The following is a 56424-nucleotide window of genomic DNA, read 5'->3' on the forward strand; positions in this document are numbered from 1 at the left end:
ACCCGGGGGTCAGCCCTCCGCAAGTACGGCGAGGATGCCCTCGCCGTACTTGGCCAGCTTGTTCTCGCCGACGCCGTTGATCTGGGAGAGCCCGGCCAGCGAGGTGGGAGCCTCGGTGGCGATCTGTCGCAGCGTGGCGTCGTGGAAGATCACGTACGCCGGCACGCCCTGCTCCTTGGCGGTGGCGGCCCGCCAGGCGCGCAGCCGCTCGAAGACCGACGCCGCCTCCGGGGCGAGGTCGGCGACGACGGTGGCCGCGCCCCGGGGCTTCGCGGACCGGCCGGACACCGGCCGTTCCGGCTCCCGCCGCATGGTCACCGTGCGGCGGCGGCCCAGTACCTCCGCGCTGGCCTCGGTGAGGGCCAGGGTGCCGTAGTCGCCCTCGACGGCGAGCAGCCCCTCGGCGAGCAGTTGCCGGACCACCCCGCGCCACTCGGCCTCCCGCAGTTCGGTGCCGATGCCGAAGGTGCTCAGCGAGTCGTGGCCGTACTGGGTGATCTTGTCGGTCTGCTTGCCGAGCAGGATGTCGACGCAGTGCCCGGCGCCGAAGCGCTGGTTGCGCTCCCGGTCCAGCCGGAAGACGGTGGAGAGCAGCTTCTGCGCCGGCACCGTGCCGTCCCAGGTCTCCGGCGGGGTGAGGCAGGTGTCGCAGTTGCCGCAGCCGGCCGCCCCGCTCTGGCCGAAGTATTCGAGCAGCTGCACCCGGCGGCAGCGGACCGTCTCGCAGAGGGCCAGCATCGCGTCGAGGTGGGTGGCGAGGTTGCGCCGGTGCGCGAGATCGCCCTCCGACGTCTCGATCATCTTGCGCTGCTGCACCACGTCCTGGAGGCCGTACGCCAGCCAGGCCGTGGACGGCAGGCCGTCCCGCCCGGCGCGGCCGGTCTCCTGGTAGTAACCCTCCACCGACTTCGGCAGGTCGAGGTGGGCGACGAACCGGACGTCGGGCTTGTCGATGCCCATCCCGAACGCGATCGTCGCCACCATCACCAGGCCGTCCTCGCGCAGGAAACGCTGCTGGTTGGCGGCGCGGGTGGCCGCGTCCAGGCCTGCGTGGTACGGCAGCGCGGCGACCCCGTTGGCGACCAGGAACTCGGCGGTCTTCTCCACCGACGCCCGGGACAGGCAGTAGACGATGCCGGCGTCGCCGGGGTGCTCGTCGCGCAGCAGGGCGAGCAGCTGCTTGCGCGGCTCCTTCTTCGGCACGATCCGGTACTGGATGTTGGGCCGGTCGAAGCTGGCCACGAAGTGCCGGGCGTCGGTCAGCTTGAGCCGGCTGGCGATCTCGGCGCGGGTGGCGCTGGTCGCGGTGGCGGTGAGCGCGATCCGGGGCACCGTCGGCCACCGCTCGTGCAGCATCGACAGGGCCAGGTAGTCGGGGCGGAAGTCGTGCCCCCACTGCGAGACGCAGTGCGCCTCGTCGATGGCGAACAGGGCGATCCGGCCCCGGTCGAGCAGGCCGAGGGTGGCCCGGGAGCCGAGCGCCTCCGGGGCGAGGTAGAGCAGGTCCAGCTCGCCGGCGAGGAAGGCCTTCTCCACCTGGCGGCGGGCCTCCAGATCCTGGGTCGAGTTGAGGAACCCGGCCCGGACGCCGACGGCGGTCAGCGCGTCGACCTGGTCCTGCATCAGCGCGATCAGCGGGGAGACGACCACCGCGACGCCCTCGCGGACCAGGGCGGGGATCTGGTAGCACAGCGACTTGCCGCCGCCGGTGGGCATCAGCACCAGCGCGTCGCCGCCGGCCACCACGTGGTCGATGACCTCCCGCTGGAAGCCGCGGAAGGCGTCGTAGCCGAAGACCCGGCGGAGCACCCGCAGCGCGTCCTCGGTGCGCAGGTCGGTGGGGGAGGTCATCCGCGGAGTCTACGAGCCGACGCCGACAACCCGCCGCCGCCGACCCGCGCGGGAATACCCGATCCGCCGTCGCCGCTTCCTGAAAAGGCCGCCGTGCCGACACCGGCACCGGTCGGACGGGCGGGAACCGATCGACGCCGCCCGGCGGGATAGAGTCGCTGATCGACCATGCGTGTCCGGGACGAACCGGACGCGGCACGGCTGGGGGGTAGTGGGTGAGCGAGGTGCGGACGACCGACGGGTACGCCCCGGACGGCGGCGCGGCGACGGCGGAGGCGGACACCACCCTGGTGGTGGTCACCGGGCTGTCCGGTGGCGGCCGGAGCACGGTCGCCCGGGCGCTGGAGAACGTCGGCTACTACGTGGTGGACAACCTGCCCCAGGCGCTGATGCTGGACATGGCCGAGCTGGCGGTCAAGGCCGGCGGCGCGGCCCGGCGTACCGCGATGGTGCTCGACGTGCGCTCGCGCGCCTTCTCCACCGATCTCGCCGGGGCGATCCGCGAGCTGCGGGAGCGGGGCTTCTCACCCCGGGTGGTCTTCGTCGACGCCGACGACGAGGTGCTGATCCGCCGGTTCGAGAGCGTCCGGCGCTCGCACCCGTTGCAGGGCGAGGGGCGGCTGGCCGACGGCATCGCCGTGGAGCGCGGCCTGCTGGAGGAGGCCCGCGACCAGGCCGACGTGATCATCGACACCAGCCACCTCAACGTCAACCAGCTGCGGCGGCGCATCGAGGAGCTCTTCGGCGGTGAGGACGCCCGCCGGCTGCGGGTCACCGTGATCTCCTTCGGCTTCAAGTACGGCCTGCCGCCCGACGCCGACTTCGTGCTCGACGCCCGGTTCCTGCCCAACCCGTACTGGGTGCCGGAGCTGCGCGAGCACACCGGGCGGGAGGAGGCGGTCAGCGCGTACGTGCTGGGCCAGGAGGGTGCGGACGCGTTCGTCGCCGCGTACGCCGACCTGGTCAACGCCACCACCGCGGGCTTCGAGCGGGAGGGCAAGCGCTACCTGACCGTGGCGGTCGGCTGCACCGGTGGCAAGCACCGCAGCGTGGCCATCGCGGAGGAACTGGCCGGCCGGCTGCGCCAGTCGGATCTGGCCGCCAACGCTCAGCACCGGGACCTGGGGCGGGAATGACGGCGGCGAAGGTGGTCGCCTTCGGCGGGGGGCACGGGCTCTCCGCCTCGCTGCGCGCGCTGCGCCACTGCGCCGGCGACCTTGACCTGGACATCACCGCCGTGGTCACCGTCGGCGACGACGGCGGCTCCAGCGGCCGGCTGCGCGCCGAGCGCGGCGGGCTGCCCCCGGGCGACCTGCGGCAGGCTCTCGTCGCGCTGGCCGGCGACCACCCCGCCACCCGGCGCAGCGCCGGGCTCTTCCAGCACCGCTTCGCCGGCGACTCCGGCGACGGCCTGGCCGGGCACGCCGTGGGCAACCTGGTGCTCTGCGGTTTGATGGAGCAGCTCGGCGACCCGGTGGCCGCGCTGGAACACGCCGGGGCGATGCTCGGCGCGGTGGGCCGGGTGCTGCCGATGTCCCGCCAGCCGGTGGGCATCGAGGCGCGGGTCCGCGGCGCCGACCCGGCGCGCCCCGACGAGGTACGCACGGTGCGCGGCCAGCACCAGGTGGCGGTGACCACCGGCCGGGTGGAGTCGCTGCGGCTCACGCCGACGGCGCCGGACGCGTGCGCCGAGGCGGTCGCCGCGGTGGGCGAGGCCGACTGGCTGATCTTCGGGCCGGGCAGCTGGTACACCAGCGTGCTGCCGCACCTGCTGGTGCCGGGGCTGGCCGCCGCGATCGTCGCGAGCCGGGCCCGACGGCTGGTCACCCTCAACCTGGCGGCCGAAAAGGAGACCCTCGGCCTCTCCGTCGCCGACCACCTGGCCGCCCTGCACTCGTACCTTCCGCAGCTCACCGTGGACTTCGTGCTGGCCGATTCGAAGGCGGTGGGTGATCCCGAACCGGCCGGACGTGCGGCAGAATCGCTGGGTGCCCGTCTGGTCCTCGCCCCTGTCGCCGTCACCGACGGCTCTCCCCGTCATGATCCGGCCGCCCTGGGCGCCGCGTTGGTGCCTGTCCTGGGCGCCGATCGTTAAGCACGTACGTAATCACCGGCGACACGCCGGTACCGGTCCGTGGAGGGGCGCAGAATGGCGATGACGGCTGCGGTCAAGGACGAGCTGAGTCGGGTCGACGTGCCCAAGCCCTGCTGCCGGCGGGCGGAGATGGCCGCGCTGCTGCGCTTCGCCGGCGGGCTGCACATCGTCTCCGGCCGCGTGGTGGTGGAGGCCGAACTGGACACCGGGGCGGTGGCCCGGCGGCTGCGCCGGGAGATCGCCGAGGTGTACGGCTACCCGAGCGAGATCCACGTGCTCGCCTCCGGCGGGTTGCGCAAGGGCAGCCACTTCATCGTCCGGGTGGTCAAGGACGGCGAGGCGCTGGCCCGGCAGACCGGCCTGCTCGACGTGCGCGGTCGCCCGGTGCGTGGCCTGCCGCCGCACGTGGTGGCGGCCAACGTCTGCTGCGCCGTGTCCGCCTGGCGGGGCGCGTTCATGGCACACGGCTCGCTGACCGAGCCGGGCCGCTCCAGCGCGCTGGAGATCACCTGCCCGGGGCCGGAGTCCGCGCTGGCCCTGGTCGGCGCGGCCCGCCGGATCGGCATCACCGCCAAGAACCGCGAGGTGCGCGGGGTGGACCGGGTGGTGGTCAAGGACGGTGACGCGATCGCCGCGCTGCTCACCCGGATCGGGGCGCACTCCAGCGTGCTGGCCTGGGAGGAGCGCCGGGTGCGCCGCGAGGTCCGGGCCACCGCCAACCGGCTGGCCAACTTCGACGACGCCAACCTGCGCCGCTCGGCCCGCGCCGCGGTGGCCGCCGCCGCCCGGGTGACCCGGGCGCTGGAGATCCTGGCCGAGGACGCGCCGAACCATTTGACCTCCGCCGGGCAGCTGCGCCTGGAGCACCGCCAGGCCTCGCTGGAGGAGCTGGGTGCGCTGGCCGACCCGCCGCTGACCAAGGACGCCATCGCCGGCCGGATCCGCCGGCTGCTGGCCCTGGCCGACAAGCGGGCCCGCGACCTGGGCATCCCGGATACGGAAGCGGCCGTCACGCCCGACATGCTCGTGGTCTGATAGGACGGTGGGGCTCCACGATGCGAGCGGGATCACCACCCGCCGCAGCGTGACGCCGCACGCTCGGATAAGGTCGCTGCGTACGGCAAGGGGGCCGGCGCAGGCACTCTCGCCGTGCTCACCGCCTCGGGCGGTCAGGTCTTCACGGACCGCGGCGGGGTGGCCGAGATGAACCGTCAACGGCCGGCTCCAACGGTCGGCGCACACACCTCCGCCGGCCCGGGTCTGACGCCGGCGGACCAGAACGCGAGGAGATGGGACCTGTGACCATCCGGGTTGGCATCAACGGCTTCGGCCGGATCGGCCGTAACTTCTTCCGGGCAGTGCTGGCGTCCGGCGCTGACATCGAGGTTGTGGCGGTCAACGACCTGACCGACAACGCGACGCTCGCCCACCTTGTCAAGTACGACAGCATCCTGGGCCGCCTCCCGCACGAGGTGAAGGCGACCGCCGACGAGATCACCGTGGGCGGCAAGACCATCAAGGCGTACGCCGAGAAGGACCCGGCGAAGCTGCCGTGGGGCGAGGTCGGCGCGGACGTGGTCATCGAGTCCACCGGCTTCTTCACCGACGCCACCAAGGCCAAGGCGCACATCGACGGCGGGGCCAAGAAGGTCATCATCTCCGCGCCGGCGAAGAACGAGGACGTCACGGTGGTGATGGGCGTCAACCAGGACCAGTACGACCCGGCCAAGCACACCATCATCTCCAACGCGTCCTGCACCACCAACTGCCTCGCCCCGATGGCGAAGGTCCTGCACGACACGTTCGGCGTCCAGCACGGTCTGATGACCACCATCCACGCGTACACGCAGGACCAGAACCTGCAGGACGCGCCGCACAAGGACCTGCGTCGGGCCCGGGCCGCCGCGCTGAACATCGTCCCGACCTCGACCGGCGCCGCCAAGGCGATCGGCCTGGTGCTGCCGGAGCTGAAGGGCAAGCTGGACGGCTACGCGCTGCGGGTGCCGATCCCGACCGGCTCCGCCACCGACCTGACCGTCAACGTCGGCCGGGAGACCACGGTGGACGAGGTCAACGCCGCGATGAAGGCCGCCGCCGACGGCCCGCTCAAGGGCATCCTGGTCTACAACGAGGACCCGATCGTCTCCTCGGACATCGTCACCGACCCGGCGTCCTGCATCTTCGACGCGCCGCTGACCAAGGTCGTCGGCAACCAGGTCAAGGTCGTCGGTTGGTACGACAACGAGTGGGGCTACTCCAACCGCCTCCTGGACCTGGTCAAGCTGGTGGGTTCCTCGCTGTGAGCATCCGCAACCTCGACGACCTGCTCGCCGAGGGGGTGTCGGGTCGGCGCGTGCTGGTGCGCGCCGACCTGAACGTCCCGCTCGACAAGCAGACCGGTGAGATCACCGACGACGGCCGCATCCGCGCGGTCCTGCCGACCCTGAGCGCGCTGGTCTCCGCCGGCGCGAAGGTGGTCGTCTGCTCGCACCTGGGCCGCCCGAAGGGCGCGCCGGACCCGCAGTTCAGCCTCCGCCCGGTCGCCGGTCGCCTCGGCGAGCTGCTCGACGCGCCGGTCCACTTCGCCGAGGACACCGTCGGCGACTCGGCCCGCTCCACCGTGGACGCGCTGGCCGACGGCCAGGTCGCCCTGCTGGAGAACCTCCGGTTCAACAAGGGCGAGACCAGCAAGGACGACGCCGAGCGGGGCGCGTTCGCCGACCAGCTCGCCGCGTTCGGCGACGCGTACGTCGACGACGCGTTCGGCGCGGTGCACCGCAAGCACGCCAGCGTGTACGACGTACCCGCCCGGCTGCCGCACGTCGCGGGCCGGCTGGTGCTGCGCGAGGTGGAGGTGCTCTCCAAGCTGACCGGTCAGCCGGAGCGCCCGTACGTCGTGGTGCTCGGCGGCTCCAAGGTCTCCGACAAGCTGGCGGTCATCGAGGCGCTGCTGCCGACGGTGGACCGGCTGCTCATCGGCGGCGGGATGTGCTTCACCTTCCTCAAGGCGCAGGGCCACGAGGTGGGCAGCTCGCTGCTCGAGGAGCAGATGGTCGAGACCTGCCGCAACCTGATGGAGCGCTCCGGCGGGAAGATCCTGCTCCCGGTCGACGTGGTGGCCGCGGACGCGTTCGCCCCGGACGCCGCGCACGACACCGTGCCGGCCGACGGCATCCCGAGCAAGCGGGTCGGGCTGGACATCGGCCCCGAGACGGTGGCCGGGTTCGCCGCCGCGCTCAAGGGCGCGAAGACGATCTTCTGGAACGGCCCGATGGGTGTGTTCGAGATGGCGGCGTTCGCCACCGGCACCCGCGGGGTCGCCGAGGCGATCGCCAAGTCCGGCGCGTTCACGGTGGTCGGTGGCGGCGACTCCGCAGCGGCGGTCCGTGCCCTGGGCCTGGACGAGTCCGCCTTCGATCACATCTCCACCGGCGGTGGCGCCTCCCTGGAGTACCTGGAGGGCAAGACCCTCCCCGGCATCGCGGCCCTGGAGAAGTGATGGCGAGCGTCACCCGGCGGCCGTTGATGGCCGGCAACTGGAAGATGAACCTGAACCACCTCGAGGCCAACCTGCTGGTGCAGAAGCTGGCCGCGAGCCTCACCGAGAAGCAGCTCACCGAGGTCGAGACGGTGGTCCTGCCGCCCTTCACCGACCTGCGCACCGTGCAGACCGCGGTGGACGGCGACAAGCTGCTGATCGGCTACGGCGCGCAGGACCTGTCGCCGTACCAGTCGGGCGCCTACACCGGGGACGTCGCCGGGCCGATGCTGGCCAAGCTGGGCTGCACGTACGTGGTGGTGGGGCACTCCGAGCGGCGCGCCTACCACTACGAGGACGACGCGATCGTCAACGCCAAGGTGGCGGCGGCGCTGGCCAACGGGCTCACCCCGATCCTCTGCATCGGTGAGGGCCTGGAGATCCGGGAGCAGCTGCGGCACGTGCCGCACTGCTGCGACCAGCTCGACGGCGCCCTGCGTGGGCTCACCGCCGAGCAGGTGGCCAAGGTCGTCGTGGCGTACGAGCCGGTCTGGGCGATCGGCACCGGCAAGACGGCGACGCCGGAGGACGCCCAGGAGGTCTGCGGCGAGGTGCGCAAGCGGCTGGTCGAGACCCACGACCAGGGCACGGCGGACCAGGTCCGGATCCTCTACGGCGGGTCGGTCAAGTCCTCGAACGTGTCCGCGATCATGGCCCAGCCGGACGTGGACGGGGCCCTGATCGGCGGTGCCAGCCTGGACGCCGAGGAGTTCGCGAAGATCTGCCGGTTCCCGGAGCACACCGCCCGCTGATCGCTCGCTATCCTTGAGGCCGCCCGTCCACCGGTCGGTGCCACCGTGCCCGATCTGTCCGGGCGAGGATCGTAACGAGAGGACTGACCCCAGCCATGCCGATCTGGTTCGCATACACGTTGATCGTGTTGCTGGTCATCACGAGCGTTCTGCTCACCATGCTGATCCTGCTGCACCGGGGTAAGGGCGGCGGGCTGTCGAGCATGTTCGGCGGCGGCGTCAGCTCCAGCCTGGCCGGCTCGTCGGTGGCCGAGAAGAACCTCGACCGCTACACCGTCCTGGTGAGCATCGTCTGGTTCGCCTGCATCGTCGGGCTCGGCCTCTGGCTCCGGCTCCAGCTCAACACCGGGGCCTGAGCCCGTCGGAGTCTCAGCGTACAATCTGCGCGCGGTCCGTTACGGACCGCGCGCAGTTCGTTGTGCAGCGCGTCGCCGCCGCCCACCCCCCTGCCGAGCGGCGGTCCCTCCGACGACAGGAGCGAGCAGCCGTGCCCAGTGGCAACGTCATCCGTGGCTCACGGATCGGGTCCGCCCCCGAACGCCCCGCCGAGCGCTACGAGCCCGCACCCCGCCGGGCGGTGACCTACTGGTGCCGCAACGGGCACGCCACCGAGATCAGAATGGCGGTGGACGCCGAGGCGCCCCCGCTGTGGGACTGCCCCCGCTGCGGGCTGCCCGCCGGCCGGGACGCGGAGAACCCGCCCGGGCGGAGTCGTCCCGAGCCCTACAAGACCCACCTGGCGTACGTGAAGGAGCGGCGCAGCGAGGAGGAGGGGGCGGCCATCCTGGCCGAGGCACTCGCCGCGCTGCGCCGCCGTCGCGGCCGGGAGTGACACGCCGGAGCCCCGACCCCCACCGGGGGCCGGGGCTCATCGTCGTGATGGCTCAGCGCAGGCTGCGCGACCGGGGTGGCACGTCGGCCGCCGCCGACCGGTCCAGCAGCCAGAGGGTACGCGACACGCCCCGCGCGCCGGCCGCCGGCAGCTGCACCGGGCCCGCCCCGGCCAGCGCCATGCCGACCGCCCGGGCCTTGTCGGCGCCGCTGGCCACCAGCCAGACCTCCTCGGCGGTGTTGATCGCCGGCAGGGTGAGCGTGGTCCGCAGCGGCGGCGGCTTGGGGCTGCCCCGCACCGCGCTGACCGGCCGGTTGTCGTAGTGCACCGGGTGCTCGGGGAAGACCGACGCCACGTGCCCGTCCTCGCCGACGCCGAGCATCAGCACGTCGAAGTGGGGAAGCGCGGCGTGGCCGGGCCGCGCGGCCCGGGCCAGCTCCTCGGCGTACGCGGCGGCCCCGGCCTCCGGGTCGGCGCCCAGCGGGCCGTCGGAGGCCGGCATGGGGTGCACCCGGGCCGGGTCCAGCGGCACGGAGTCGAGCAGCGCCGCCCGGGCCTGCGTCTCGTTGCGCTCCGGGTCGCCGGCGGGCAGGAACCGCTCGTCGCCCCACCAGACGTCCACCCGCGCCCAGTCGACCGCGTCCCGGGCCGGCAGCGCGGCCACCGCCCGGTACACCGCGGCGGCGATCCGCCCCCCGGTCAGCACCACCGACGCCTGACCTCGGTCCGCCTGCGCGTCGAGCAGCTTCACCACCAGCCGGGCCGCCACCGCCTGCGCCAGCAGGTCGGCATCGGCGTGTACGGCGACACTCGCCTCACTCATGTTGTGCCTTCGTCTCCCGACCGCGCTCGCGCGGTCCGTGTTCGTCGTGCCCGGAGGCCGGTCGGCCCGTCCGTCGCCCCCTCCCGCGCCCCGGGGAAACGTTCGGCCCCCCCGGGGGCAGCGGTCAGGGGGTCGCGCTGGTGCCGGCGTGGGCGGTGACCCCGGCCTCGGCCCGCTGCGCGGTCGCCGGGTCCTTCCAGACATGCACCCGCCCGGCGGGCTGCTGGTCCAGGCCGGAGATGCCGGCCGCCGCGCCCAGCGCCTCGGCGTACACCTGGTCGGCGTCGAGCCGGCGCAGCTCCTCGGCCAGCTCGTCGCCGAGCGGGCGGCGCACCAGCGGCAGGGCCCGGTCCTCCTGACCGGTACGGCGGAACACCGCCATGTTGTCGTCGCGGGTCAGCGTCAGCTCGTCGCCGTTGGCGCAGCGCAGCTGCACCTCGCGCATGCGCGGGTACTCGTCGGTGTGCTCCCACACCGGGTCGATGCCGAGCCGGGCCGCCAGCCAGCCGCGCATCAGCGCCGCGGTCGGGTCGGTGCGCGGCGCGACCACCGTCGCCCCGGTGACCCGGGCCTCGGTGGTGTCGAACGCCCCGGCGACCAGGGTGCGCCACGGGGTGATCCGGGTCCACGCCAGGTCGGTGTCGCCGGGGGCGTAGTCGTGGGCCCGCTGGCGCAGCGCCTCGATCGGGTCGACCGCCTGGGCGGCGTCGGTGATCCGCCGGTCGGCGACCACGCCGAGGAAGTCGGTGGCGATCTCCGCCGGCGGGTCGGCGTGCCACCAGGTCACCACCGGGACGTCCGGCACCAGCAGCGGCATCACCACGGACTCCGCGTGCAGGGCCAGCCGGCCGTACATCCGGGTCACCACCGCCTCGCACGGGCCGAGCCGCCCGCCGACGACGATCTCCGCGTCCAGCCGGTTGCGCTCCCGTTCCACGTCGGTGCGTACGACGACCAGCAGCCGGCACGGGTGGGCGGCCGCGGCGATGGTCGCCGCCGCCTCCGCCTCGCGGACCCGCTTCTCGTCCACCACCACGATGAGGGTCAGCGCCATGCCGCTGGCCACCCCGCCCGCGCTGCGCCGCTCGGCGGCGAGCGCCTTGACCACCTCGTTCCCGGTGGTGTCCCACAGGCCGATCACTGGAGCCTCCCGGTCCGCTGGCTGTGCCCGCGCACGCCGCTGTGTCCGATCATCCGCGCGCTCATGCCCGCCGCCAGGCGCGGCCCTCGCGCGCCAGCATCTCGTCGGCCGCCCGGGGCCCCCACTCGCCGGCCCGGTACGGCTCCGGCTTCGTGCCCGCCCAGGCGTGCTCCAGCGGGTCCACCACCTGCCAGCTCTGCTCCACCTCGGCGGCGTCCGGGAAGAGCGTCCGGTCGCCGATCAGCACGTCCAGCACCAGCCGCTCGTACGCCTCGGGGCTGGACTCGGTGAACGCCTCGCCGTACTGGAAGTCCATCGCGATGTCCCGGACCTCCATGGTCGTGCCCGGCACCTTGGAGCCGAACTTCAGCACCACGCCCTCGTCCGGCTGCACCCGGATGACGAGCTGGTTGGGGCCGAGCGACTCCATGTCGGCCGCGTTGAACGGCAGGTGCGGCGCCTTCTTGAACACGACCGCCACCTCGGTGACCCGGCGCGGCAGCCGCTTGCCGGCCCGGATGTAGAACGGCACCCCCGCCCAGCGGCGGTTCTGGATGCCCAGCTCCACGGCGACGTACGTCTCGGTGGTCGAGTCCTCCGGGACGCCCTCCTCCTCCAGGTAGCCGAGCGCCCGCTCGCCGCCGACCCAGCCGGGCAGGTACTGCCCGCGCACGGTGCCCTGGGCGATGTCCTCGGGCAGGGTGATCGCCTTGAGCACCTTCAGCTTCTCGGTCCGGATCTCGTCGGCGTCGAAGCTGGTCGGCTCCTCCATCGCCACCAGGGCGAGCAGTTGGAGGAGGTGGTTCTGGAGCACGTCCCGGGCGGTGCCGACGGAGTCGTAGAAGCCGGCCCGGGTGCCGATGCCGACGTCCTCGGCCATGGTGATCTGCACCGAGTCGACGTACTTGGAGTTCCACAGCGGCTCGAACAGGTTGTTGGCGAACCGCAGGGCGAGGATGTTCTGGACCGTCTCCTTGCCCAGGTAGTGGTCGATCCGGAAGACGTCCTGGCGGGTGAAGACGTCGTCGACCAGGTCGTTGAGCTCCTTGGCCGACGGCAGGTCGTTGCCGAACGGCTTCTCCACCACCACCCGGCGCCAGCCGCCGGACTTGGCGTTGTCGGCCATCCCGGTGCGGGCCAGTTGCTTGAGCACCACCGGGAAGGCCGCCGGGGGGATGGAGAAGTAGAACGCGGCGTTGCCGTGGATGCCGTGGCTGTCCCGCAGCTCGTCGAGGGTGGCGGCGAGGTGGTCGAAGGCGGAGTCGTCGTCGAACGAGCCACCGACGAACTTGATGTTGCCGGCGAGCCGCGACCAGACCTCCTCCCGCCAGGGGGTACGGGCGTGCTTCTTGGCCGCGTCGTGGGCCAGCGACTCGAAGTCGCCGTCGCCCCAGTCCCGCCGGGCGAAGCCCAGCACCACGAACCCGGGCGGCAGCAGCCCCCGGTTGGCCAGGTCGTAGACCGCTGGCAGCAACTTCTTGCGCGCCAGGTCACCGGTGACTCCGAAGATCACCAGAGCGCAGGGCTCCGGGATCCGGGGCAGTCGCCGGTCCTGCGCGTCGCGCAGCGGGTTCACGCCGCCTCCTCGCTCCGTCTGGTCCATGTCGCTCATCTCACGCCCGCCATCGTTCGATCGCATCCAGCAGCTGGGCCAGGCCCGCCGACCTGTCGGTCAGGTGCAGGCGTAGCACGGGTCGGCCCCGGTCGGCCAGCGCCTGCCGGTCGCCGGCGGCCTGCGCCGCCTGCAGCTCTCCGAAGGAGTACGGCCGACCCGGTACCGGGAGATCAACGTGCACCGCGCCGGTGAGCTGAAGGTAGCTGCCGACCGGCGGGCCGCCCTTGTGGTATTGCCCGGTGGAGTGCAGGTACCGGGGGCCCCAGCCGAAGGTGACCGGCCGCCCGGCGGCCTGCGCCAGCAGCGGCCGCAGCCGCGCCGCCGCCGCGTCGTCCACCCGGTCCAGGTACGCCGTCACGGCGAGGTAGCCGGCGTCGCCCACGCCGTCCAGCAGGTGGCGCAGCGCGCCGGTGAGGTCGGCGGGCGTGCCCGGCGGGGCGTACACCTCGATCGCGCCCTCGGTGGACGAGGGCGCCTGCGCCGGCGGTCCGGATTCCAGGATCCGCCGGGTGTTCTCCTTGCTCGCGGCGACGTCCGGCTGGTCGAACGGGTCGACACCGAGCACCACCGCCGCGACCGCGGTCGCGTACTCCCAGGTCAGGAACTGGGCCCCGAGGGGGCCGTTCACCGCCAGGTCGGGTTCGCAGCCGCCGCCGGGGACGTTCCCCGCGGTCAGCGCGCCGCCGTGGCTGACGGTCAGCACGTCCGGTCCGGTGGCCCCCGGCGCCTGCGGGGACTCCACCACCACGGGCAGGACGCCGAGCCCGGCCTTGCCGGTCGACTCGGCGAGCAGCTGCTCGATCCAGTCACCCAGGCCGTCCAGGCCGGTGCCGTCGGGGACCAGGGCGAGCTTGTCCCGGCCGGTGGTGGCCGCCGCGGCGAGCGCCGCCCCGAGCGCCAGGCCCGGATTGTCCCGGTCCCCGCCCAGCGCGGCCGACACCGCCTCGGCGTCGTCCAGCAGCTCGGTCACCTCCACCCCGGCCAGCGCGGCGGGGACCAGGCCGAACGCGGTCAGCGCCGAGTACCGCCCGCCCACCTGCGGGTCGGCCGGCAGGACCACCACGCCCATCTCGTCGGCGGTGGCCTCCAGCGGCGAGCCCGGGTCGGTGACCACCACGAAGTGCCGGGCCGCCTCGGCCTCGGTCATCCCGGCGTCCAGGAACGCCTGCCAGTACGCCCGGCGGTGGCTGTCGGTCTCCACCGTCGTGCCGGACTTGCTGGCCACCACGACGACCGTGCGCTCCAGCCGGTCGGCCAACGCCGCTCGGACCCGGCCCGGGTCGGTGGTGTCGAGCACGGTCAGCGGCCGGCCCAGGGTGCGCGTGATGGTCTCGGCGGCGAGCGAGGAACCGCCCATCCCGGCGAGCACCACGTGGTCCAGGTCCTCCAGCTCCGCCGCCAGCTCGGCGAGCTGGGGGAGCAGCTCCCGGCTGCGGCGGTGGGTGTCCAGCCAGCCGAGGCGGGTCCTCGCCTCCTCCTCGACGGCCGGCCCCCAGAGTCCGGGGTCCCCGGCGGCCAGCCGGGCCGGGACGTCCCGGCCGGCCAGCGCGTCCCGCACGGACGCGGGCGCGGACCTGTCGACCGCGTCCGCGCCGTGCACGGCCAGCCCGGCGGCGACGTCCGCCGGGCCGGCCAGCAGGTCACCCATGTCGCCACCCTGGGTGGATGGCGGCGTGGAGCGTCGCGGGGCGGGGCCCCGCGACGCGTCCGACGCATTCCGTCACGCGTTGCCCCCGGCCTGCTCGGCGGCCTGCGCGCTGCCCTTGGCGGCCTTGTTCGGGGCGCCGGTGCCCTTGGCGGCGGCGGTGAGGGACTTACGCACCCCGTCGAGCAGCTCCAGCCAGCTGGCCTCGAACTTCTCCACGCCCTCCCGCTCCAGGGTGGCGATCACGTCGGACATGTCGACGCCCACCGACTCCAGGTCGGTGAAGACCTTGCGGGCCTCGTCGTACGCCCCGGTGATGGTGTCGCCCCGTGTCTCGCCGTGGTCGGCGTAGGCGTGGATGACCGATTCCGGCATGGTGTTGACCGTGCCGGGGGCGATCAGCTCCTCGACGTAGATGACGTCCCGGTAGTCCGGGTTCTTCGTCGAGGTGGACGCCCACAGCGGCCGCTGCGGGTGGGCGCCCGCGTCGGCCAGGGCCTGCCAGCGGTCGGAGGAGAAGACCTTGCCGTAGCGCTCGTACGCCAGCCGGGCGTTGGCGACGGCCGCCTTGCCGCGCAGCGCCTTGGCCTCGTCGGAGCCGATCTTCTCCAATCGCTTGTCGACCTCGGAGTCGACGCGGGAGACGAAGAACGACGCCACCGATCCGATCTTGGACAGGTCGTGGCCGTTCGCCTTCGCCTGCTCCAGGCCGGCGAGGAACGCCTCCATCACCGCGGAGTACCGGTCCAGGCCGAAGATCAGCGTGACGTTCACGCTGATCCCCTCGGCCAGGGTGGCGGTGATCGCCGGCAGTCCCGCCTCGGTGGCCGGGATCTTGATGAAGAGGTTGGGCCGGTCGATCAGCCACCACAGCGCCCCGGCCTCGGCGACCGTCTTCTCCGTCTCGTGGGCCAGCCGCGGGTCCACCTCGATGGAAACCCGGCCGTCGACACCCGCGCTCGCGTCGTACGCCGGCCGCATCACGTCACAGGCCCACCGCACGTCGTACGTGGTGAGCATGCGGACGGACTCCTCGACGTCCACCCCACGGATGGCGAGGTCCTTCAGTTGCCAGTTGTACTCGTCCGCGTCGCTCAGCGCCTTGGCGAAGATGGTCGGGTTGGACGTCACCCCGACCAGGTGCTTCTCCCGGCGCAGCTGGTCCAGCCCGCCGGAGCTCAGTCGGGTCCGGGAAAGGTCGTCGAGCCAGATCGCCACACCCGCGGCGCTGAGCTCACCCAGCCTGTCAGTCATGCCGTCCACGCTCCCCTCAGTTGCCGGTCGTGAAACCGGTGATGTCGCCCACCCGGGTCAGCGCCGCGTGCGCGGCGGCCACGATCCGGTCGGGGGTGAACCCGAACTGCTCGAAGAGCACGGTGTGCGGGGCGCTCGCGCCGTAGTGCTCCAGGCTCACGGTCTCGCCGCACTCGCCGACGATCCCACGCCAGGACATGGCGATGCCCGCCTCCACGCTCACCCGTGCCTTTACCCCGCGCGGCAGCACCGACTCCCGGTACGCCTCGTCCTGCTCGTAGAACCACTCCTGGCAGGGCATCGAGACGACCCGGGTGGGGGTGCCGTCAGCCTCCAGCCGCTCCCGGGCGGTGAGGCAGAGCTGCACCTCGGAGCCGGTGCCGACGATGATCACCTGCGGCTTGCCGGTGGACGCCTCGGCCAGCACGTAGCCGCCCTTGGTGACGCCCTCGGCGCTGCCCAGCGTCTCCCGGTCCAGCGTCGGCAGCGCCTGACGGCTCAGTGCCAGCGCGGTCGGCCGGTCGGTGTGCTCCAGCGCCTGCCGCCAGGCCCAGGCGGTCTCGTTGGCGTCCGCCGGGCGGACCACGTCCAGGCCGGGGATGGCCCGCAGCGCGGTCAGGTGCTCCACCGGCTGGTGGGTCGGGCCGTCCTCACCCAGGCCGATCGAGTCGTGCGTCCAGACGTAGACCACCGGCAGCTTCATCAGCGCCGCCAGCCGCACCGAGGGGCGCATGTAGTCGCTGAACACCAGGAAGGTGCCGCCGTACGGGCGGGTGCCGCCGTGCAGGGCGATGCCGTTGAGGATCGCTCCCATGGCGTGCTCACGGATGCCGAAGTGCAGCGTGCGGCCGTACTCGTGGCCCGGGAAGTCCTTGGTGGCGTGGGTGGCCGGGATGAACGACGGCTCGCCCTTCATGGTGGTGTTGTTGCTCTCCGCCAGGTCGGCCGAGCCGCCCCAGAGCTCCGGCAGCACCGGGGCGAGCGCCTCCAGCACCTTGCCGGAGGCGGCTCGGGTGGCCACGCCCTTGGCGTCGGCGGGGAAGCTCGGCAGGGACTCGGTCCAGCCCTGCGGCAGCACCCGGCCGGCCATCCGCTCCCAGAGCGCCTTGCGCTCGGGGTTGGCCTGCGACCAGGCGTCGAACGCGGTGGTCCACTCCCGCTGGGCGGCCTCGCCGCGGCTCATCACCTGGCGGGCGTGGCCCAGCACCTCCTCGTCGACCTCGAAGCTCTGCGCCGGGTCGAAGCCGAGGAGCTGCTTGGTGGCGGCCACCTCGTCGGCGCCGAGCGCCGAACCGTGGATCTTGCCAGTGTTCTTCTTGTTGGGCGCGGGCCAGCCGATGATGGTGCGCAGCGCGATGAAGGAGGGACGCCCGGTCTCCGCCTTGGCGGCCAGCAGCGCCTGGTGCAGCGCCGCCACGTCCTCGTGGTAGTCGCCCTGGTCGGCGTCGCCGGTCCGCCAGTCGACGGTCTGCACGTGCCAGCCGTACGCCTCGTAGCGGGCCGCCACGTCCTCGCTCTTGGCGATCCGGGTGTCGTCCTCGATGGAGATCTCGTTGTCGTCGTAGATCACCGTGAGGTTGCCCAGCTGCTGGTGCCCGGCGAGCGCGCTGGCCTCGTGGCTGATGCCCTCCTCGATGTCGCCGTCGGAGGCGATGCACCAGATGTCGTGGTCGAAGACCGAGCCGCCCGGCTCGCTCTCCGGGTCGAACAGGCCCCGCTCGCGGCGGGCGGCCATCGCCATGCCGACCGCGTTGCCCAGGCCCTGGCCGAGCGGGCCGGTGGTGGTCTCCACGCCGGGGGTGTGCCCGTGCTCCGGGTGGCCGGGGGTGAGCGAGCCCCACTGCCGCAGCGACTTCAGGTCCTCCAGCGCGAGGGGGTAGCCGGAGAGGAAGAGCTGGATGTAGAGGGTCAGGCTGGAGTGCCCGGCGGAGAGGACGAACCGGTCCCGGCCGGACCAGTTCGGGTCGGCCGGGTTGTGGCGCATCACCCGGTTGAAGAGCAGGTACGCCGCGGGCGCCAGGCTCATCGCGGTGCCCGGGTGGCCGTTGCCGGATTTCTCCACGGCGTCCATGGCCAGCACGCGGACGGTGTCGACGGCCCGGCGGTCGAGGTCGGTCCAGTTGAGTGCGGGGTGCTCGGGTCGGTTGGCAGCCACGATGGTTGTGCTCCTCGGCAGATGGGCGGAACCCTCACTGATGACCCTATCGAGCGGCCCTAAACGTCCGCCCGGGGATCACTCCACCCTGTTGGGTACGGGTCGGACCCGTCTGGTCGTTCAGCCCGTCGGTGTGACGGCCCGCACCGTTCTCGGGTCGCCCGGGCAGCCAAAACGACGACGCGTAGTCTGTGGGTCGGTGTGTCGACCCTCCCCGGGTCCCGCCGACCTGATCACCCCTGCCGATGCCGGAAGGTGGCAATCCGTGAGCATGATCACCGAGCGCCCCGTCAGCGACTCTGCCGGGCAGCCGCCGGTGCGCACGGTGGTCGCGGAGCCGGCCCGCCGCGACGTTCGGGCGGTCGTCGCCGCGTACGTCGCGTTGACCAAGCCCCGCATCGTCGAACTGCTGCTGGTCACCACGGTGCCGGCGATGATGCTCGCCGACGGCGGCCTGCCCTCGCTCTGGCTGGTGGCCGTGGTGCTGGTCGGCGGATCGCTCGCGGCCGGCGCGGCCAGCGTGATCAACTGCTACATCGACCGGGACATCGACCAGTTGATGCGGCGTACGAAGCGCCGCCCGCTGCCGGCGCACACCGTCTCGCCGCGCAACGCGCTCGTCTTCGGCCTGGTGCTGGCGGCGGTGTCGGTGGTCCTGATGGCGGCCTTCACCAACCTGCTGGCGGCCGGGCTGACCCTGGCGGCGATCGTCTACTACGACGTCGTCTACACGCTCTGGCTCAAGCGCACCACCCCGACGAACACCTTCTGGGGCGGTGCCTGCGGGGCGGCCCCGGTGCTGATCGGCTGGGCGGCGGTGACCGGCTCGCTGGCGCCGCAGGCCTGGGTGCTCTTCGGTGTGGTCTTCTTCTGGCAGATGCCGCACTTCTACCCCCTGGCGATGAAGTACAAGGACGACTACGCCCGGGCGGGCATCCCGATGCTGCCGGTGGTGGCCTCGGCCCGCCGGGTCAACGCCGAGATCCTGACCTTCGCCTGGATCACCGTGCTGCTCTCGCTGGCGCTCTGGCCGATGGGGATGAGCCCGATCTACGGCGTGCCGACGCTGGTGGTGGGCGGGATCTTCGTGGTCGAGGCGCACCGGCTCTGCCGCCGGGTGACCCGGGGCGAGGCCGTCAAGCCGATGCGGCTGTTCCACTGGTCGACGACCTACCTGACCATCCTCTTCGCCGCCGTCGCCCTCGACGCGCTGGTCTGACCGCCGCCGGGCGGCCTTCCGGTCCGGTCCGTCACAGTCAGGGTCATGAAGTTTCAGAGTCGGTTTTCGGTCTTTTCCATCACCGCAACTCGGACTCATCGGGGCGATCCTGGCTGCCCGAGTCGTGAGTATTTATCCGACAAGTACGGGCGATTTACCTGTGGTCTTCCTTAAACCCGTAGGTAATTGGCATCACAAATAGTTCATCCTTCTCGCACGTACGGGGGCATGTCTGCTTAGGCTTCGCGTCATGGCAGATGGTTCCGATACGACGCTGACGGCTGAGCAGACCCCCGAGAACGCCCCCAACGGGCTGGTCTCGGGCATCAAGTCGTTCGCCGCCGGCCACGGTGGCGCCAAGGCGGTCATCGAGTACGTCGGCAAGCGTGGCGCGCGGATCGTCCTCGTCGGCGAGGACGGCGCGTGGGCCGACCAGTTCGCGGACGACACCGTCGTCGCGCGGCAGGCGTGCGCCAAGGCGGGAGTCACCGTCGAGAACGCCTGGGAGCGTGAACTGATGGACCAGATGCGTCCGAGCAACGACCTCTGGCGGTCGATGGCCCGGCGCACGATGGCCCGTTGACATAAATTGACCAACCACCACCAGTCGACCCGGGGGGAACCCCGGGTCGCTCTCGTCACCTGTGACCGGCTCGCCGACCTCGACCCGGATGACCGACTCGTACTCGCCCCGCTCGCCGCCCGTGGCGTCACCGCCGAGGTGGCCGTCTGGGACGACCCGAGGGTCGACTGGGCCGGGTACGACCTGGTCGTGCTCCGCTCACCCTGGGACTACGCGCTGCGCCGCGACGAGTTCGTCGCCTGGGCGCAGAGCGTGCCGGCCCTGGCCAACCCCGTCGACGTGGTCCGCTGGAACACCGACAAGCGCTACCTGGGCGAGTTGTCGGCGGCCGGCGTGCCGGTCGTGCCGACCTCGTGGGTGGCGCCGGGGGAGTCCTGGCGACCGCCCGCCGACTCAGGCGAGTACGTCATCAAGCCGGCGGTCAGCGCCGGCAGCCAGGACACCGGCCGCTACGACCTGGCCGACCCGGGGCACCGCGAGCTGGCTGCCGCGCACGTGCGGCGGCTGTCGGACGCCGGCCGGCTGACCATGGTGCAGCCGTACCTCGATGCCGTGGACACGGCCGGTGAGACGGCGCTGCTGTTCCTGGCCGGCCCGCAGGGGCTGGCGTTCAGCCACGCGATCCGCAAGGGCGCGATGCTGGACGGCCCGGATCTCGGCGTGGACGGGCTCTACAAGCCCGAGGAGATCAGCGCCCGCACCGCCGGTGGCGAGCAGTTGGCCGTCGCGGAGCGGGTCCTGGCCGAGGTGCCGGGCGGATCCGAGCGCCTGCTCTACGCCCGGGTGGACCTGATCCCCGGCCCGGACGGCGGGCCCGTCCTGGTGGAGCTGGAGCTGACCGAGCCGTCGCTCTTCCTCGGGTACGCCGACGGCGCCCCCGCCCGCCTCGCCGACGCCATCCTCACCCACCTCACCCACCTCACCCGCTGACCCGCCCGCCCCGCCCCAACCCCCTCAGCGCCCGCAGACACAGAGAAAGAGTGGCTATCCGAGCCGGAATAGCCACTCTTTTCTCTGTAGGAGCGCCCTCGAGGGGTGGGGGTCAGGCGGTCGCGGGGACCCGATCCTCGGCGGAGGCGGAGGCGGAGGCGGGGGTCGGGACGGGGGACGGGCGGCGTTCCCGGGTCGACCAGAGCACCGACAGGGTGGCCAGCAGCACCAGGCAGGAGCCGAGCATGTGCGCGCCGACCAGCAGCGCAGGCAGGTGCGTGAAGTACTGCACGAACCCGATCAGGCCCTGGGAGAGCTCCACCGCCACCAGCACCACGGCGGCCCGGGTGGCCCGGGTCGCGCCGACCGCCCGGAAGGCGAAGATCAGCGCCACCGAGAGCCCGATCAGCAGAAAGACCCCGTCGACGTGCACCTGGGAGATCGACTCCGGGTCCAGACCATTGCGCTTGGCGCCATGGTCGCCAGCGTGCGGGCCGCTGCCGGTCACCCAGGTGCCCACCACCAGGACGGCGGCGCTGACCGCCGTGGTGAGCAGCGCCAGGGTGCGCAGGGGGGTGGGCACCGCGGGCACCGACGGTGCGTCCGGGTCCACGATCCGCCGCCAGAGCGCGTACGCGAAGCTGATCACCACCATCGAGAGCAGGAAGTGCAGGCCGACCACCCACGGGTTGAGGTGGGTGCGCACGGTGATGCCGCCGAGGATGATCTGCGCCGGGATGCCAAGGAAGACCGCCACCGACAGTTGGACCAGCTCCCGGCGGCGCGGCCGGTGGGCCAGCGCCGCGAGGACGGTGGCCAGCGCGATGAGGCCGACGACGACGGTGAGCAGCCGGTTGCCGAACTCGATCGCCCCGTGCACGCCCATCTCGGCGGTGGTGGTGTAGGAGTCGTCGGTGCAGCGGGGCCAGGTGGGGCAGCCGAGACCGGAGGCGGTGAGCCGCACCGCCCCACCGGTCACCACGATCGCCACGTTCGAGATGATCGAGGCGTAGGCGAGGCGGCGCAGCAGCGCGGTCGACACGGGGAACCGGTCGAGCAGGCGCAGCAGAGCGGTAGAGACCGGGAACCGGACGGATCGCTTCACGGAGCGAATCCTACGCACCGTAGTGGAGCACGATCGGGTGACTCCGCCGGGCCGGTGTCAGGGATCACCGCGGGCCGGGTTTGCGGGCCTCCGGCGAATTACGTAACGTTGGCGTTGTGAAAAACGCGGCGGCGCTCTCCGAGCAGCCGGCGACCGGGACGGTCGCCGGCGGCGGCTCCAGGTCGCGGCGCGGCGTCAGACGCGCCGAGCTGGAGTTGTCGCAGACCGCGTCCACCGACCTCTCGACCCGGGACCGGGTCACCCAGCTGCTGCTGGAGCGGGGGGCGACCACCGCCGCCCAGCTCGGCTCGGCGCTGGGGCTCAGCCCGGCCGCGATCCGTCGGCACCTCGACGCGATGCTCGCCGACGGTGACGTGGTCGCCCGCGAGCAGGCCGTGCGCGGCAGCCGCGGGCGCGGTCGCCCGGCCAAGGTCTTCCTGCTGACCGAGGCCGCCCGGGTCCGTTGCGGCACCCACCACTACGACAACATGGCCACCGCCGCGCTGCGCTGGATCGCCCGCAACGGCGGTTCGTCGGCGGTCGAGGCGTTCGCCGCCGACCAGGTCGCCGCGTTGGAGGCCCGCTGCCGGGCCGCCATGGAGGACGCCGGGGACGACCCGCTCGCGCGGGCGGAGGCGCTCGCGAGCGCCCTCACCGCCGAGGGATACGCTGCCAACGCGTCCACGATCGCCTCCGGCGGCCAGCTCTGCCAGCACCACTGCCCGGTGGCGCACGTGGCCGCCGAGTTTCCCCAGCTGTGCGAGGCCGAGACCGCGGTGATCTCCCGTCTGGTCGGCACCCACGTACAGCGCCTGGCCACCATCGCGCACGGCGACGGGGTGTGCACCACGCACATCCCGGCCCAGCCGCGTGCCCAGTCCAGTACCACCGTCACCACTGTGAGGACAGATAGATGACCGAGCAGATCGTCCAGCCCCTGACCCAGGATGAGCAGCTCGCCGCCCTGGGCAACTACGAGTACGGCTGGGCCGACCCCGACGTCGCCGGGTCGGTCGCCCAGCGCGGTCTCAGCGAGGCGGTGGTGCGGGACATCTCGGCCAAGAAGAACGAGCCGGCCTGGATGCTCGACCTGCGCCTGAAGGGCCTGCGGCTGTTCGGCCGCAAGCCGATGCCGGCGTGGGGCGCCGACCTCACCGGGATCGACTTCGACAACATCAAGTACTTCGTCCGCTCCACCGAGAAGCAGGCCGCCAACTGGGAGGACCTGCCCGAGGACATCAAGAACACCTACGACCGGCTGGGCATCCCCGAGGCGGAGAAGCAGCGCCTGGTCGCCGGTGTCGCGGCGCAGTACGAGTCCGAGGTGGTCTACCACAAGATCCGTGAGGACCTCGAGGAGCAGGGCGTCCTCTTCCTGGACACCGACACCGCGCTGCGCGAGCACGAGGACGTCTTCAAGGAGTACTTCGGCACGGTGATCCCGGTCGGCGACAACAAGTTCGCCGCCCTGAACACCTCCGTGTGGTCCGGCGGCTCGTTCATCTACGTGCCGAAGGGCGTGCACGTGGAGATCCCGCTGCAGGCCTACTTCCGGATCAACACGGAGAACATGGGCCAGTTCGAGCGGACGCTGATCATCGTCGACGAGGGCGCGTACGTGCACTACGTCGAAGGCTGCACCGCGCCGATCTACTCCTCCGACTCGCTGCACAGTGCGGTGGTGGAGATCATCGTCAAGAAGAACGCGCGCTGCCGCTACACGACCATCCAGAACTGGTCGAACAACGTCTACAACCTGGTCACCAAGCGCGCCGTCTGCCACGAGGGCGCGACCATGGAGTGGGTCGACGGCAACATCGGCTCCAAGGTGACCATGAAGTACCCGGCGGTCTACATGACCGGCGAGCACGCCAAGGGTGAGGTGCTCTCGGTGGCGATGGCCGGCGAGGGCCAGCACCAGGACGCCGGCGCCAAGATGGTGCACGCCGCGCCGCACACCTCCTCCACCATCGTGTCCAAGTCGATCGCCCGGGGCGGCGGCCGCACCTCGTACCGGGGCCTGGTCCAGGTGCTGGAGGGCTCGCACCACAGCCGGAGCACGGTCAAGTGCGACGCGCTGCTGGTCGACACCATCTCCCGCTCGGACACCTACCCCTACGTCGACATCCGCGAGGACGACGTGGCGATGGGGCACGAGGCGACCGTCTCCAAGATCAGCGACGACCAGCTCTTCTACCTGATGAGCCGCGGTCTGAGCGAGGACGAGGCGATGGCGATGATCGTGCGTGGCTTCATCGAGCCGATCGCCAAGGAGCTCCCGATGGAGTACGCCCTGGAGCTCAACCGCCTGATCGAGCTCCAGATGGAGGGCGCGGTCGGCTGACGCCGCCCGCCGCACGGGCGGGCCGGCATCCCCGGTCCGCCCGACCCGGCACCAGACATTGTCGTCGTAGAACAGACCAAGGAAGAGATGACTACCCAGGCTTCCGCGCCGCCCAGCACCAAGACGCAGGCGCTCCGCTCGTACGACGTCGCCGACTTCCCGGCCCTCACCGGCCTGGAGGAGGAGTGGCGCTTCACCCCGCTCAAGCGGCTGCGCGGGCTGGTCGGTGAGCCGCAGGCCAGCACCGCCACGGTCCGGCACGAGTACGGCGACCTGCCCGAGGGCGTCACCGTCGGGCGGATCGGCGCGGACGACCCGCGGGTGGGCAGCGTGCTCACCCCGGTCGACCGGGTCAGCGCCCTGGCGTACGGCGGCGCGGGGGACGCGCTGCTGGTGGAGGTCGCCCGGGACGCCGTGGTCGGCGCGCCGGTGACCCTGCGGGTGGTCGGCGACGGCGCCGAGGGGCTGGCCTTCGGGCACACCTTCGTCGACGTGGGCCGGTTCGCCGAGGTCACCCTGGTGCTGGAGCACGTCGGCTCGGCCACCCTGGCCGACAACGTCGAGGTGTCGGTGGCCGAGGGCGCGAAGCTGATCCTGGTCACCGTCGCCGACTGGGCCGCCGACGCGGTGCAGGCCCAGCACCTCAAGGTCAAGCTGGGCCGCGACGCCAAGGTGACGCACATCCAGGTCAGCCTCGGCGGCGACCTGGTCCGGCAGTACACCTCGGTGGAGTACACCGGCCGGGGCGGCGAGGCCGAGCTGTACGGCGTCTACTTCGCCGACGGCGGCCAGCACCTGGAGCACCGCCAGCTGGTCGACCACAACGTGCCGGACTGCCGCAGCTACGTCGGCTACCGGGGCGCCCTGCAGGGCGACGACGCGCACACCGTCTGGGTGGGCGACGTGCTGATCCGCGCCGAGGCGACCGGCACCGACACGTACGAGATCAACCGGAACCTGCTGCTCTCCGACGGCGCGCGGGCCGACTCCGTACCCAACCTGGAGATCGAGACCGGCGAGATCGCCGGCGCCGGCCACGCGAGCGCGACCGGCCGCTTCGACGACGAGCAGCTGTTCTACCTGATGGCCCGGGGCATCCCGGAGGGCGAGGCCCGCCGCCTGGTGGTGCGCGGCTTCTTCGCCGAGCTGATCAACAAGATCCCGGTCGAGGAGCTGCGCGAGCGGCTCGGCGACGCGATCGAGGCCCGGCTGGCCAAGGCGGGCGCCTGATGATCAAGATCTGCTCGACCGAGGACGTGCCGAAGGGGACCGTGATCAGCGCGGACGTCGACGGCACCGCGATCGCGGTCGTGCACGGCGAGGACGACACCTTCTACGCCGTCCACGACGAGTGCTCGCACGCCGCGGTCGCCCTCTCCGAGGGTGAGGTCGAGGGGTGCACGCTGGAATGTTGGCTGCACGGATCCCGTTTCGACCTTCGGACGGGCGAGCCCACCGGGCTGCCCGCCACCGAACCCGTCCCCGTCTATCCCGTCGAAGTCCGCGACGGCGACATCTACGTCAGCCTGACGCCGAGCAATGGAGTGACCCGATAATGAGCACCCTGGAGATCCGCGACCTGAAGGTGTCGGTCAAGCTGCCCGAGGGTGAGCTCAAGCCGATCCTGGCCGGTGTCGACCTGACCGTCCGCTCGGGTGAGACGCACGCGATCATGGGGCCGAACGGTTCCGGCAAGTCCACCCTGGCGTACTCGATCGCCGGCCACCCGAAGTACGAGATCACCGGCGGCTCGGTGACCCTCGACGGCGAGGACGTGCTGGCCATGTCCGTCGACGAGCGGGCCCGCGCCGGCCTCTTCCTGGCCATGCAGTACCCGGTCGAGGTCCCCGGCGTCTCGGTGGCCAACTTCCTGCGTACCGCCAAGACCGCCATCGACGGGGAGGCGCCGAAGCTGCGCACCTGGGGTGGCGAGCTGCGGGGCGCCATGGAGCGCCTGCAGATGGACCCGGCGTTCGCCCAGCGCAACGTCAACGAGGGCTTCTCCGGCGGCGAGAAGAAGCGGCACGAGATCGTGCAGCTGGAGCTGCTCAAGCCGAAGATCGCCATCCTCGACGAGACCGACTCCGGCCTCGACGTGGACGCGCTGCGCGTGGTCAGCGAGGGCGTGAACCGGGTCCGCGACACCGGCGACACCGGCGTGCTGCTGATCACCCACTACACCCGCATCCTGCGCTACATCAAGCCGGACTTCGTGCACGTCTTCGTCGCCGGCCGGATCGTCGAGCAGGGCGGGCCGGAGCTGGCCGACAAGCTCGAGGCCGAGGGCTACGAGCGGTACGCCGCCGGGGCCGGTTCGGCGCGGGCCTGACACGACACGACAGGGGCCGGCTGAGATGACCACCATCGCGATCCCGTCCGGGATGCCGCAGTTCGACGACGTGCCACGGTTCGACGTGGCAGGAGTGCGCGCCGACTTCCCGATCCTGGACCGGGAGATCAACGGGCACCGGCTGGTCTATCTCGACAGCGCCAACACCTCGCACAAGCCGCGTCAGGTGCTCGACGTCCTCGCCGAGCACTACGCGATGCACAACGCCAACGTGTCGCGCTCGGTGCACACCCTGGGCACCGAGGCGACCGAGGCGTACGAGGGGGCGCGGGCGAAGATCGCCGCGTTCATCAACGCGCCGAGCGTGGACGAGGTGGTGTTCACCAAGAACTCCACCGAGGCGATCAACATCGTGGCGTACGCGTTCTCCAACGCCTCGCTGCGGCCCGACGCCGACCCCCGGTTCCGGCTCGGCCCCGGCGACGAGGTGGTGATCTCCGAGATGGAGCACCACTCGAACATCGTCCCGTGGCAGCTGCTCTGCGAGCGCACCGGCGCGACCCTGCGCTGGTTCCCGGTCACCGACAACGGGCGGCTGGACGAGTCGGGGCTGGAGGAGCTGGTCACCGAGCGGACGAAGATCGTCTCGCTGGTGCACATGTCCAACATCCTCGGCACGGTCAACGCCACCTCCCGGATCACCCAGCGGGTCCGTGAGGTGGGTGCGCTGCTGCTGCTCGACTGCTCGCAGTCGGTGCCGCACATGCCGATGGACGTGGTCGACTACGACGCCGACTTCATCGTCTTCACCGGCCACAAGATGTGCGGCCCGACCGGCGTCGGCGTGCTCTGGGGCCGGGGCGAGCTGCTCGCCGCGATGCCCCCGGTGCTCGGCGGCGGGTCGATGATCGAGACGGTGTCGATGGCGGGCTCGACGTTCGCCGCGCCGCCGGCCCGGTTCGAGGCCGGCACCCCGCCGATCGCCGAGGCGGTCGCGCTCGGCGCGGCGGTGGACTACCTCACCGGCATCGGGATGCGCGCCATCCAGTGGCACGAGAAGGAGCTGACGGCGTACGCGCTGGACGCCCTCGCCACCGTGCCGGGGCTGCGGATCTTCGGACCGACGGTGCCGGTCGGCCGGGGTGGGACGATCTCGTTCGCGCTCGGTGACATCCACCCGCACGACGTGGGGCAGGTCCTCGACTCGCTCGGCGTGCAGGTGCGGGTGGGGCACCACTGCGCGAAGCCGGTGTGCACGCGGTTCCGCGTGCCGGCCATGACGCGGGCGTCGTTCTACCTGTACACCACCACGGAGGAGATCGACGCCCTGGTGGCGGGGCTCGAGCAGGCGCGGAAGGTGTTCGACTGATGCAGCTCGACCAGCTCTACCAGGAGATCATCCTGGACCACTACAAGCACCCGCACGGGCGTGGCCTGCGCGACGCCGACCCGGACGCCCGGGTCGCCGAGGCGCACCACGTCAACCCGACCTGCGGTGACGAGATCACCGTCCGGGTGGCCACCGACGGCGACACGCTCGACGACATCTCGTACGACGGGATGGGCTGCTCGATCAGCCAGGCGTCGGCGAGCGTGCTGCACGAGCTGCTGCGCGGTCGGGGTGCGGGTGAGGCGTTCGCCGTGCACGAGGCGTTCGTCGAGTTGATGTCCGGGCGTGGCCAGGTCACGCCGGACGAGGACGTACTCGGTGACGGGGTGGCTTTCGCGGGCGTCGCCCGCTACCCCGCCCGGGTCAAGTGCGCGCTGCTGCCGTGGATGGCGTTCAAGGACGCCGCGGCACGCGCCGGCGTGGGCGTGAGCCCGACGGAGGTGAAGGCATGAACAGCGAGGACACCGCCACCGCGGCGACGCCGGAGGCCGGTGACGCCGCCACGACGCCGGCGACCGGTGCCGTGGCGACCGACGGCGCTCCGACGCCGGCGGGCGGCAAGGCCGTCGTCGCCGACATCGAGGAGGCGATGAAGGACGTCGTCGACCCGGAGCTCGGCATCAACGTGGTCGACCTCGGCCTGGTGTACGGCGTGCACGTCGACGACGAGAACGTCGCGACGCTGGACATGACGCTCACCTCGGCGGCCTGCCCGCTCACCGACGTGATCGAGGACCAGGCCCGGCAGGCGCTGACCACCGGCCCCGGCGGGGGACTGGTCAACGACATCCGGATCAACTGGGTCTGGCTGCCGCCGTGGGGCCCGGACAAGATCACCGACGAGGGGCGCGACCAGCTCCGCTCGCTCGGCTTCAACGTCTGACCCACCGCGCCGGCTGACCGGACGAAAGGCCCCGACCTCAGGTCGGGGCCTTTGTCGTCGGTGCGGCCCGCACGCACCCACGGATAACCGGTGGCGGGCCCGGACGGCGTCCGGCGACAATCGCCGCGTGATCGAGTCGACGTCGTCCCGCACCGTCCCTGTCGCCGCGGCCATCGCCGCCGGGCGACAGCGGCCGGTGCCGCGGCGGCTGCGACCCGGTACCCGCCGCCATGGGTGACGCGCTGCTCGCCGGCCTGCTCGCCGGCTACGGGGTGGCGGTGCCGGTCGGGGCGATCGCCATCGTGGTCATCGGACTCACCGCCCGTACCTCGTTGCGGGTCGGCGCCGCCGCCGCCCTCGGGGTGGCCGCCGCGGACGGCCTCTACGCCGCGCTGGCCGTGCTCGGCGGCGCGGCCCTCGCCGGCCTGGTGCGCCCGGTGGCGACCCCGTTGCGCTGGGCGGCCGTCGTGATCCTGCTCTTCCTCGCCGGGCAGCTCGCCGTGGGCGCGCTGCGCCGGCACCGTCGCCCGCCCGACCCGGCGCGGGCCGAGCGGGGTCTGGCCACGCCCGCCCGGGCCTTCGCCGGGCTGCTGGCGCTCACCCTGCTCAACCCGATGACCATCGTCTACTTCGTGGCCCTGGTGATCGGCCGGCAGGCGTCCGGTGGGTGGACGCCCGCCGGCCAGGTGGCCTTCGTGGCCGCGGCGTTCGCCGCCTCGGCGAGCTGGCAGCTGCTGGTCGCCGGCGGCGGCACGCTGCTCGGTCGGCTGCTCACCTCCGACCGTGGCCGGCTGGTCACCGCGCTGCTGGCCAGCGCGCTGATCGTGCTGCTGGCGCTGCGGATGATCTGGTAAGCCGGCCGGCTCAGTGCGGGTACACCTCCAGTTCCCAGAGCGAGAAGCCGTAGGAGGTGGCCCGGGTCAACCCGACCATCCGCACGTAGCGGGCACTTGTCGTGGCGAACCGGTCGTTGTCGGTGCCGCCGTCCCCGGCGGTGGTGGACCAGACCGTCCGCCAGGCGGCGCCGTCGGTGGAGACGTCGATCCGGTACGACCGGGCGTGCGCCGCCTCCCAGCGCAGCACCGCGCGGGCCACCGGCCGGACCGCACCGAGGTCCACGGTGATCGACTGATTGTCCGACCAGCCGCTCGACCACCGGGTGCCCGGATCGCCGTCCACCGCCCGGCTGGCCGGGAGGAAGAGTTGGCTGCTGGAGGCGGTGACCGGGCGGCCGGCGGCCAGGTTGGTCAGGTCGTCGCCGCGGCGGGCCGGGAACGACACCACCTGCTGGTAGGTCGGCCGGTTCTGCCAGGCGATCACGGGCTGCTTCAGCCCGCCGAGCGGGGACTGCACGATGGCGTCGGCGCACCACTGGTCGCCGGCCGCGCAGCTCGCGTCGCCGGGATAGACCTCGGTCGCCGGCCGGGCGACGGCGCTGCGCAGCGTGTCCAGCAGGATCTGCCGGCAGGCGGCGAGGTCGCCGCCGCCGCAGTACCGGCGGTCCGACCCGCCGGGCACCGGCTCGCCCAGCACGGCCCGCAGGTCGGCGTCGACGTACCCCCACCAGCCGTACTGGAACGACGAGCCCTTGTGCCCCTGCGCCTCGTTGGCCGCGGTGGGCAGGGTGGACTCGTCGCCGCGCTGCTGCCCGGACGGCGACTCGTTGATCTGCATGGCGTTGACCAGCGCCTGGTACAGCTCCGGGCCGAGGGGTGCCTTGAACTGGCCGTTGACCAGCAGTGGCCACCAGGCGTCGAAGATCCGGATCGCGTCCGCGTGCCGGTACACCTTGGTGCCGGGGGCCGTCTCGACCCGCAGTGCGCCGTCGGCACGCCAGGCCCGGAGCTTGCTCACCACGGCGGCCAGGTCGGCGTCGGTGACCGGCTGGCTCTCCAGCACCCGGATCAGCTCGTCGAGCACCTCGGCGCCGCGCAGGTCGGTCAGGCCGGCCCGCTCGACCAGCGAGGTCAGCGTGGCCCGGTCGAAGGTGCGCCCGGCCGCCAGCGCTGACCGGATCGGCCGGTCCAGCAGGTCGACCCGGTGCACCGGGCCGAAGCTGAAGTTGCCGTCGGCGGCGCCGAAGTCCTTGGCCTGCTTGTTGTTCCAGCTCACGTAGTAGTCCTGGTCCACCGAGTACGGATGCTCGGCCAGCGGCTGATAGGCGGCGGTGTTCGCGGTCGGGTCGAAGTCGCGCCACTCGTACGCCGGATCGGCCCGCATCGGCAGGTTCGGGTCGGACCCGGCCGCGCGGACGGGGTTGAGCCCCGAGTTCAGGTACGCCGACTCGGTGGAGTTCACGTAGAACCAGTTGAACGCGTACCCGATGGTGCCGGCGGACTCGCGGAACGCCGCGGCGTCGCCCATCGCGGCCGGGTCGTTGAACATCTGGAAGCCGATCGCCGAGTCCGCCTCGTGCCGGTAGGTGGAGCGCAGGTGGGTGAAGGCGTGCGGTTGGCCGCCCACGGTGCCCCGCCAGGCGACCAGGCCGAGCGCGGTGCGCCGGGCGACCAGCCGGTACGACCCGGCGGCGGTGCCGTCGGCGAGGGTGGGCCGCCACGCGTTGACGTGCGAGATCTCCGCCATCGGCTGGCACCGGCCCCGGTAGCGGTAGTGGTTGCTGGCCAGGGTGGGTGCGCTGCCGTCCACCGTGCACAGCGGCAGGGCGTAGGTGTCGGTGATGTCGTGGGCCGACGAGGTGGCGCTCCAGGCGTAGTCCTGGCCCCGGCCCAGCAGCACGTAGAGGTTGAGCCCGGCGAAGGCGGCGCCGCGCGCGCTGATCCCCGGCCCCTGCAACTCCTGCACCATCAGCAGCTGGGGTGAGAAGTAGCCGGTCTGCGGGCCGAACACGGCGATCGGGTGGCCGGTGGCGGAGTGCTCGGTCGAGATCACCGCCGCGTTCGACATGCCCCGGTCGGCCCGGCCGATGGTCAGCCCGGACAGCGCGGCGGCCAGCTCGGACGGTCCACCGACGGCGGCGCCGGTGGCCGCGCCGGTGGCGTCGCTGACGACGGGTTCCACCCGGGCCGAGCCGCCGTCCGGCAGCACCACGCTGGCCGCGTTCGCCGGGGCGCCACCGTACGGGAAGCTCTGCCCGTCGTGCAGGGTCAGCACTGTCTCCGGGTTCTCCTGGCTGCGGAAGGCGGTCCAGACCCGGTCACCCTCGACCACGCCGTAGCGGGCCCGCGCGGCCAGCCGGACCAGCGCCGACTGCATCTCGTTGCCGCCCCCGCCGCCGAACAGCCCGCCCACCACGCCGGCGATGGCGATCAGGTCGGTCATCCGGAACGGCTCGGGCCCGCCGGCGTTGGTGACCGCGTCCAGGTGCCCGGTGAGCACGTACTCGCCGGGGCAGTTGCGGTGCGCCATGCAGTGCCCGATGTAGGCGTTGATACCGGCGATGTACTCCTGCACGTCGGCGTAGAGCTGCTCGCCCCGGGGGCCCTTGCGCCGCAGCGCCTCCACCTGCGCCGCCAGGTCCGCCTCGGTGTACGGCGAGTTGCGCCAGACGCTCTGCTCCAGCGCCCGGTTGCCGGGCGCGCCCCCGGCGAACGGGGTCAGGGTGCCCCGCCCGACGTGGCGCAGCAGGTCGATGGTGAACAGCCGGTCCTCGGCGCCGGCGTAGCCGGCCCCGAACATGGTGCCGCCGCGGGTGCTGCCGGTGACGTGCGGGACGCCGGTCGCCCGATCGCGCACGATGGTCACGTCGGCGCGCGGCGAGTAGCGGCGCTCGATCTGATCGGCCGGCACCCCGAAGCCGGCGTCGTTGAAGAACGCGCCGAGCTGGTCCTCGCGCAGCCCCGCGTAGCCGTAGACCAGGTCGGCGTACCGGCCGAGCTGGTCACCGGCGTGCCGGGGCAGGGTGCCGAGGGCCTGGTTGGCGAGCACCTCGACGAGGGTGGCGTTGCCGTTCTGCCCCGGCGGCAGGATGTCCGAGCACTCGCCGAGACAGTGGTCGGCCGCGGCGAAACTGCTGGTGGTGGCGTCGGTGGCGGCGGGTGCGGCGGCGGCGGGGGCGGTGGGGGAGACGGTGAGCAGGGCCGCCACGGTGACCGACGCCGCGGCGGCGGCGGTCAGCCGGCGGGCGACGGCGCGACGGGCGGGGTGCGGTGGGACGGGACCGCGTGGCTGCATGGGGACCTCGCAGACGGAGGATGGATCCGAGAAACATTCGGTTACCGGATGGTAAGCGCTCATCGATGTCCATGAAAGCCCCGGAGTCGGGCGCCGCCCGTGGTCCGGCAGTTCGGTACCGTTCGGCCATGACCAGTCGACCCGCAGCCGGGGGTGGCCGGTGGGTCGAGGTCGACCCGACCCGCGTCGCCCGCTGGGTCGAGGGCTTCGCCGACCGGCACGGCCCGCCCACCACCACCGTCGGCGGGTACGGCCTGCTGCTCGCCGCCCCGGACGGCGCGACCGCCGAGCTGCACACCCCGCCCGGGGCGCCGCCCACCCGGGACGTACCCGAATTCGTGGCCGCCGCGGCCGAGCCGCGCCGGATCGGCCTGCTGCTGGCCCGCAAGGGCGCGGTGGCGGTCGGCGTCGCGGTGGGGGAGGACCTGGTGGTCTCCAAGGTGGACACCCGCTACGTGCAGGGCCGCACCGCCGCGGGCGGGTGGTCGCAGCAGCGCTTCGCCCGGCGGCGGGACAACCAGGCGAAGGCGGCCCTCGGCGACGCGGCGGAGCTGGCCGTACGGCTGCTGCTGCCGGAGGCGGCGACGCTGCGCGCGCTGGTCTGCGGCGGTGACCGGCGGGCCGTCGACACCGTGCTCGCCGACCGGCGGCTGGCCCCGCTCGCCGCGCTGCGGGCCGAGCGGCTGCTCGACGTGCCCGAGCCCCGACACGCGGTGCTGGTCGCCGCGATCGCCGCGGCCCGCGCGGTGCGGATCCTGGTCCGCGACGCCGCACCCGACGCTCCCTGAACCGCTGCTCGGTGTGGCGTGGCCAACTCGTTGCGTTCCGGCCGCTAGCCTGCGGAAATGGCCGCACGCGAGGGGGCCGTGCCGGCGGCGCGGGGCACGACGACGACCGGGACCGACCGGATGACGGCGTTCAGCGACGGGGTGTTCGCGATCGTCATCACCCTCCTGGTGCTGGAACTTCGCCCACCGGCGTACGAATCCGGTGGGCTGCTCGACGCGCTCCTGCACGAGAAGGCCGCCTACCTCGCCTTCGTCATCTCGTTCGTCTACATCGGCGTGCTCTGGCTGAACCACCACGCGCTGCTGCTACTGGTCGGCCGGACGAACCTCACACTCAACTGGATCAACCTCGCCCTGCTGTTCGGCGCCGTGATCATCCCGTTTCCCACCGCGGTGCTCGCGTCGGCATTCGCCCATGCGGGCACCGCCGACCGGCGGGTGGCCGTGGTCCTGTACGCACTGTCCGCCGCGCTGATGTCGGTGCCCTGGCTGGCCTTCTTCGCCTACCTGGAACGCCATCCCGCGCTGCTGGCACCCGAGATCTCCACCGAACACCTGCACGCCCAGCGGGCCCGCCCCATCACCGGCATCTTTCTCTACGGCGGCAGCGCCGCAGTCGGCTGGTTCGTCAACCCCGTGGTGGGCCTGATCGGAATCATCGTCATGATCATCTACCACGCCGTCACGAGCCAGGGCCTCAGGCGGCGCAGTCACCGGCGGCTGCCGGGTCGACGGCAGACCTGACTCGACGACAGCCATGGTGGCCGGACGCGGCCGGAACCGGTGACCCGGAAACGCCACGGCGGCCGGTGGGTGGGGAACCCACCGGCCGCCGCCGGGTGTCTCGGGACCGGGGCGCTCAGCGGCTGCCACCGAAGGTGTCGCAGGACTTCGGGTCGCCGCTGTCGTAGCCGCGGCTGAACCACTCCTTGCGCTGCGCGGAGGAGCCGTGGGTGAACTCCTCGGGGTTCACCGGGCGGTTCGCCCGCTCCGAGATGGCGTCGTCGCCGATCTTCTCGGCGGTGTCGATCGCCTGCGCGATGTCCTGCTCGCTGACGCTCTTGAAGATCTTCTGGCCCGTCGCGTCGGCGGTGCCGGTGGCGTTCTTCGCCCAGGCGCCCGCGTAGCAGTCGGCCTGGAGCTCCAGCTTCACCGACAGCGCGTTGGCGTTGTCCGGGTCGCGCTGCTGCTGGCGGCGCATCTGCGCCTCGGTGCCGAGCAGGTCCTGCACGTGGTGGCCGTACTCGTGGGCCAGCACGTACGGCTGGGCGAACTCGCCCTCCGCGCCGAGCTGGTCGGCCAGCACCCGGTAGAAGGTCAGGTCGATGTAGACCTGGTCGTCGGCCGGGCAGTAGAACGGGCCCACGCCGGAGTCGGCCTGGCCGCAGCCGGTGTTCACGCCCTGGCTGAAGAAGACCGTCTTCGACGGCCGGTACTGCTCGCCGAACTTCTCCGGCAGCGCGGCCTGCCAGTACGCCTGGATCGAGTTGACGTACGCGGTGTTGCGGCAGTCCAGCTGCTGGAGCGCGTCGTCGGCCGAGCACTTCTGCTGCAGCGACGTGTTGTCGCCCTGCTCACCGCCGCCGCCGTTGGTCGCGGCGTTCAGCCCGAAGCCGCCGCCGACCAGCGCGACCAGGACGGCGATGATGATGCCGACGATCCCTCCGCGACCGCCGCCGATCGGGATGGGAATGCCCATCCCGCCACCCCCGCCGGACCCTCGCCGATCGTCCACCTGACTGGTGTCGATCTGCGCGTTCTCGTTCAGCTCCATGTTGACCCCGATCACCGATTCATCACGTTTGGTGGTTGCGGTGCCGGACCGGGTCCGGACGGCGTTTCGGTACCCGATGATCTTGCTCGGTAATCCGGGCGGGGCGCCGAAGCCGGCCCGGTACACTTGCCTCGTGCTGCTCTGCGAAGGCTGAACCGCCCCGCGCCGACGGTCCATCGGGCCCGCCGGCCGTTTCGCGTGCCCTGAGTCAGCCCTTCCAGACCCCGAGAGCGAGTACCGGAAAATGATCACTGCCACCGGCCTGGAGCTGCGTGCCGGCGCCCGGATCCTGCTGTCCGACACCACCCTGCGGGTGCAGCCCGGTGACCGGATCGGCCTCGTGGGCCGCAACGGCGCCGGCAAGACCACCACGCTGAAGGTGCTGGCGGGGGAGGGGCAGCCGTACGCCGGCCAGATCGACCGGCGCAGCGCGATCGGCTACCTGCCGCAGGACCCGCGTACCGGCGACCTGGAGGTCACCGGGCGGGACCGGGTGCTCTCCGCCCGCGGGCTGGACGTGCTCATGGCCCAGATGACGGAGATCGAGGCCAAGCTGGCCGACGACGCCGACGACAAGTTGGTCCGCCGCTACGGCGCGCTGGAGGACCAGTTCGCCGCCCTCGGCGGGTACGCCGCCGAGGCCGAGGCGGCCCGGATCTGCGCCAACCTCGGGCTGCCCGACCGGGCGCTCGCCCAGACCATCGGCACCCTCTCCGGCGGCCAGCGCCGCCGCATCGAGCTGGCCCGGATCCTGTTCCGGGACGCCGGCGAGAACGGCGGCGGCATCCTGCTGCTCGACGAGCCCACCAACCACCTCGACGCCGACTCGATCACCTGGTTGCGCAACTTCCTCGCCAACCACAAGGGCGGCCTGATCGTCATCTCCCACGACGGCGCGCTGCTGGAGTCGGTGGTCAACAAGGTGTGGTTCCTCGATGCCACCCGCTCGGTGGTCGACGTTTACAACCTGGGCTGGAAGGCGTACCTGGAGGCGCGGGAGACCGACGAGCGGCGCCGCCGCCGCGAACGGGCCAACGCCGAGAAGAAGGCCGGCGCCCTGATGGCCCAGGCCGACAAGATGCGGGCGAAGGCCACCAAGACCGTCGCCGCGCAGAACATGGCCCGCCGCGCCGAGAAGCTGATCTCCGGCCTGGAGGAGGTACGCGTCTCCGACAAGGTGGCGAAGGTGCGCTTCCCCACCCCGGCGCCGTGCGGCAAGACCCCGCTCACCGCGACCGGTCTCTCCAAGTCGTACGGCTCGCTGGAGATCTTCACCGACGTGAACGTCGCGGTGGACCGTGGTTCCCGGGTCGCCATCCTCGGGCTCAACGGCGCCGGCAAGACCACCCTGCTGCGGATGCTCGGCGGCCTGCTCACGCCGGACACCGGCGAGGTGCACGCCGGGCACGGCCTGCGGCTGGGCTACTACGCCCAGGAGCACGAGACCCTGGACGTCGAGCGGACCGTGCTGGAGAACATGCGGGCCGCCGCCATCGAGCAGTCCGACACCGACCTGCGCAAGATCCTCGGTGCGTTCCTCTTCTCCGGGGAGGACGTGGACAAGCCGGCCGGGGTGCTCTCCGGCGGCGAGAAGACCCGGCTCGCCCTCTCCACCCTGGTCTGTTCCGGGGCCAACGTGCTGCTGCTGGACGAGCCGACCAACAACCTCGACCCGGTCAGCCGGGAGCAGGTGCTCGACGCCATCGCCAACTACCCGGGCGCGATCGTGCTGGTCACTCACGACCCGGGCGCGGTGCTCGCGCTCAAGCCCGACCGCGCGATCCTGCTCCCCGACGGCGACGAGGATGCCTGGAGCGACGACCTGCTCGAACTGGTCGAACTGGCCTGACGGGCCGGTCCGGCGCGGCTGTCGTCGCCCGCCGGCATGATCGACTCCATGACGGCGACGTGGCGGGGTCGGTAGCGTCCCGACCCCGCCACCTCGCCGTGACGGGGTCGATCACGGCGGCCGGAGGAGGCCGCGCCCGGCCGGCGGGCTCAGGGGGCCAGGTCGGCCAGGCGGGTCAGCACGCCGGAGGTGACCAGGATGACCAGGCCGACGCCGACGAAGATCGCCGGTACCAGCCAGTGGCCGGCCCGGCCGACCAGCCGGACCACCCGGGGGTGCCCGCCGAGCAGGGCGGCGACCGCGCACCAGAGCGCCACCAGGGCGGCGAAGACCGCCAGCCAGACCAGCCCGGCCGCCGGCTCCAGGGAGCGGAACACCGGCACGTAGACGGCGATGTTGTCCGCGCCGTTGGCGATGGTCACGCCGGCCACCCCGAGCGCGCCGCCGACCACCGCCGGTGGCGCCTCGTCGTCGGTGCGCGCCAGCAGGGCCCGGATTCCGAGGCCGATCGGCAGCAGGCCGAGCAGGCCGGTCCACGGGTTGGGCACCACGAGCAGCCCCGCCGCGATCACCAGGGCGGTCGCGACCAGTGCGCCGATGCCCAGGTACTGGCCCGCCACGATCTGCCAGGGCCGGGGCCGGCCGGTGGCGCGGGCGGCCACGAAGAGCACGGTGAGCACGACGATGTCGTCCACGTTGGTCGCGGCGAACACCAGGGCCGCACCGGCCGCGGCGGCGAGCAGGTCGGTCCCGCCAGGCAGGGTACGGGCCGCGGGGCGGGCCCCGAACGGCCCCGGCGCGCACGTCCTGCGGGCCCGGTCGGAAGGATCACTCTATCGGGAAGCTGACATCGCATAGCGTGTCGGTTGGCGAAGAGTTGATATCTGGCGCATGATCGTTCGAGGCGGTCTAATAGGTGGGACCGTATCCGAACCGCACAGTCTGGGACGTGAGGAATCAGCATGGCAGCCACTGGCACAGCCACCAGCACTGAGAAGGGTCGCCGGATCGTCGGAGCCGAGCGTCAGACGCTCGCCAAGGACCTGGTAAAGCGGTACACCTCGGGTGAGAGCATCCGCGCGCTCGCGGCCTCGACCGGACGTTCCTACGGGTTCATCCACCGGGTGCTCACCGAGTCCGGCGTCCAGCTGCGGCAGCGCGGCGGCGCCCGGCGCCGCAAGAAGGCGTGACCCGCCCACCAGCGTCGTCCATCAGCGTCGTGTTCCGGGCCGTCCGGTGACCGCCGAGACGACCGGGGTACGACTCGACTGCGACGGGCCGGTGGCGACGGTGACGTTGTGCCGGCCCGACGTGCTCAACGCGCAGACCCCGGCGATGTGGCGCGCGATGAGCGACTTCTCGCGGGATCTCCCTGGCGACGTGCGCGTCGTCGTGGTGCGCGGCGAGGGGCGATCCTTCTCCGCCGGCCTCGACCTGTCGGTGGCCGGCGCGTCCGGGCCGGGTTCGTTCGCCGAGCTGGCGACCCTGCCCGAGCAGGAGTGCGCCGACCGGATCGCGGAGTTCCAGGGCGGCTTCAGCTGGCTGCACCGCCCCGACGTGATCTCCGTGGCGGCTGTGCAGGGCCACGCCATCGGCGCCGGCTTCCAGCTGGCGCTCGCCTGCGACCTGCGGGTGCTCGCCGAGGACGCCAAGCTCTCCATGGCCGAGGTGACCCTGGGCCTGGTGCCCGACCTCGCCGGGACGAAGCGCCTCGTCGAGCTGGTCGGCTATGCGCGGGCCCTGGAGATCTGCGCGACCGGCCGGCGGATGGACGCCGCCGAGGCGGACCGGATCGGGCTGGCCACGCTCGTGGTGCCCGCCGCCGACCTGGACGGCGCGGTGCGGGACCTCACCGCCGGGCTGCTGGCCAACAACCGCGACGCGGTGGTCGAGATCAAGGCGTTGCTCGCCGGCGCGGCCGGCCGCTCGCACGCCGACCAGCAGCGCGCCGAGCGGGAGGCGCAGACCCGCCGCCTGCGCGACCTCGCCGGACGGGGAGAATAGTAAGGACCGTTCGGGAAGATCCGGGTTACTACTGAGGTTGTCGTAGTCGTCGGGAGAATCGAACCCGACGGTGCGCGCTGCCGCAGATCCCGGAGGTGACCGATGTCCAACCCGATGTCCGGTGGGGGCATGGCCGGGTGGAGCATGCTCCGGTCGATGCGCAGCAGCGACGAGGTCTCCGCGCACCGGCTCAAGCGGGGCACCGCCCGGCGGATCGTCGCCTTCGCGGGGCCGTACCGGCGGGACATCGTCGTCTTCCTGATCACGGTGGTGATCGCCGCGATCATCGGGGTGGCCACCCCGGTGCTGGCCGGAAAGGTCATCAACGCCATCACCCGGGGCGGTGCCGAGGCCGGGGCGACCGTGGTCCGCCTGGCGCTGGTGATCGCCGCGCTGGCGGTCGCCGACGCCCTCTTCTCCCTCGCCCAGCGGTGGTACTCCGCCCGGATCGGCGAGGGGATCATCCTCGACCTGCGCACCCGGGTCTACGACCACGTGCAGCGGATGCCGTTGCAGTTCTTCACCCGCACCCAGACCGGCGCCCTGGTCAGCCGGCTCAACAACGACGTGATGGGCGCCCAGCGGGCGTTCACCTCCACCCTCTCCGGGGTGGTCAGCAACGTCATCCAGCTGGTGCTGACCGCCGGGGTGATGTTCACCCTCTCCTGGCAGATCACGACGCTCTCGCTGGTCCTGCTGCCGATCTTCATCATCCCGGCCCGGCGGGTCGGCAAGCGGCTGGCCGAGATCACCCGGGAGTCGTACAACCTCGACGCCAAGATGAACGCGACGATGACCGAGCGGTTCGGCGTGGCCGGGGCGCTGCTGGTCAAGCTCTTCGGTTCGCCCGAGATCGAGGCCCGCCGCTTCGCCGGCCGGGCCGAGCGGGTCCGCGACATCGGCATCCAGTCGGCCATGTACTCGCGGACGTTCTTCGTGGCGATGCTGCTGGTCGCCTCGCTGGCCCAGGCGCTGACCTACGGGCTCGGCGGCTGGCTCGCGGTCACCGGCGCGGTCAGCGCCGGCACCGTGGTCACCCTCGCGCTGCTGCTCACCCGCCTCTACGGCCCGCTGACCGCGCTGTCCAACGTCCGGGTGGACGTGATGAGCGCGCTGGTCTCCTTCGACCGGGTCTTCGAGGTGCTGGACCTGCGCCCCGGCATCGAGGAGAAGCCGGACGCGGTGCCGGTGCCGCGCGGCAACGGGCGGGTCGAGTTCCGCGACGTGCGGTTCCGCTACCCGGCCGCCGCCGAGGTGTCGCTGGCCTCGCTGGAGGAGGTCGCCACCCTGGACCGTACGGTCAACGAGCCGGTGCTCAAGGGCGTGTCGTTCGCCGTCGAGCCGGGTCAGATGGTGGCCCTGGTCGGGCCCTCCGGCGCCGGCAAGTCGACGCTGTCCATGCTGATCTCCCGGATCTACGACGTCACCGACGGCGAGGTGCGCGTCGGCGGCGTGGACGTCCGCGACGCCACCCTCGCCTCGCTGCGCGACGAGATCGGCGTGGTCACCCAGGACTCGCACCTGTTCCACGAGACGATCGCCGAGAACCTGCGCTACGCCAAGCCGGACGCCACCGACGACGAGATCTGGGCGGCGCTGGCCGGCGCGCAGGTCGCCGACCTGGTCCGGGCGCTGCCCGAGGGGCTGGAGACGATGGTCGGTGAGCGTGGCTACCGCTTCTCCGGCGGCGAGAAGCAGCGCATCGCCATCGCCAGGCTGCTGCTCAAGGCGCCGTCGATCGTGATCCTCGACGAGGCCACCGCCCACCTGGACTCGGAGAGCGAGGCCGCGGTGCAGCGGGCGCTGGCGGTCGCGCTGACCGGGCGTACCGCGCTGGTCATCGCGCACCGGCTCTCCACGGTCCGCGACGCCGACCAGATCCTGGTCCTCGACGGCGGCCGGATCGTGGAGCGCGGCCGGCACGAGGAGCTGGTCGCGGTCGGCGGGCTCTACGCCGAGCTGTACCGCACCCAGTTCGCGGTCGCCGACTCGCCGGCGCCGTACGCGGCGACGGAGCCCGAGCCGGTGATCACCACGGTGCCGCTGGGCACGTACGTCGCCCAGGAGGCGCTGCCGCCGGCGGCGGCGAACTAGCCGGCGGCGGCCGCCCGCAGCTCCCCGAAGGCCGCGCCGAGCGTCGCCGGGGTGAAGTGGGCGTTCAGGCCGCTCGGGTTGGGCAGCACCCAGAGCCGGGCCCCGGCCAGCGTCTCCGGCTGCGGGCCGAAACCGGCCTTCGGCCGGGCGAACCCGATCCGGTACGCGGTCACCCCGACCACCGCCACCCAGGCCGGCCGGTAGTGGGCGACCTTGCCGGTCAGGATCTCCGCTCCGGTCACCAGCTCCGCCGGGGTCAGCTCGTCGGCGCGGGCGCTGGCCCGGGCCACCATGTTGGTGATGCCCAGGCCGAGGCCGGGGAGCTGGTCCTGTTCGCTCGGGTGCAGCTGGCGCGGGGTGAAGCCGCCCCGGTGCAACGCCGGCCAGAAGCGGTTGCCGGGTCGGGCGAAGTGCCAGCCGGTGGCCGCCGACCAGAGCCCGGGGTTGATGCCGACGAAGAGCACGTCCAGCCCGGGCGCGATCAGGTCCGGGATGGTCCGGTCGGCCGCGGCCGCCAACTCGTCCTTTGTCGGCCGTCCCGCGCCGGAGGCTCCCCGCGTCGCGCCGGAGGCCCTTGCCGTCGCGTCCGGCTGCGCGCCGGCGGGCGGCCGACCGGACGTCGGCCCCGGCCGCCGGGACTGGTGGCCCCGAGGCCCGGACCCGGCCCGGGCAGCCGGCCGACCCGGCCGGGCACCGGCCGGGTCGTCGGAGCGGTCGGCGGGGCTCACAGGCCGCGCAGCGCGCCGCCGTCGACCGGCACGGTGACCCCGGTGACGTAGCTCGCGGTGGGGGAGAGCAGGAACGCGGCGACCCGCCCGAACTCCGCCGGGTCACCGATCCGGCGCAGCGGGATGCCGGCCTCCGCCTCGGCCCGGGCCGCCTCGGCGTCTCCGGTGGCGGCGAAGAGTTCCCGGTTGCGGTCGGTCATGATCCGTCCGGGCAGCAGGCCGAGCACCCGCACGCCGCGCGGGCCGTACTCGTCGGCCATGTCCTTGGCCACCCCGGCCAGGCCGGGACGCAGGCCGTTGGAGATGCCGAGGCCCGGCACCGGGCCGCGGGCCGAGGTGGAGAGCACCAGCCCGATCGCGCCGCCGTCGGTGAGCGCGCCGGCCACCGTACGGGCGGCGCGGACGCTGCCCAGGAAGACCGTCTCGAAGGACTGCCGCCACTGCTCGTCGGTAACCTGGGCGGCGGTGCCGCGGGGCGGGCCGCCGACCGAGACCAGCGCGCCGTCCAGCCGGTCGAAGTGCTCCCGCGCCGCCACCACGAGCCGCTGCGGCGTCTCCGGGTCGGCCAGGTCGGCGGTGAGCCCGATGGCGTGCCGGGGACCGCCGAGCCGCTCGACGGCCTCGGCGACGCGCTCCGGGGCGCGGGCCGAGAGGACCACCCGCGCGCCGTCGGCCACGAGGCATTCGGCGGTGGCGAAGCCCAGGCCGCGGGAGGCGCCGGTCAGCACGTACACCCGGTCGGTGAGTCCGAGATCCATGCCGCCGATCCTGCCGTACCCGCGTGCGCGACGCGCCGGGTGGGCGGTCAGCGCCGGGCGGGGCGCAGCAGGCGTACCCGACCGGCGAGCTGCACCGCGACGGCGCCGCCGGCGCGGGCGACGGCCGGCAGCCGACGGGGTCGCGGCGGGTGGTGGCCGTCGTAGCGGCTGCCCGCCTCACGGGCGACCAGTTCCTCCGCGCCGAGCGGGGGCAGGGTGCCCCGCTCGCGCAGCGTGCGGGCCAGGTCCCAGCCGTCGCGCAGTGAGCCGTTGGTGGGGCGGTCGGCCGCCCACTCGCGGAAGGTGTCCCACCAGGCGTCGCCGAGGGAGGCGGCGAGCAGCGGCCAGTGCCGGGCCACCTCGCCGGCCCGCTTGCCGAGCAGGGCGACCCGGGCGGCCCGCACCGGCCCGGGCGCGAAGCCGGCCGGGAGCGGCGCCCCGGCGACCAGCGCCGCCACCAGCGCCGCCTGCCGGGCGCCCAGTTCGCCGCCCGGCGCACCGTCGGGCGGACCGGGGACCGTCCGGTCGCTCACGTGACCACCGGGAACCCGGAGGCGGCGGCGAGCGCGTCCAGCTCGGCTCGCAGGGCGGGCGCGGGCGGGTAGTGCCCGTCGCGTTCCAGCAGCAGCGCCGGGGGCCGGCGGCGGGCGCAGAGCGCGCCGACCAGGTCGAGCACCTCCGGCGGCACCGGGTCGGTGTGCGTGTCGTGGTAGAAGCCGCCACGCTCGGCACCCCCGGCCACGTGCACGTAGGCGACCCGGTCCAGTGGGAGCCGGTCGAGCAGGGCGAGCGGGTCGCCGCCCCGGTTGCGGGCGTTGGCGTGCACGTTGGCGACGTCGAGCAACAGCGTCGCCCCGGTGGCGTCCAGGATCTCGGTGAGGAAGTCCGCCTCGTCCAGCTCGTCGTCGGGCCAGTCGAAGAGCGCGGCGATCGGCTCCAGGGCGATCGGCACCGGCAGCTGCCCCTGCGCCCGCCGGACGTTGGCCACCACCGCGGCCACCGCCTCCCGGCTGCGCGGCAGCGGCAGCAGGTGGCCGGCCTCCAGGCCGCCGGCCCGGACGAACGCGATGTGCTCGCTGACCAGCGGCGCGTCGAGGAGTTCGGCGACCCGGGCCAGGTGGGTCACCCGGGCCGGGTCGACCGGTTCCGCGCCGCCGAGGGAGAGCCGCAACCCGTGCGGTACCACCGTGACGTCGCGTCCGCGCAGCTCGGCGAGCCCTGGCGGGAGCGGGCCGGTCGACGGGACCGACTCGGCCACCACCTCGACGAAGCGCAGCCCGGGCAGCTCGGCGACGAAGCCGGCGATCTCCGGCCGCCAGCCGATGCCCACCCCGCTCGGACCGGTCATCCGCCGCACCCACCACCGCCGCCGCACCCACCGCCGCCACCGCCGCCACCGCCGCCACCGCAGGAACTGCCGCCGCTGCAGGAGCCGCCGCCGCTGCCACCGCTGCTGTTCAGCGCCTGCCGCTGGATCTCCGCCTGCTCGGCGAAGCCCGGGTCCAGGGCCCAGAGCGAGGCGGTGCCGAACAGAGCCACCCCCATGGCCGCCCCGGCCGCGCCGTAGGTGGCGTAGGCGGGCGTGGACGCGGGGGAGAGGTGGATGTTGCTCCGGCGCAGCTCGCGCAGCGCGGCGTCGGCCGCCCGGGTCCGCCACGGCACCCGGGAGAGCAGCACCAGCGGGACGATCAGGGCCAGGACGGCGAGCAGCAGGAAGCCGACCGGTCGGTCGTTGGCCAGTCCGGCGGCGATCCGGGCCGCGCCGAGCGCCATCAGGGCGACCACCAGCCACGCGCCGCGCCGGGCCGCGGCGCGCTGCTCGGGGTGCACTGCCAGGCCCTGCCGCTGCAGGCCCTCGCGCAGCTCGGTGAGGGCGCGGGACACCCGCTGCTCGCGGGCAAGTTCCCGGGTGTACAGGTGGTTGCGGGCGGCGTGGTGGACCGCCTGGTCCAGCGGGGTGACGCCGCTGGGCAGGGGGCCGCCGGTGGTGAGGCGTCGGTCGGGACGCACCCCGACCGCGCCGCAGCCGCGCAGGCCGCCCAGCGCCGTCCAGATCGCGAGCTGGTCGCCGCCGTTGAGGTACGCGACCTGCTGCGGCCCGAGCTGGCCGGCCCCGGCCGCCGGCTGACCGGCGAGGATCCGGGACCGGTACATGATCGAGCCGACGACGACCACCAGGGCCGCCAGCAGATAGAACCGGAGGAACGTCGGGCCGGGAATGCCCCAGGTGTCGGCCGCCAGCATCATGGCTCTGCTCCTGTCACGCGAGGGGACCGCGGCCTCATTGTGGAGCAGGGCCGCCACGCGCCGACCGCCGTGCGGGCCGAGTTACCAAGCCGATACGTCCGGCGGTCAGCGCCGGCGGACGGCCTCCTCGACCAGGTCCAGCACCGGGCCCAGGTCGCCGGCCGGCCGGCCCATCGCCAGGTGCAGCACCAGGCCGTCGTACGCCAGCTCCAGGAACTGGGCCAGCACGTCGATCGGGACGTCCTCGCGCAGCACCCCGGCCTCCCGCTGCCGGACCAGCCGGTCCCGGGTGGCCTCGGCGATGGCGGCCGAGCGCTCGGCCCAGCGGCGGGCGAACGCCGGGTCGGTGCGCAGCCGGCGGGAGACCTCCAGCTGGCTGCCCAGCCAGCCGGTGGTGTCCGGCGAGATCGCCCGGGCCAGCAGGTCCCGCATGACCTGGACGAGGCCGTTGCGGGCCACGGTCTCCACCATGGCCGCCGCGTCGTCCTCGGCCACGGCGAGGAAGAGCGAGTCCTTGTCGCGGAAGTGGTGGAAGATGGCGCCCCGGGACAGCCCGGTGGCCTCCTCCAGCCGGCGCACGGTGGCTCCCTCGTAGCCGTGCCGGGCGAAACAGGCCCGCGCCGCGGCGAGGATCTCCTGTCGGCGCGCGTCGAGCTGGTCCTGACTTACTCTGGGCACGGGTCGATCGTTCCAGCTGACCCTGCGTTACGCAAACCGTACGTACGGCTTGGGATCTTGCGTGGTGGGACGGGCCGGCCGGGGGGCTCCGGTTAGGATCGGCGGGTGACGACGCCCCCGGTCGCCTCCGCCCCCCTTCCGTCCGCCCCGCTGACCGTCGCCACCGTGCAGGCCGCCCCGGTCCCCGGCGACGTGCCCGGCAACGCGCGGGTCGCCGCCGGCCTGGCCGCCCGGGCCGCCGGTGCCGGCGCCCGGGTCGCCGTGCTGCCGGAGCTGTTCCTGCCGGCGTACCATCCGCCGACGCTGGCCGCCGATCCGGCGCGCACGGACGTGGCCGCGACCGGCGACGGCGCGGTCGACGATCCCCGGCTCGACCCGCTGCGGGCCGCCGCTCGCGACAACCGGATCACCCTGGTCGTCGGCGCCGCGGTCCGCCACCCGGACGACCGCCGGACCATCTCCGCCCTGATCGCCGACCCGACCGGCGCGATCCGGGTCGGGTACGACAAGCAGCAGCTCTGGGGCGGCGAGCGGGAGCTGTTCGACGCCGGCCGGCGGGGCGCCACCCTGCTGGTCGACGACTGGCGGCTCGGGCTGGGCATCTGCTACGACGGATGCTTCCCGGAGCACGCCCGGGCCGCCGCGGCCGACGGCGCGCACGGCTACCTCTGCCCGAGCGGCTACCTCGCCGGGTCGGCGCACCGGCGGGACCTCTACTACGCCGCCCGGGCCCTGGACAACACCATGTACGTCGTCTTCGCCAACGCCGTCGGGGGCGCCGAACCGTGGCGGTTCAACGGTGGCGCGGCGGTCTACGACCCGGAGGGGCGGCCGCTGGTGCGCGGCGCCGACGACGGCGAGGCCGTGCTGGTCGCCACCCTGGAGCCGGCCGCGCTGGCGGCCACCCGCTCGGCCCACTCGATGCTCGCCGACCGGCCCGCCGACCAGGGGCTCCCCCGAACGGCGCTGCCGGCCTGACGGACGTCGCCGACCGCCCGGCCCTGTCGACGGCGACCCTCTCTCCCGTAAGGTGCCCGCGTGCCGCTGCTCCTGCTCGACCTGGACAACACCCTGCTCGAACGGGCGGGTCCGTTCCGCGCCTGGGGTGAGCGGTTCCTGGACAGCATCGGCGCGCCCCACACCGACATCGACTGGCTGCTCTCCATCGACGCCGACGGGCTCACCGACCGGTGGGACGTCGCCGACGCCATCCGCGACCGGTACGCGCTGCGCATCCCCTCCATCGACCTGGTCGAGGAGCTGCACGACGGGGTGGTGGCGAACACCCGCCTCGATCCGCTGGTCGCCTGCGCGCTGCGGATCGCCGACGACGCCGGCTGGGTGCCGGTGGTGGTCACCAACGGCTCGGTCCGCCAGCAGGACGCCAAGATCCGGGGGACCGGGCTGGACCGGTACGTCGCCGACTGGGTGATCTCGGAGGAGGCCGGGGTCAGCAAGCCCAATCCGCGGATCTTCGCGCTGGCCGCCCAGCGGGCCCGGATGCCGCTGCGCGGGGCGTGGGTGGTGGGGGACAGCCCGGAGGCGGACATCGGCGGGGCCGCCGCCGTCGGCCTGCCCAGCGTCTGGCTGCACCGGGGGCGTACCTGGCCGGACAACCGGTTCGCCCCGACCCGCACCGTCGACTCGCTGATCGCGGCCGTCGCCACGGTGCTCGCCGGCTGAGGCACGGCGGCCCGGGCGGGGTCCGGTAATTCGGTTGCCGCCGGATCGGGCGTCGGTTCAGCATGGTCCCGCGCGGGTGCGCAGCCGGGTCGAGCCCGGTCGAGGAGAAGGAGGTCGGTCATGGCCGTCTTTGCAGGGTCGTTCCACCTGCCTCCATCAGCCTCGATCAAGGGATCACCACTTCCGTGCGCGAACACGACCTCCCGGCGCCGCAGCGCCGTGGCCGCGGCAAGAGCCGCTTCGACGACGACGAACCACACTTCCTGAAGCACGGCCGGCACGCCGAGCCGGCCCTCGTCGAGCCCGACGACGAGCCCGAACCCGAGGACCGCTGGTCCTCCTGGGACGAGGCCGTCCACGGCCCCGAACCCCACCCCGAGTGGCTGGTCACCGAACTGGCCGCCCGGGACACCGAGCTCGGGGTGCTCAAGACCGGCAAGGAGGCGGACGTCCACCTCGTCCGCCGCGCGGTGCCGGACACCGACCGGTCCTGCCTGCTGGCGGTCAAGCGCTACCGGGACGCCCAGCACCGGCTTTTCCACCGCGATGCCGGCTACCTGGAGGGGCGCCGGGTGCGGCGGTCCCGGGAGAACCGGGCGATGGCCGGGCGTACCGCGTTCGGCCGGCAGATGATCGCCGGGCAGTGGGCCGCGGCCGAGTTCGCCGCCCTCAGCCGGCTCTGGGAGATCGGCGCGGACTCCGGGCGGATCGCCGTGCCCTACCCGGTGCAGTTGATCGGCACCGAGCTGATGCTGGAGTTCGTTGGCGACGCCGACGAGGGCGCGGCGGCGCCCCGGCTGGCCCAGCTGCGCCCCGAGGCGGGCGAGCTGCGCTCGCTGTGGGAGCAGATGGTGGACGCGCTGGTCGTGCTGGCCCGCGCCGGGTACGCCCACGGCGACCTGTCGCCGTACAACCTGCTGGTGCACCGGGGGCGTCTCGTCATGATCGACCTGCCGCAGGTGGTCGACGTGGTGGCCAACCCGCAGGGGCCGGAGTTCCTGGCCCGGGACGTGAAGGTGGTGGGCGCCTGGTTCGCCGCGCGGGGGCTGCCGGCGGCCGAGGTGGACCCGGCCGAGCTGACCGGTCTGCTGCTGCGCGAGGCGGGCATCCGCTGATCCGGGTACGCCCCGGACGGTCCGTGGACCGTCCGGGGCGTACCCGCCTCGCCCGCCGGGCATCGCCGCCCGGCGGGCCGTTCTACTGGAGGTAGCGCTCGACCGCCGGGATCGGCCGCTCACCCTGGGCGTCCGGGTCGCCGTGCGCGCTCCGGGCCGCCCGGCGGCGGCGCAGCAGGTCCCAGCACTGGTCCAGGGACTCCTCCAACGCGCGCAGCCGCTCGCGCGCCTCGTCGTCGGTGCCGGACTCGTTGGCCTGCGCCGCGGAGCGCAGCCGGTGCTCCTCGTCGACGAGTTCGGAGATCCGGTTCAGGATGGTGGTGTCGTCCATGCCCCTGAGCCTGGCACAGGGCGCCCCGGCGCGCCCGGATTCGCACCCCCCCGGACGGTGCCGCGTCGGGGTAGGTTCGGCCACCATGGCCCCTGTCGTACGCCCATGGCGATCCGCCGACGTGCCGGCGGTCGCCGAGGTGCTGGCCGCCGCCGCGCCGTACCAGATGATCACCGAGGAGTGGCTGGGTTGGCGCCTCACCGGCGCGCCGGCCGCCGAGCGGTTCGGCGTGCTGGTCGCCGAGAGCGCCGGGAGAGTGGTCGGCGAGGCGCGGACCGGGCTGCTGCACGAGAGCGCGGATCCGGGGCTGGGCTTCGCCAACATCTCCGTGCACCCGCAGTGGCGCGGCGGGGGTGCGGGCACGGCCCTGCTCGTCGCCGCCGAGCGGCGGCTCGCCGGGCTGGGGGCGCTGGCCGCGTACGCGAAGGTGGCCGACGACCCGGCCAGCACCGGCTTCGCCGAGCGGCGCGGCTACCGGCGCGGACGGCGGGCCGAGTTCCTGCTGCTGGACCTGGCCGAGGCGGAGCTGCCGTCGGCCCCGCCGCTGCCGGCCGGGGTGCGGCTGCTCGCCGCGGCCGAGCTGCCCGACCCGCACCCGCTCTATCTGGCCGACCTCGACGCCTCCCGGGACGAGCCGGGCGAGGTGACGATGGACGAGATCAGCTACGCCGACTGGCGGACCGCCTACTGGGAGCGCCCCGACCTGGACCGGGACCTGACCACGGTGGCCGTCCGGGACGGGGAGGTGCTCGCGTTCGGCTTCGCGCTCACCGACGGCCGGACCCGCTACCGGTCGGGGATGACCGGCACCCGGCGCGGGCACCGGGGCCGGGGGCTGGCCCGCGCGGTCAAGCACCGCTCGCTGAGCCGGGCCCGGGCGGCCGGGCTGCGGTACGCGTACACCAGTAACGACGCCGGTAATGTGCCGATGCTCACGCTGAACCGCGGATTAGGTTACCGGCCGGTGGCTGCGGAGTGGCGCTACCTGCGCGATCTGTCGGGCTAGCGTCCGGTTGGGACCGTGCACAGTGGACGACCTTTGTTGACTGTGAGAATTTCTCCGGACGCAAAATCTGGAAAAGCCTTTTCATCAGTGACATGCTCACCGCAACCGTCACGCGCCATCACCACGGCACCACGCAGCGCGAGGCGGTGCAGCACCGGAGGAGGACCCGTGCAGGTGAGCCATGACTGAATCGACCGCCCCGGTTCACCGCAAGCCGCACGTCGCCACCCTGCGCCACACGTTGCCCAAACTGCTCCGCGACCCGCTGGGCACCCTGGTCGGTCTCGCGGACGCGACGCCCGGGCAGGTCGTCCGGCTGAACCTGGGCACCATCCGGCCGTACCTGGTCACCGAGCCGGCGCACGTCCAGCACGTGCTGCGCGACAACGCCGCGAACTACACCCGGGCCGGCGACAGCATGCTGTGGCGGTCGGTCCGGAAGCTGGGCGGCGACGGGATCCTCTCCGAGGGCCCGAAGTGGGAGGCGAGCCGGCGGCGGCTCCAGCCGCACTTCACCCCCAAGCGGCTCGACGCCGCCGTGGCCGACATGAGCCGGGCGATCAGCGACGCCGTGGACGAGCTGGCCGGCCCGGCGCGCGACGGCACCCCGGTCGACGCGGCCGCCGAGGTCTCCCGGATCATCTGCGCGGCCGTCAGCCGGGTCTTCTTCGGCGCCAAGATCGACACTGCCGACGCCAGACGGGTGGTCGTCGAGCAGAACACCGTGGCGACCGCGCTGCGGTTCCGGCTGCTCGCGCCGTTCCTGCCGGACGCCGTGCCGATGCCCGGCGACCGGGCCTTCCGTCGGGCCGTGCGGAACATCGACGAGATCCTGCTCCCGCTGGTCCGCGCTGAGCGCGCCCGCCCCGAGGGCGGCGACGACATCCTCGCCGCGCTGGCCCGGGCCAGGGACGCCGACGGCAACAAGCTGGACGAGCGGCGGGTCCGCGACGACGTGGTGTCCACCTTCGCCACCACCACCGAGACCACGTACACGGTGCTCACCTGGCTCTTCCCGCTGCTGGAGCAGGTGCCCGACGTCGCCGCCCGGCTCTACGAGGAGATCGACCGGGTGGTCGGCCCCGGCGACGTGGTCACCCGGGAGCAGGTCGGCGAGCTGCGCTACACCCGGATGGTGCTGGACGAGCTGCTCCGCGCCTATCCGTCGGGTTGGCTGGTCCCGCGGACGGCGGTCGCCGACGACGTCATCGGCGGCACCCGGATCTCCGCCGGCGCGACGATCGCCCTCAGCCCCTACGTCACCCAGCGGCTGGCCCGGTTCTGGGACCGCCCGGAGGTCTTCGACCCGGAGCGCTTCGGCCCCGATGCGCCCCGGCGCGCGCACCGGTACGCCTACTTCCCGTTCGGCGGCGGCGCCCACCAGTGCATCGGGCAGTATCTGTTCCAGCTGGAGGCGACGCTGATCCTGGCGACCCTGTTCAGCCGGTTCCGGTACCGGCTCTGCGAGCCCGGGATGCCGGCACCGCAGCTCGCCGCGTCCCTGCGAGCCGGGGGGCCGGTGCCGCTGATGCTCACCCCGCACCGGCAACCGGCCCTGGCCTGACCGCCGTGGCAGCTGACGTACGGGCGGTCGACGAGCTGCGGGAGGCCGCCGAGCACGGACGGATCTGCGCCCTCGCCGCGCACGGCCAGCGGGACCTGCAACGCTGCCTGGCCGCCCACCCGGCCCTCTTCGCTGCCGGCCCCTTCGACGCGGCCCTGGCCAGCAGCGTCGCCCTGGCCATCGCGTTCAGCGCCCCCGAGTGCGACGCCGCCGAGCTGCGGTTGACCAACCGGGCGGTGCTCTGGGGGTTCGCGCTGGACTGGCAGGTGGACCACCTGGCCACCTCGGCCGCCGAAGTCGACCAGCTGGTGCGCCGGCAGCTCGCGGTCGCCGCCGGGGCGCCCGCGACGGCGAACGACCCGCTGGGCCGGTTCCTCGCCGAGTTCCGCGCCGACCTGGCCGCCGCGCCGGCCTTCGCGACGCTGGGCGGGGCGTGGCGGGAGGCGGTGCGCCGGACGCTGGAGGCGATGCGGCGGGAATGGCACTGGCGGACGGCCGGCCGCGACGGCCTGCTGCCGCTGCCGTCGCTCGCCGACTACCTGGCCAACGCCGACAACCTGGCCTGCACCGTGGTGAACGTGGGGCACTGGATCTCCACCGGCGACCCGGACACACCCGACCGGCTCGATCGGCTGGTCGCCGCCAGCGACGCGGTGCAACGCGCCCTGCGGCTGGTCAACGACCTGGCCACCTACAAGCGGGACCTGCGCTGGGGCGACCTCAACGCGATCCTGCTGGTCGAGGACCGGGCCGTCGTCGAGCGGGAGCTGACCGGCCTTCTCGCGCGGGCCACCGAACTCCTCGACGAACTGCGCGTCGACTGCCCCCGGGAGGCGGCCTACCTGACCCGGCAGCTCGGCTACACCAGCGGCTTCTACCGGTCGACCGACTTCTGGGGGGTGGCGTGAGCACGGAGGCTCTGGCCCGGGACGCCGCACCGCCGGAGGATCCCGGGTACGCGATGGCGGCGGGCGAGCTGGTCGCCGGGCTGACCGTCCGTCCGGCGGGCCGTACGTCCGCGTCGCCGTACGAGACCGGTCGGCTGGTCTCCCTGGCGCCCTGGCTGCCGCAGCACGCCGAGCGGATCCGCTTCCTGCTCGCCGGGCAGCGCCCGGACGGCGGCTGGGGCGGGCCGGAGGGCTACGCGCTGGTGCCCACGCTGAGCGCCGTCGAGGCGTTGCTCGCCGCGCTGGAGCGGGACGCCCCCGTCGGCTGGTCCCACGACGGCGTGCGCAACGCCGTGGACCGGGCGCTGCGCCTGCTGTACGACCGGGCGGCCGGCCCGGCGACGTACCCCGTGCCCGACCTGCCGGCCGCGGACCTGATCGTCCCGGCGCTGGTCGAGCGGATCGGCGACCGGCTGGCCGAGCCGCCGGCGGCGCTCGCCGGCCGGCGCGCCGCCGGTCCGCCACCGCTGCCGGCCGGCATGGACTCGCAGCGCCTCGACCGGGTACGCCTGCTCGCCCGGTCCGGCCGTCCGATGCCGCCGAAGCTGTTGCACGCGCTGGAGGTGCTCGGCCCGGCGGTGCGGCGGCTGCCCACCGTGATCCCCACCGGGTCGGGCGCGGTCGGCGCCTCCCCGGCCGCCACCGCCGCCTGGCTCGGCGGCCCCGACGGGAGCCCACCGGCCAGCGTGGACTACCTGCGCCAGGCGATCGCCGGCCACGGGGGCCCGGTGCCCTGCGCCACCCCGATCACCGTCTTCGAACGCTCCTGGGTGCTCGCCACCCTGGCCCGGGTCGGCGTACCCCTGTCGGTGCCGGCCGGGATCCTCGCCGAGCTGCGGGCCGCGCTCGGCCCGGACGGCGCCGCCACCGGGCCGGGCCTGCCCACCGACGCCGACACCACCGCGGTCACCCTGTACGCGCTGGCGCGGCTGGGTCAGCCGGCCGACCCGGCGTGCCTGGCCGGGTACGACACCGGTGAGCACTTCTGCACCTGGCAGGGGGAGAACGGCGCGTCGGTGACCACCAACGCGCACGTGCTGGAGGCGCTGGGCCGGCAACTCGGCGACGGTGGCCCCTGGGCGGCGGGAGTGGTGCGCCGGCTCACCGACTGGCTGCTCGACCGGCAGGAGGCCGACGGCCGGTGGTCCGACCGCTGGCACGCCTCGCCCTACTACGCCACCTGCTGCGCGGTGCTCGCCCTGCGCGATCACGGCGGTCCGTCGGCCCGGCCGGCGGTGGAGCGGGCGGTCGGTTGGGTGCTCGACAGTCAGCAGCCCGACGGCTCCTGGGGGCGCTGGGCCGGCACGGCGGAGGAGACCGCGTACGGCCTGCTGGTGCTCCTGGCGGGGCGGCCCTCGCCCTCGCTCGACGCGGCCGTGGCGGCAGCGGCCGGCCGACTGTCCGTGATGGACGGCGAAGGCGACTGCCCTCCACTGTGGCACGACAAGGACCTGTACCATCCTGGACAGATCGTACGGGCGGCCGTGATCGCCGCGCGCAAGGCGGCGGGCGACCGACTGCGCGGTGGCGCCCATACCCCGACAGACCCCTGGTCTGCACTGCTTGAGTGAACTTCCGGACACTGCTAGCGTGCGCCGGGGCCGGGGTCGCGCTATTCGGCCACATCGAAACGTGAATCAGGACCGGCGAGGGACGGGTGTGATGGGTTCCCGCAGTGCAAGTCTGCGCACCAAGGTTGTGGCCCTGCTGGTCTCGCTGGCCGCGCTCTGGGCTTTCGCGGCCTGGGTGACCCTGCGCGACGGTCTCAACGTGCTCGGCGTGCAGACGCTCGACGCGCAGATCGCCGAGCCGAGTGAGTCGCTGCTCACCGAACTCCAGCGGGAACGCCGGATGTCGGCGGCCTACCTCGGCCGCCCGAGCCAGGAGCAGGCGGAGCAGCTGCGCGAGCAGCGTCGGCGCAGCGAGGAGCGGGCCGCCGACTTCGCCGAGTCGGCCCGCAGCTCGCGGGCCCGGCTCGCCTCCAGCGACGAGCTGGTGGACCGGATCGACGAGGTGGTCACCCGGCTGGACGCCCTGGGTGCGGTGCGGGACGCGGTGGCCATCCGCGCCGTCGACCGGGCCGGCGCCGTCGACTCGTACACGGGGGTGCTCGACTCGCTGTTCCGGGTGTACGCCTCCCTGGGCAAACTGGACGACGAGCAGATCGCCAAGGACACCGCCACGCTCACCCAGCTGGTCCGGGTGCGGGAGCTGATGTCCCAGGAGGACGCCCTCTTCGCCGGGGTGGCCGCCGCCGGCCGGATCAACGACCGGGAGTACGCCCAGTTCGCCCACCTGGTCGGCGCGCAACGGTTCCTCGCCGGCGAGGCGCTGGCCGAGCTGCCCGACGCCGACCGGGAACGCTACCTGCGGATGACCGACGGGCAGTCCTTCGTCCGGCTGCGGTCGATGGAGGACCGGCTGGTCCGGGACGGCCGCCCCAACGCGCCACTGCCCGTGGAGGCCGACGACTGGCAGGCCGCCATCGCCCCGGCACTGCAGGAGCAGGAGGCCACGGTGCTGGCCAGCGGCGACGCGCTGGTCGACCGGGCCACCCCGGTGGCGATCTGGGTGATCGTCCGGATGGTGCTCGCCGCCGGCCTCGGCCTGATCGCCGTCATCGCCTCGGTGATCGTCTCGATCACCACCGCCCGCGCCCTGGTCCGTCAGCTCGAACGGCTGCGCGAGGCCGCCTTCCGGCTGGCCAACGAGCGGCTGCCCGGCGTCGTGGAGCGGCTCGGGCACGGCGAGCAGGTCGACGTCGCCACCGAGGCGCCACCGCTGGAGTTCGGCGACGACGAGATCGGCCAGGTCGGCAAGGCGTTCAACGTGGTGCAGGAGACCGCCGTGCGGACCGCGGTCGAGCAGGCCGAGCTGCGCCGCAACGTCCGCGAGGTCTTCCTCAGCCTGGCCCGGCGCACCCAGGCCCTGGTCCATCGCCAGCTCACCCTGCTCGACGCGATGGAGCGCCGCGAGCAGGACGCGGAGGAGCTGGAGGACCTGTTCCGGGTGGACCACCTGGCCACCCGGATGCGGCGCAACGCCGAGAACCTGATCGTGCTCTCCGGCTCGACCCCGGGCCGCGCCTGGCGACGCAACGTGCCCATGGTGGACGTGGTGCGCGGCGCGGTCGCCGAGGTCGAGGACTACACCCGGGTCAACGTGCTGCCGCTGGGGCCCGTCTCGCTCGCCGGCCGGGCGGTCGGTGACGTGATCCACCTGCTGGCCGAGCTGATCGAGAACGGGCTCTCCTTCTCCCCACCGCACACCTCGGTGGAGGTGCGGGGCCAGCTGGTCGCCAACGGCTTCGCCCTCGAGATCGAGGACCGCGGCCTCGGCATGACCGAGGAGGACCTGGCCGCCGCCAACGAGCGCATCGCGGACCGCTCCGAGCTGAACCTGGCCAACGCCGCCCGGCTGGGCCTCTACGTGGTCAGCCGGCTGACCGAGCGGCACGGGGTGAAGGTGCAGCTCAAGGAGTCCGCGTACGGCGGTACCACCGCCATCGTGCTGATCCCCCTCGACCTGGTGGAGACCGGCCAGGACGCGAACACCTCCGGCGGCTTCCCGGTCGGCACCGGGTCGGCGCCGCCGGTCGCCGCCGGCGAGAGCGCCCCGCCGGCCGGGGCCCCGGCGGCCGACAGCGACACCGCCGCGGACGGCGATCCGGTGGACACTCCGGCGCTGCCGGTCCGGGCCGGGACCCCGCCGTCGCCGTCGCCGTCCACGTCGGGGCTGCCCACCCGGTCCCGGACCGGGGCGACGCAGGGTGCCCTGACCGGTCCCACCGTGCCGACCGGCCTGCCGACCACCGTGGCCCGGCCCGCGATGGTCCCGACGCCGGTCGATGCGGCCGTGCCGGACGCGGCCACCGACGACCGGACGCCGGCCGGCACGGACGACCGGACGCCGGCCGGCACGGACCACCGGACGCCCGCCGGCACGGATGGCCGGGTGACGGATTCCGGCCTGCCGGTGCGGGTACGGCAGGCCAACATCGTGCCGGAACTGCGCGCTGAGCAGGCGGCGGCCGACGACGAGCCCGACGAGCAGGCGGCGCGCCTGCCGGAGCAGGTGCGCAAGATGATGAGCTCCTACCAGACGGGCACCCGGCGTGGCCGGACCGATGCGGCCCGCCTGCTGGGAGGCGCCGCCACCGGGGCGCGGTCCGGCAACGGGGCGGAGAACGGGGACGGTCAGGCGACCTGACGGCGGCGCGAGGAGAAGCGACCGCGCGACGGAGCACGGCAACACCGACGTACGGCGACACCAGCCGGGGGAG

52 protein-coding genes are annotated in these 56424 nt (G+C 73.3%); 34 read left to right on the forward strand and 18 right to left on the reverse strand.

The window, feature by feature from the left end:
- Positions 1-9 precede the first annotated feature (9 nt).
- A complete protein-coding gene (gene recQ / locus M2302_RS27390) occupies positions 10-1851 on the reverse strand; it encodes a DNA helicase RecQ (RefSeq protein WP_280840717.1) in 1842 nt (613 codons plus the stop codon).
- A 224-nt stretch (positions 1852-2075) separates the two neighbouring features.
- On the opposite strand from recQ, the gene rapZ reads away from it, so the two are divergent.
- The 8 genes from rapZ to M2302_RS27430 all read left to right on the forward strand — a co-directional run bounded on the left by rapZ (position 2076) and on the right by M2302_RS27430 (position 9068).
- Positions 2076-2987: an RNase adapter RapZ gene (rapZ, locus tag M2302_RS27395; RefSeq protein ID WP_280840757.1), complete on the forward strand. Its 912-nt coding sequence runs from the start codon at positions 2076-2078 to the stop codon at positions 2985-2987.
- Positions 2984-3946: a uridine diphosphate-N-acetylglucosamine-binding protein YvcK gene (gene yvcK, locus M2302_RS27400; RefSeq protein ID WP_154943662.1), complete on the forward strand. Its 963-nt coding sequence runs from the start codon at positions 2984-2986 to the stop codon at positions 3944-3946. The genes rapZ and yvcK overlap by 4 nt, the downstream gene beginning before the upstream one ends.
- Before the next feature lie 54 nt (positions 3947-4000).
- Positions 4001-4981, forward strand: a complete 981-nt coding sequence (whiA, locus tag M2302_RS27405) for a DNA-binding protein WhiA (protein WP_091597037.1) — start codon at positions 4001-4003, stop codon at positions 4979-4981.
- A 263-nt stretch (positions 4982-5244) separates the two neighbouring features.
- Positions 5245-6249, forward strand: coding sequence for a type I glyceraldehyde-3-phosphate dehydrogenase (gene gap / locus M2302_RS27410; protein WP_280840718.1), 1005 nt, complete (start codon positions 5245-5247; stop codon positions 6247-6249).
- Positions 6246-7445: a phosphoglycerate kinase gene (locus tag M2302_RS27415; protein ID WP_210776687.1), complete on the forward strand. Its 1200-nt coding sequence runs from the start codon at positions 6246-6248 to the stop codon at positions 7443-7445. The genes gap and M2302_RS27415 overlap by 4 nt, the downstream gene beginning before the upstream one ends.
- Entirely contained in the window at positions 7445-8236 is a 792-nt protein-coding gene (gene tpiA, locus M2302_RS27420; RefSeq protein ID WP_280840719.1) for a triose-phosphate isomerase, read from the forward strand. The genes M2302_RS27415 and tpiA overlap by 1 nt, the downstream gene beginning before the upstream one ends.
- A gap of 95 nt (positions 8237-8331) precedes the next feature.
- Positions 8332-8592 carry a preprotein translocase subunit SecG gene (gene secG / locus M2302_RS27425; RefSeq protein ID WP_210776685.1) on the forward strand — a complete coding sequence of 87 codons (261 nt, stop codon included), beginning with the start codon at positions 8332-8334 and terminating at the stop codon, positions 8590-8592.
- Between the two features lie 131 nt (positions 8593-8723).
- Complete coding sequence (locus M2302_RS27430) at positions 8724-9068, forward strand: RNA polymerase-binding protein RbpA (RefSeq protein WP_154943652.1); 345 nt, start codon at positions 8724-8726, stop codon at positions 9066-9068.
- 52 nt (positions 9069-9120) lie between these two features.
- Here M2302_RS27430 and pgl read toward each other — a convergent pair whose 3' ends face one another.
- The 6 genes from pgl to tkt form a co-directional block, all read right to left on the reverse strand.
- Positions 9121-9891: a 6-phosphogluconolactonase gene (gene pgl, locus M2302_RS27435; protein WP_280840720.1), complete on the reverse strand. Its 771-nt coding sequence runs from the start codon at positions 9889-9891 to the stop codon at positions 9121-9123.
- A 124-nt stretch (positions 9892-10015) separates the two neighbouring features.
- Entirely contained in the window at positions 10016-11032 is a 1017-nt protein-coding gene (locus M2302_RS27440; RefSeq protein ID WP_280840721.1) for a glucose-6-phosphate dehydrogenase assembly protein OpcA, read from the reverse strand.
- 61 nt (positions 11033-11093) lie between these two features.
- Positions 11094-12635 carry a glucose-6-phosphate dehydrogenase gene (gene zwf, locus M2302_RS27445; RefSeq protein WP_280840722.1) on the reverse strand — a complete coding sequence of 514 codons (1542 nt, stop codon included), beginning with the start codon at positions 12633-12635 and terminating at the stop codon, positions 11094-11096.
- Between the two features lie 10 nt (positions 12636-12645).
- Complete coding sequence (locus M2302_RS27450) at positions 12646-14295, reverse strand: glucose-6-phosphate isomerase (RefSeq protein ID WP_280840723.1); 1650 nt, start codon at positions 14293-14295, stop codon at positions 12646-12648.
- Between the two features lie 72 nt (positions 14296-14367).
- The gene (gene tal, locus M2302_RS27455; protein ID WP_280840724.1) at positions 14368-15546 is read right to left on the reverse strand and encodes a transaldolase; all 1179 of its coding nucleotides are present in this window, start codon (positions 15544-15546) and stop codon (positions 14368-14370) included.
- A 16-nt stretch (positions 15547-15562) separates the two neighbouring features.
- Positions 15563-17701, reverse strand: coding sequence for a transketolase (gene tkt / locus M2302_RS27460; RefSeq protein ID WP_280840725.1), 2139 nt, complete (start codon positions 17699-17701; stop codon positions 15563-15565).
- 265 nt (positions 17702-17966) lie between these two features.
- On the opposite strand from tkt, the gene M2302_RS27465 reads away from it, so the two are divergent.
- The 3 genes from M2302_RS27465 to M2302_RS27475 all read left to right on the forward strand — a co-directional run bounded on the left by M2302_RS27465 (position 17967) and on the right by M2302_RS27475 (position 20433).
- Complete coding sequence (locus M2302_RS27465; RefSeq protein ID WP_280840726.1) at positions 17967-18920, forward strand: heme o synthase; 954 nt, start codon at positions 17967-17969, stop codon at positions 18918-18920.
- A 250-nt stretch (positions 18921-19170) separates the two neighbouring features.
- A complete protein-coding gene (locus M2302_RS27470) occupies positions 19171-19503 on the forward strand; it encodes a hypothetical protein (protein WP_280840727.1) in 333 nt (110 codons plus the stop codon).
- 6 nt (positions 19504-19509) lie between these two features.
- A complete protein-coding gene (locus M2302_RS27475) occupies positions 19510-20433 on the forward strand; it encodes a hypothetical protein (RefSeq protein ID WP_280840728.1) in 924 nt (307 codons plus the stop codon).
- A 112-nt stretch (positions 20434-20545) separates the two neighbouring features.
- On the opposite strand, the gene M2302_RS27480 is transcribed toward M2302_RS27475, so the two are convergent.
- The gene (locus M2302_RS27480) at positions 20546-21499 is read right to left on the reverse strand and encodes a COX15/CtaA family protein (protein ID WP_280840758.1); all 954 of its coding nucleotides are present in this window, start codon (positions 21497-21499) and stop codon (positions 20546-20548) included.
- 248 nt (positions 21500-21747) lie between these two features.
- Here M2302_RS27480 and M2302_RS27485 point away from each other — a divergent pair, with 248 nt between their 5' ends.
- From M2302_RS27485 to M2302_RS27525, 9 genes are all read left to right on the forward strand, one after another.
- Entirely contained in the window at positions 21748-22455 is a 708-nt protein-coding gene (locus M2302_RS27485; protein ID WP_280840759.1) for an HTH domain-containing protein, read from the forward strand.
- The gene (gene sufB, locus M2302_RS27490; RefSeq protein WP_154943632.1) at positions 22452-23882 is read left to right on the forward strand and encodes a Fe-S cluster assembly protein SufB; all 1431 of its coding nucleotides are present in this window, start codon (positions 22452-22454) and stop codon (positions 23880-23882) included. The genes M2302_RS27485 and sufB overlap by 4 nt, the downstream gene beginning before the upstream one ends.
- 87 nt (positions 23883-23969) lie before the next feature.
- Positions 23970-25112 carry a Fe-S cluster assembly protein SufD gene (sufD, locus tag M2302_RS27495; protein ID WP_280840729.1) on the forward strand — a complete coding sequence of 381 codons (1143 nt, stop codon included), beginning with the start codon at positions 23970-23972 and terminating at the stop codon, positions 25110-25112.
- Complete coding sequence (locus M2302_RS27500) at positions 25112-25438, forward strand: non-heme iron oxygenase ferredoxin subunit (protein WP_280840730.1); 327 nt, start codon at positions 25112-25114, stop codon at positions 25436-25438. The genes sufD and M2302_RS27500 overlap by 1 nt, the downstream gene beginning before the upstream one ends.
- On the forward strand, positions 25438-26211 hold the full coding sequence (gene sufC, locus M2302_RS27505; protein ID WP_179805760.1) for a Fe-S cluster assembly ATPase SufC: 774 nt from the start codon (positions 25438-25440) through the stop codon (positions 26209-26211). The genes M2302_RS27500 and sufC overlap by 1 nt, the downstream gene beginning before the upstream one ends.
- Positions 26212-26236: 25 nt before the next feature.
- Positions 26237-27541 carry a cysteine desulfurase gene (locus M2302_RS27510; protein WP_280840731.1) on the forward strand — a complete coding sequence of 435 codons (1305 nt, stop codon included), beginning with the start codon at positions 26237-26239 and terminating at the stop codon, positions 27539-27541.
- Positions 27541-28014, forward strand: coding sequence for a Fe-S cluster assembly sulfur transfer protein SufU (gene sufU / locus M2302_RS27515; RefSeq protein WP_154943622.1), 474 nt, complete (start codon positions 27541-27543; stop codon positions 28012-28014). Before M2302_RS27510 ends, sufU begins: the two co-directional genes overlap by 1 nt.
- A complete protein-coding gene (locus M2302_RS27520) occupies positions 28011-28445 on the forward strand; it encodes a metal-sulfur cluster assembly factor (RefSeq protein ID WP_210776281.1) in 435 nt (144 codons plus the stop codon). The genes sufU and M2302_RS27520 overlap by 4 nt, the downstream gene beginning before the upstream one ends.
- 230 nt (positions 28446-28675) lie before the next feature.
- Entirely contained in the window at positions 28676-29299 is a 624-nt protein-coding gene (locus M2302_RS27525; protein ID WP_280840732.1) for a LysE family transporter, read from the forward strand.
- A gap of 10 nt (positions 29300-29309) precedes the next feature.
- On the opposite strand, the gene M2302_RS27530 is transcribed toward M2302_RS27525, so the two are convergent.
- The gene (locus tag M2302_RS27530; RefSeq protein WP_280840733.1) at positions 29310-32576 is read right to left on the reverse strand and encodes a penicillin acylase family protein; all 3267 of its coding nucleotides are present in this window, start codon (positions 32574-32576) and stop codon (positions 29310-29312) included.
- A 128-nt stretch (positions 32577-32704) separates the two neighbouring features.
- Here M2302_RS27530 and M2302_RS27535 point away from each other — a divergent pair, with 128 nt between their 5' ends.
- Entirely contained in the window at positions 32705-33364 is a 660-nt protein-coding gene (locus M2302_RS27535; protein WP_280840734.1) for an acVLRF1 family peptidyl-tRNA hydrolase, read from the forward strand.
- A 57-nt stretch (positions 33365-33421) separates the two neighbouring features.
- Positions 33422-34108 (forward strand): TMEM175 family protein, encoded by a 687-nt coding sequence (locus M2302_RS27540; RefSeq protein WP_280840735.1) that lies wholly within the window; start codon positions 33422-33424, stop codon positions 34106-34108.
- A 115-nt stretch (positions 34109-34223) separates the two neighbouring features.
- Here the strand turns inward: M2302_RS27540 and M2302_RS27545 are convergent, their stop codons facing one another.
- Complete coding sequence (locus tag M2302_RS27545) at positions 34224-35138, reverse strand: neutral zinc metallopeptidase (protein ID WP_280840760.1); 915 nt, start codon at positions 35136-35138, stop codon at positions 34224-34226.
- A gap of 244 nt (positions 35139-35382) precedes the next feature.
- Here M2302_RS27545 and M2302_RS27550 point away from each other — a divergent pair, with 244 nt between their 5' ends.
- On the forward strand, positions 35383-36987 hold the full coding sequence (locus M2302_RS27550) for an ABC-F family ATP-binding cassette domain-containing protein (protein WP_280840736.1): 1605 nt from the start codon (positions 35383-35385) through the stop codon (positions 36985-36987).
- A 149-nt stretch (positions 36988-37136) separates the two neighbouring features.
- Here M2302_RS27550 and M2302_RS27555 read toward each other — a convergent pair whose 3' ends face one another.
- On the reverse strand, positions 37137-37700 hold the full coding sequence (locus M2302_RS27555; RefSeq protein WP_280840737.1) for a cadmium resistance transporter: 564 nt from the start codon (positions 37698-37700) through the stop codon (positions 37137-37139).
- A gap of 249 nt (positions 37701-37949) precedes the next feature.
- On the opposite strand from M2302_RS27555, the gene M2302_RS27560 reads away from it, so the two are divergent.
- The 3 genes from M2302_RS27560 to M2302_RS27570 all read left to right on the forward strand — a co-directional run bounded on the left by M2302_RS27560 (position 37950) and on the right by M2302_RS27570 (position 41085).
- Positions 37950-38177, forward strand: a complete 228-nt coding sequence (locus M2302_RS27560) for a helix-turn-helix domain-containing protein (protein WP_007462679.1) — start codon at positions 37950-37952, stop codon at positions 38175-38177.
- Between the two features lie 46 nt (positions 38178-38223).
- Positions 38224-38991 carry an enoyl-CoA hydratase/isomerase family protein gene (locus M2302_RS27565; RefSeq protein ID WP_280840738.1) on the forward strand — a complete coding sequence of 256 codons (768 nt, stop codon included), beginning with the start codon at positions 38224-38226 and terminating at the stop codon, positions 38989-38991.
- 114 nt (positions 38992-39105) lie between these two features.
- Positions 39106-41085, forward strand: coding sequence for an ABC transporter ATP-binding protein (locus M2302_RS27570; protein ID WP_280840761.1), 1980 nt, complete (start codon positions 39106-39108; stop codon positions 41083-41085).
- On the opposite strand, the gene mug is transcribed toward M2302_RS27570, so the two are convergent.
- The 6 genes from mug to M2302_RS27600 form a co-directional block, all read right to left on the reverse strand.
- Positions 41082-41603 (reverse strand): G/U mismatch-specific DNA glycosylase, encoded by a 522-nt coding sequence (mug, locus tag M2302_RS27575; protein WP_280840739.1) that lies wholly within the window; start codon positions 41601-41603, stop codon positions 41082-41084. The genes M2302_RS27570 and mug overlap by 4 nt on opposite strands.
- Before the next feature lie 206 nt (positions 41604-41809).
- Complete coding sequence (locus tag M2302_RS27580; protein WP_280840740.1) at positions 41810-42571, reverse strand: SDR family oxidoreductase; 762 nt, start codon at positions 42569-42571, stop codon at positions 41810-41812.
- A gap of 47 nt (positions 42572-42618) precedes the next feature.
- Positions 42619-43104 carry a hypothetical protein gene (locus M2302_RS27585; protein ID WP_280840741.1) on the reverse strand — a complete coding sequence of 162 codons (486 nt, stop codon included), beginning with the start codon at positions 43102-43104 and terminating at the stop codon, positions 42619-42621.
- Positions 43101-43919: a DUF692 domain-containing protein gene (locus M2302_RS27590; protein WP_280840742.1), complete on the reverse strand. Its 819-nt coding sequence runs from the start codon at positions 43917-43919 to the stop codon at positions 43101-43103. The genes M2302_RS27585 and M2302_RS27590 overlap by 4 nt, the downstream gene beginning before the upstream one ends.
- Positions 43916-44815 carry a TIGR04222 domain-containing membrane protein gene (locus tag M2302_RS27595; protein ID WP_280840762.1) on the reverse strand — a complete coding sequence of 300 codons (900 nt, stop codon included), beginning with the start codon at positions 44813-44815 and terminating at the stop codon, positions 43916-43918. Before M2302_RS27595 ends, M2302_RS27590 begins: the two co-directional genes overlap by 4 nt.
- A 108-nt stretch (positions 44816-44923) precedes the next feature.
- Entirely contained in the window at positions 44924-45496 is a 573-nt protein-coding gene (locus M2302_RS27600; RefSeq protein WP_154936047.1) for a TetR/AcrR family transcriptional regulator, read from the reverse strand.
- A gap of 105 nt (positions 45497-45601) precedes the next feature.
- On the opposite strand from M2302_RS27600, the gene M2302_RS27605 reads away from it, so the two are divergent.
- The 3 genes from M2302_RS27605 to M2302_RS27615 all read left to right on the forward strand — a co-directional run bounded on the left by M2302_RS27605 (position 45602) and on the right by M2302_RS27615 (position 48294).
- Positions 45602-46474, forward strand: a complete 873-nt coding sequence (locus M2302_RS27605) for a carbon-nitrogen hydrolase family protein (RefSeq protein WP_280840743.1) — start codon at positions 45602-45604, stop codon at positions 46472-46474.
- Between the two features lie 60 nt (positions 46475-46534).
- Positions 46535-47179: an HAD-IA family hydrolase gene (locus M2302_RS27610; RefSeq protein ID WP_280840744.1), complete on the forward strand. Its 645-nt coding sequence runs from the start codon at positions 46535-46537 to the stop codon at positions 47177-47179.
- A gap of 185 nt (positions 47180-47364) precedes the next feature.
- Positions 47365-48294: an RIO1 family regulatory kinase/ATPase gene (locus tag M2302_RS27615; protein WP_280840745.1), complete on the forward strand. Its 930-nt coding sequence runs from the start codon at positions 47365-47367 to the stop codon at positions 48292-48294.
- An 82-nt stretch (positions 48295-48376) separates the two neighbouring features.
- On the opposite strand, the gene M2302_RS27620 is transcribed toward M2302_RS27615, so the two are convergent.
- The gene (locus tag M2302_RS27620; RefSeq protein WP_210776296.1) at positions 48377-48625 is read right to left on the reverse strand and encodes a DUF2630 family protein; all 249 of its coding nucleotides are present in this window, start codon (positions 48623-48625) and stop codon (positions 48377-48379) included.
- 85 nt (positions 48626-48710) lie between these two features.
- On the opposite strand from M2302_RS27620, the gene M2302_RS27625 reads away from it, so the two are divergent.
- The 5 genes from M2302_RS27625 to M2302_RS27645 all read left to right on the forward strand — a co-directional run bounded on the left by M2302_RS27625 (position 48711) and on the right by M2302_RS27645 (position 56351).
- The gene (locus tag M2302_RS27625; protein ID WP_280840747.1) at positions 48711-49631 is read left to right on the forward strand and encodes a GNAT family N-acetyltransferase; all 921 of its coding nucleotides are present in this window, start codon (positions 48711-48713) and stop codon (positions 49629-49631) included.
- Positions 49632-49812: 181 nt separating this feature from the next.
- Positions 49813-51195: a cytochrome P450 gene (locus M2302_RS27630; protein WP_280840748.1), complete on the forward strand. Its 1383-nt coding sequence runs from the start codon at positions 49813-49815 to the stop codon at positions 51193-51195.
- 5 nt (positions 51196-51200) lie between these two features.
- Complete coding sequence (locus M2302_RS27635) at positions 51201-52103, forward strand: terpene synthase family protein (protein ID WP_280840749.1); 903 nt, start codon at positions 51201-51203, stop codon at positions 52101-52103.
- Entirely contained in the window at positions 52100-53713 is a 1614-nt protein-coding gene (locus M2302_RS27640) for a prenyltransferase/squalene oxidase repeat-containing protein (RefSeq protein WP_280840750.1), read from the forward strand. The genes M2302_RS27635 and M2302_RS27640 overlap by 4 nt, the downstream gene beginning before the upstream one ends.
- Before the next feature lie 91 nt (positions 53714-53804).
- Complete coding sequence (locus M2302_RS27645) at positions 53805-56351, forward strand: nitrate- and nitrite sensing domain-containing protein (RefSeq protein WP_280840751.1); 2547 nt, start codon at positions 53805-53807, stop codon at positions 56349-56351.
- The last annotated feature ends 73 nt before the right edge of the window (positions 56352-56424 follow it).

This window comes from Micromonospora sp. A200 (assembly GCF_029893845.1).
Taxonomy (GTDB): Bacteria; Actinomycetota; Actinomycetes; order Mycobacteriales; family Micromonosporaceae; genus Micromonospora; species Micromonospora purpureochromogenes.

Excerpts from the sequence above, each read along its gene's own strand:
- M2302_RS27450 (WP_280840723.1), bottom strand. The coding sequence starts at position 14,295 with ATGGGTGACCTGCTGGCCGGCCCGGCGGACGTCGCCGCCGGGCTGGCC.
- M2302_RS27545 (WP_280840760.1), bottom strand. The coding sequence starts at position 35,138 with ATGGAGCTGAACGAGAACGCGCAGATCGACACCAGTCAGGTGGACGAT.
- M2302_RS27550 (WP_280840736.1), top strand. The coding sequence starts at position 35,383 with ATGATCACTGCCACCGGCCTGGAGCTGCGTGCCGGCGCCCGGATCCTG.
- M2302_RS27645 (WP_280840751.1), top strand. The coding sequence starts at position 53,805 with ATGGGTTCCCGCAGTGCAAGTCTGCGCACCAAGGTTGTGGCCCTGCTG.
- yvcK (WP_154943662.1), top strand. The coding sequence starts at position 2,984 with ATGACGGCGGCGAAGGTGGTCGCCTTCGGCGGGGGGCACGGGCTCTCC.
- M2302_RS27625 (WP_280840747.1), top strand. The coding sequence starts at position 48,711 with ATGGCCCCTGTCGTACGCCCATGGCGATCCGCCGACGTGCCGGCGGTC.
- M2302_RS27470 (WP_280840727.1), top strand. The coding sequence starts at position 19,171 with ATGGCAGATGGTTCCGATACGACGCTGACGGCTGAGCAGACCCCCGAG.
- recQ (WP_280840717.1), bottom strand. The coding sequence starts at position 1,851 with ATGACCTCCCCCACCGACCTGCGCACCGAGGACGCGCTGCGGGTGCTC.
- sufB (WP_154943632.1), top strand. The coding sequence starts at position 22,452 with ATGACCGAGCAGATCGTCCAGCCCCTGACCCAGGATGAGCAGCTCGCC.
- M2302_RS27535 (WP_280840734.1), top strand. The coding sequence starts at position 32,705 with ATGACCAGTCGACCCGCAGCCGGGGGTGGCCGGTGGGTCGAGGTCGAC.
- M2302_RS27570 (WP_280840761.1), top strand. The coding sequence starts at position 39,106 with ATGTCCGGTGGGGGCATGGCCGGGTGGAGCATGCTCCGGTCGATGCGC.
- M2302_RS27540 (WP_280840735.1), top strand. The coding sequence starts at position 33,422 with ATGGCCGCACGCGAGGGGGCCGTGCCGGCGGCGCGGGGCACGACGACG.
- M2302_RS27510 (WP_280840731.1), top strand. The coding sequence starts at position 26,237 with ATGACCACCATCGCGATCCCGTCCGGGATGCCGCAGTTCGACGACGTG.
- M2302_RS27530 (WP_280840733.1), bottom strand. The coding sequence starts at position 32,576 with ATGCAGCCACGCGGTCCCGTCCCACCGCACCCCGCCCGTCGCGCCGTC.
- sufU (WP_154943622.1), top strand. The coding sequence starts at position 27,541 with ATGCAGCTCGACCAGCTCTACCAGGAGATCATCCTGGACCACTACAAG.
- M2302_RS27525 (WP_280840732.1), top strand. The coding sequence starts at position 28,676 with ATGGGTGACGCGCTGCTCGCCGGCCTGCTCGCCGGCTACGGGGTGGCG.
- tpiA (WP_280840719.1), top strand. The coding sequence starts at position 7,445 with ATGGCGAGCGTCACCCGGCGGCCGTTGATGGCCGGCAACTGGAAGATG.
- M2302_RS27630 (WP_280840748.1), top strand. The coding sequence starts at position 49,813 with ATGACTGAATCGACCGCCCCGGTTCACCGCAAGCCGCACGTCGCCACC.
- tal (WP_280840724.1), bottom strand. The coding sequence starts at position 15,546 with ATGACTGACAGGCTGGGTGAGCTCAGCGCCGCGGGTGTGGCGATCTGG.
- pgl (WP_280840720.1), bottom strand. The coding sequence starts at position 9,891 with ATGAGTGAGGCGAGTGTCGCCGTACACGCCGATGCCGACCTGCTGGCG.
- M2302_RS27500 (WP_280840730.1), top strand. The coding sequence starts at position 25,112 with ATGATCAAGATCTGCTCGACCGAGGACGTGCCGAAGGGGACCGTGATC.
- zwf (WP_280840722.1), bottom strand. The coding sequence starts at position 12,635 with ATGGACCAGACGGAGCGAGGAGGCGGCGTGAACCCGCTGCGCGACGCG.
- M2302_RS27580 (WP_280840740.1), bottom strand. The coding sequence starts at position 42,571 with ATGGATCTCGGACTCACCGACCGGGTGTACGTGCTGACCGGCGCCTCC.
- whiA (WP_091597037.1), top strand. The coding sequence starts at position 4,001 with ATGGCGATGACGGCTGCGGTCAAGGACGAGCTGAGTCGGGTCGACGTG.
- sufD (WP_280840729.1), top strand. The coding sequence starts at position 23,970 with ATGACTACCCAGGCTTCCGCGCCGCCCAGCACCAAGACGCAGGCGCTC.
- M2302_RS27595 (WP_280840762.1), bottom strand. The coding sequence starts at position 44,815 with ATGCTGGCGGCCGACACCTGGGGCATTCCCGGCCCGACGTTCCTCCGG.
- M2302_RS27590 (WP_280840742.1), bottom strand. The coding sequence starts at position 43,919 with ATGACCGGTCCGAGCGGGGTGGGCATCGGCTGGCGGCCGGAGATCGCC.
- M2302_RS27560 (WP_007462679.1), top strand. The coding sequence starts at position 37,950 with ATGGCAGCCACTGGCACAGCCACCAGCACTGAGAAGGGTCGCCGGATC.
- secG (WP_210776685.1), top strand. The coding sequence starts at position 8,332 with ATGCCGATCTGGTTCGCATACACGTTGATCGTGTTGCTGGTCATCACG.
- sufC (WP_179805760.1), top strand. The coding sequence starts at position 25,438 with ATGAGCACCCTGGAGATCCGCGACCTGAAGGTGTCGGTCAAGCTGCCC.
- M2302_RS27620 (WP_210776296.1), bottom strand. The coding sequence starts at position 48,625 with ATGGACGACACCACCATCCTGAACCGGATCTCCGAACTCGTCGACGAG.
- M2302_RS27520 (WP_210776281.1), top strand. The coding sequence starts at position 28,011 with ATGAACAGCGAGGACACCGCCACCGCGGCGACGCCGGAGGCCGGTGAC.